Here is a 55,801-nt window from a genome sequence, read left to right on the forward strand (position 1 = left end):
CGGACTCCTCCAAACCGAAGCCCATCTGGCGCAGGACGGCGACCGTCTTGGGGAACGCGTGACGAAAGAAGTCCTGGAACTCCGCGTCCATCCGCCCACCACCCCTTCATCGCTCCGCCACCGTGTTCAAGGTGTAGTGCCACGAGCCCGACCGCGCGTGCAACGCACACCAGAAAATGACGATCACAGCAGCTCCTGGCCGGAGGCGCACTGGCCCGGCCAGGCAAGTGGCGATTACTCACTCCCGAAACCACAGTCGTTCACGGCGCAGCTCAGGCGAAGTGGGTGTAGGCGGCGAAGCTGTCCAGGTCGTGCCGCGAGTGGTCGTAGCGGCGAGTGGTGCGAGCTCGCGGTGGCGGGCGTAGTCCCGGGCATCGCGCATCCCGATCCCGGCGCCCAGGGCCGCGGTGATGGCGATGTGGCGCACAGGCTGTGTGGGACAACTGCTCCCAGGAGGCCGATACCCGCCGCCTTGCCAACCTCCGGACCAGCTCTCATAGGTTGCACCAAGTCAGGCACCCACCGTTGCGGATGGCCACTCCACCCGGGCCAGCAGGACCAACGATAACAGCGAAAGTCACACGCCATGTACAACGAAAATAACGGCACAGGGTTACCAACGCTGCCTGTAGTGTGTGATAATCGTTGCGTGAACCTGGTGGATGCAATGGAAGCGATGGTCAACCACACCACCGAACAGTGGGGTCTGATCACCGCAGCCCAGGCTAAGACGGTGGGTGTGGACGGCATGACGCTGCAGCGCGCCGTCGAGGCGGGCCTGCTCGAGAGAGTTCGCCGCGGCTGTTACCTCGCTACAGCAGCCACCATGCCTAAACACCTCCAGCCCAAGGCCGTGTGGCTGGCACTGAACCCGACCGTCCCGGCCTGGGAGCGTCCAGATCTCGACCCCGACGGCGGGGTGATCTCACACAGCTCGGCTGCTCTAATTCACGGTATCGGCGACCTTCGCGCGGACATCGTCGAGATCACCGTTCCGCGACGACGGGTGACGCGTGAGCAGGACGTAAGTCCGCGGCGCGCGGAGCTGACCGAGGATGATGTCGAACTCGTCGACGGGCTACCTGTGACGACGGTGCCGCGCACCATCACCGACCACCTGGCAGACCACATCGACGGCGGTCACGTCGGCGCGATGATCTACCACGCCGCTCGCCGCGGCTTGGTCGACCTCGACCAGTTGGCAAATAGGTCAGGAACGTACGCGCGTCGATACGGCCTGCCCCGAGGTCACGGCCGCAGCCTGATCGAGTACCTGCTCGCTCAGGCTGGACACAGCCTCGCCGATCTCGTCGCCCCCAACGGACTCGTACGCACTTCAGACCTACGTCACATCTTGGAGGTGCTGCCTAGGACGACTCTGTCTCTGTCGGGCACGCCGATCAACGCTGCGCTCGCGCAGATGGTGGAATCCATTCAAGGAATGGTTCCGGCTGCGGGGGTCCTCGAGAACCTGTCCGTGCCTTTGACTTCGTTCGCACGATCCCTACCGCAGCTGTCTTCTTCGCACATCGAGGGTCTTCGTAGGTCTCTGTCACAGCTTGACGTGCTCAACCGGCAGGCTGAGCTACTTCGAGCGCTCGAGTTGCCGCATGCCTCGGCGGAGATCGCGCGATCTTCAAGCATTATGGCTGCAGCGCTCGCGGCCGCGGGTGCCGAGGCCGCGCGATCTGCAGCGATGCCTGGCGAAGACGACGAGGATATGCCCTGATGGACTTACCCGCCGCAGCGCGGCGACGACTCAATAACCTGGCCAGAAACCACGCCCGCGCCACCGGTCAGAACAGCACGACCTTGGTAGAGCGTTACCTCTACGACCGACTGTTGGCCCGTCTAGCCACTCACGACGCTGAAGGTTGGCTGGTCAAGGGCGGCCAAGCCCTGCTCCGCCGCTATCCGCATGCCCGCCACACCCGAGACCTCGATCTGCTCCACCTGACGTCGTTGAGCGCCGATCTTGACGACGCGGTCGCGGTCCTTCGTACGGCCGTCGCTCTCGACCTCGGCGACCACCTCCACTACGTCTATCGCGACACCACAACCGCATCGAAAGGAGGACAAGCCCGCCGCGTCCGATTCACCCCGTACTACGGGCGTACAGCGCTCAACACGATCAGCGTCGACCTCGTCGTCGGCCATACGCCGTTAGGTCAGCCCACCACCCGTTCTCTGCAGTCATGCGTACCCGGCTTGGACGACGGCCAATGGCCGGATGTCCACCTGTACCCCATCGTCGACCACATCGCAGACAAGATCTCCGCCATGTATGAGCGCCACGGGCCTCAGGCCATCCCGTCCTCGCGCTCCCATGACCTGGTCGACCTGCTGCTGATTATCTTGAGCGAGACCATCGACGGCACCACAATGCACACCGCCCTGCACGCCGAGGTCGCTCGCCGCCGCCAACGCGGCACCATGTTGATCCTGCCCGCCAAGTTCCATGTTCCCGGCGGTCAGAGCTGGAGTGCGGGCTACGCTCGCGATGCCCGCGGCGTGACCGGACTGGCGCGCCACCAAACCCTCAACGAGGCTGCGGGCCTTGCCGCCGCATTCATTACCCCCCTGCTGACTGCGACTCCACCTGGACGTTGGACGCCGGATCATCTGCGCTGGCTTAACCCGCCATAAACCGCATGCGCCTACAGCCCACTGCGGTCGCGGGGCACGCTACGACCGGAAACTCGCCCGGCCAGGTCGAGATCAGCACCGCAATCGCTAGCCCCGGCCGCCGTCCACCCCTTGACCTTCTAGCTCATCGGACTGTCTTCCCGACCTCAACTCGACGCCTGTCCGGTAGCGCCCCTGCGGATCGCGCCGCGAAAGCGTCTGCGGGGAGCCCGGTCAGGGTGTGACAACCATCCGGACGTGGCGCTTGTCGATGACTACTCCGCCGACGGGGAGGTTCTCGGCGGGGGTGTCGGCCGGGTAGGCGGTGATGGTGGGCTGGGCGGTGCGGTCGCTGTCCCAGTGGCGGATGTGTTCGCACAGGCGCTCGGCTAGGTGGGCTCCGGCTGGGCCGTGGCCGGTGGCGCCGAGTTCGTAGCGGCGTTCGCCGTCCTGGTCTAGGGGGCGGGGCTTGGTGAGGTAGGCGAGGGAGTCGCCCTCGACCATGGCGGGAGTGCGGTGGGCGAACACGGGGCGGCAAAGACCAGCGTCGATGGCGGCGGGTTCGGCCGCGAGGCGGCAGGCGCCGGGTTCGGTGGCGGTCAGCCAGAGCCAAATGTGGTCGAACGACTCGTTGGCGACCACTGAGGCGCCGGACCACACCGTGGTGGCGGGCTGGGTGAAGACCTCGTGCAACGCGGCCGGGTCGATGTTCTGGTCGGAGTCCCAGTACAGGGCGACGTCGTCGACGATGTGGCCGGTCTGTTCCCCGGACGGGACGATGCCGATCATGGGGATGAATCCGCAGAGCCTGCTGTCGGTGGCCCGTAGCCCGCGGTCAGTGCGGGTGAACGCGACGCTGCGGGCTTGGCCGCGCCAGTGCAGGGGCACGACGAGCGTCCCTCCGGGGGCAAGCTGGTCGAACCAGGCGGGTGGCAGGTCCCATGGGCCGACGGTGACGATGATCTTGTCGTAAGGAGCGTGGTCAGGGTCGCCGAGTGCGCCGTCGCCGGTCACGACGCGGACCTGGTCGTGGCCGGTTTTGTCGAGGGCTTGGCGGGCGTGGGCGGTGACGTCGGGGTGGATGTCGATGGTCGTCACGCTGCCGGTAGGGCCGACGAGTTCAGCCAGGAGTGCGGCGTTGTAGCCGGTTCCCGCGCCGATTTCGAGGACGTGATCGCCCGGCTGCGGGTCGAGCTGGTCGAGCATCATCGCCACGACGGTCGGAACGGAGATGCAACTGGCGGGGCGGTCGGGACCTGGCTTGATGGTGATGGCCTTGTTCGCGTAGGCGTCCTCGACGGAAGCGGCGGGCACGAACAAGTGCCGAGGGACGGTTCGCAGAGCCAGCTCGATGCGGTGGGAGCGCAGGTGCCCGCTGTCCTTGAGGTGCTCGACCATGTGGTCGCGCAGGTCCTCGGGCTCAGTGCTGGTCATGCTGGTCATCCGATTCCTTTCGGGTGCGGTGATTCGAGGTGTCTGCTGGTGCGAGGAGCAGGCAGGCGTCCCACCGGGTGGTGGGTAGCTTGCCCACGTCAGGGGTGTGCCGGGTCAGCGCGATGCCCGCGGTGCCCTCCAACATCCCATTCCGGTCCGACACTCCGAGACGGCGCTGTTCCCAGCGGGCGCGGAGGCCAGGCAGGAGAGCGGCAAGTTCGCTGTCGGGACCGGCGGCGGCCATCCGCGCGGTCGTGTGGACGAATCCTGCCCAGCCGTGGCAGAGGGAGTCGTCGTGGAGCAGGGCGAGCTGGGCTTCATCGCTGACAGAACGTGCCAACACAGTCTCTGCGCGATGCTGCCGCTGCGGATTGCTTAAGGCGAGGCCTGCCAGTTGCCGGGCTCGCGCCAGGCCTGGAGTGCCGTAGCACCAGGACGGCCGTTGTGGACCGGGTTGAGCGACGTCACCGGTTCTCCATTCGGCCGGGGTGATCGTGCCAGGCCACCACGGGCGCGTCCGGGTGCCGCAGCGCCAGCGACCCAAGGCGGCGTCGAAGTGGTCGATGGCCTCGGCGTGGTCGGAGACGGTGACGCCGTGGATCACCGCAGTGGCCAGTAGCGCCAGCGGACCGGCGATGCCGTGCGCGAGGCCCAGGTTCGCGTGGCCGCCTGGCCACCGCGGGTCGGGCCGGTCGGCGGGAGCGTTTCCAGTCCACCAGCCCGGCAACGTCTGGCCGTCGACGCGCAGCGGCTCGGTCAGGCGCACCAGGTAGGCCAGCACGTCACGCAGGAGTTCGGTGTTGTCGGTCTGGAGCAGGTATGCGCCGATCCCGGTCAGCCCGTTGATCAGGTCGAACTCGCGCAACTCCGGAAGCAGACCTCGCTCGATCCGGTCGTGCGCCTGGTCCAAGCGGTGCCGGGTGAGCTTCGCAATGTGGTCGTCAATCGCGGCCAGCGCCGCGGCGTAAGAGGGTTGGCCAGCAGTGCGCAGAACGAAGGCGACCGCGGGGGCTCCGTGGAACAGGCAGGCGTCCGGATGGGCGGCAACGGGGTCGCGGGTCATGGCGGTGACCCAGCGGTGGGCGGTGGCCCAGTCGCCGACGCCGGTCTGGGCGTAGGTGATGTGGAGCAGGGCGAGCCCGGCGGCCCCATCGGACAGGGACTGGTGCCAGCCGGGTTTGGGCTCGTGCTCGGGCGGAGGGCTGCACGGGTCGGTGTGAGTCACTGGCCGCTGCCTTCCTGCCGAGCGCGCCAGGCGAGGGCGGCTTGTCTACTCAGGCGGCGGCAGATGCGTTCGGTGTCGGGGGCGATGCCTACGACGCGGTTGTGGTGCATGTGCAGCAGCGACTCCACCACGACGTCGATGTCGAACTCGGGCGGGAGATGTTCACGGTATGCGACCAGGGCGTCGGTGCGGTCCTGCCAGGCCTGGCCGATCTCGCTGTCCCAGCCGGACACCTGTGCCAGTGCTGCTGAATCAATGGCCAGCCGGATGGCCTGGTCAGTCACTGCCCGGTCGATGGCGGGCGTGCTCGGGACGGGCCGGGTGCCCAGCCAGTTCATTGCCTCGCCGCGGTCGCCAAACAGGCCGTCAACGATGCCCACCATGTTTGCCACGACGAAGGGAATGAGATCCCGGTCCGTACCGGGGCGGTGCCTCAGCACGGCCGCCACGGTGGCCGAGTCGGCGGCGAAGACGTCCTCTGCGGCATCCATCGCCGGGCCGGACCCATAGCGGCCGATCTCCGGGCGGTAGGTGTCGTAGACCAGCCGCCCAACCAGCCCCTTCTGCCGCATTCGCCTTGTCCACTCCCCCACCGCTTTTGTGCACGCAGCGTAGCGGTCCGGGCTAGTTTGGACACGGAGGCGAAGGTGGTCGGTCTCGTGTCGATCGCGGTAGCGAAGCCACCAGCACGAGGTGGTGCCCAGCATGGTCAGCAGGTCGGGCAGGTACTCGGTGACGATCTCGGTGATCCGCTCGGGGTGGGTGAAGACCTTCGCCGACAGCCAAGTGGCGTCCGGGGCGCCTGGCAGGTGCCCGTGCGTGTTCGTCACCTCGGGTAGCTGCCCGCGCAGCGGGTCAGGCGCGGCCGGGCGGGTGGTGACCAGGGGCAAGGCGATCTCGTGGGCGTGGCCGCCGATCCAGCCGAAATCGTCTGCCGGGGTGGCGGTGTGGAGGATGGCTTGGCCATGTCGCGTGAGGTGCGTGCGCAGCAGGGAGGCGTGGGTGGGCTCGTTCAAGGTGAGGCGCAGGGTGCGGTCGGCGTCGCGAAGTTCGACCACGTCTGGGCAGCTCCAGCGCTGCCTCCAGCGGTCGAGCACCGGTCGCCAGTGGTCGGGACTGGCGGGAAGGTCAGCGGTGGTCAGTCGCCATTGGGCTGGAGACAGGATGGTGCGGCGGTAGCGCACTTGCGGGAGGAACGGCAGCCTGAGGTGCGGCCCCCAGTCGAACTGGTACCAGGCGGCGGAGAACGCGCGCGGAAGATGCGCCAGGAATCGCGCGATCAGCGGTGGCTGCTTGTTCAGCGCGAGAGCGTGAAACACCTGCGGTTCGACCACCCGGCGGCGGGAGCGGCTGACCAGGTGCAGGCGGTCGCGCGTCGCGGTGATGGCCAGGTCGTCCACTGTGATTAGCGCGTGGTCGCCTCCGGGTGCGCGATGTTCGCCCAGCGGGAGCAGGTGGTCGAGATACGCCGGGACGCGACAGACGTTCTCCGCGTGCGGGTAGAGCGGTCCGAAGGACATCTGGGCACGCAACGCCCCGACGGTCGCGGCGGGCAGCGCCCGGTAGGCGTCGGCCAGGCCGGTGCCCGTCGCCATTGGGGTGAAGCGGCTGGTCAGCGTTCCAGCGGAGCGGGCTGGGGCGACGGTGAGCAGGAAGTCGCCAGCGTCGAGGGCGGCGGCGCTGGTGGCGTGGACGCGGGCGGAAAGCTCCACGTGCGGCGGGATGAAGTGCTCATCGAAAGTTGTGCCGGTCAGCTCACCGATCTGGTCGTCGGTGAGGATGATCTCGCGGGTGCCGGTGGCCAACGCCTGCCAGGCCAGCGCCAACAGCCGCTCGTCGCGCTCAGAGACATTCGAGGACGACGCGGGCAGCACGCTGCCCTGGTATCCGGCTGGGAAGCCGAGTCCGGTGTCCGGGTCTATGACGTCAGCCAAGGGAACCAACGTTCCGGCGCCGTATCGGTCTATGAACGCCGAGTGGTAGTTCCGCCAAGCCGCTTCCCCGGTTGGCTGTCTGGTCAGGCGCAGCAACGCGCCCGCGGCACGTTCCATCTCGTGCGCGACGTGGTGGGGCAGCCGGATTTCACAGTCCAGCATCAGGTCCACGGCCAGCGGGGTGCGCCCGACCGGAGAGAGTTGCCTCATGCTCGCGGTGATCGTGGCGCGTGCGCGGCGCTGATCGTCCCGGGTGGTCGTGGCGTGGTTGTGATGGTGCAACTCGACATGGATCGCGTTCAGGTCGCGCACGAAGGCGGCGGTGTCGGGAAGCGTGTCGGCTTCGGTTTCATGGAGTTGGTCCATGAGGTGGGTGAACGGATCGGTGACGGTAAAGGGGGCGCGCAGGTTGGTCAGCAGGTAGCCGCTTCGCACGAGTTCGGTGAGCATGGCCTGGACCTTGGACCGATCGGCGGCGAAATCCACGGCCAGCGTGTCGATCAGGACGCCGAAGCGGACCGGGACGGCCGCCTTGTCCTGGACGGCGGCAATTGCTGGGGTGTGGCGGACAGTCACGCGGTTCGGCCCCTGTGGGACTTCGAAACGGCCACCGCGCCTGACCGCGAGGTCGGTGACCACAACCCGGAGCCGTCGCAGCAGCTCCGGACATCCCTCGGCGCGGGTGATGATGTCGGCCAGCCACTCGGTGTTGACGCGGGCGACCGCCCGGTGTTCCTCACCCCAGCGCGCTTGGGCGCCCGCTCCGAGTTCGACCGGAGCCACGCCCGCGAACAACCCGAACGGCGTGGGACGGCCGATGCTGCGCAACAGGTAGCGAGCGGTGGACAGGGTGGCGCTGCGGATCTGCTTGTCCTCGACAAGGTGACCGGAGCGAATGGTGTCGACGGCCGCACCCAGCGACGGGCTGGCCTGGCGAACCGCGTCAGCGAGACGGGGACTGGACCACACGGTATCCAGCCAAGTGCGGCACGACCGGGGGTCGGTGAGGTCGGGCCAGTGGTCGGGCGCGTTGGTCAGCGGCGCGGCGGCGGCTCGTAGCAACGCGACACCGGTGTGCCGGTAGAGCGGTTTCTTGTCGGTGGCTCGCATCGCGGTTCCTCGGGCAGGCGGAGCAGGGGCCGGAGGCGTTCCGGCCCCTGCTCACGGGGTGAACGACGGTTCTCAGACGCCGTCGCTGATGCAGGCTGACGCGCAGGTGGGGTCGCAGCCGTCGTCTGTGCCGTTGCCGCACGCCGAAAGCGGGTGGCCGGGCGGAACATCGGTGATGATCCGCACGTCAAGGGCGAAGGGGTCCTCGACTGGTGGGGCGTCTGCGCTGATCGTTGCGGACATTAGGTGCCTTTCGTCGTATCGGGCAGATCCTCATCAACCTGACCAGAAACACCTTGCGAGACAAGGATTCGAGCCAGGAGCCTGTCGTGCCGTCCCATGGCCGTCCGGCTGAACGGGACAGCAAAATCACGGTGGCGGAAGAGCCGTCTGGTGCGCTTGCGGGCTGGGTTGGGGTGGTTGCAGGTGCCGATGCAAGTCCCGAGGCACGAGTTCACCTATGTCGATCCCAGCGGCGCGCACGTGGTGCGCGGCGTCCCGGAACCGGACACACGGCCAGCGTTCCGTGGAGCACAGCGGGCACATCCTGGGCGCGTGCTGGGGCGGCAAATGCGCGGCCAGGTCGTCGATGCTCTGGGCGACCAGTCCGACCGTGCTGTCCGCGGCGACGATGACGGCCCGGATGCCGCGCAGCCCGCCCGCGTTCACGCGGTGACCGCCGGGCCGGTTGGGGTCTGGTAGCGCGGAAGCCGCCTACGACCGGACCATACGTCGATCCAGTCGATCAGCACGGCACGCGCGGCGTCGACCGATCGGGCCGCGGCCGCCACCACGTGATCGTCGGCGTGTGGGTCGCAGACCAGTCGGTGGGATTGGGCGCGCAGCCGGTGCTGGGTGGCCAGTCTTGCGGCGGCGGTGAGCACCGGGTGCCCGACCGGGGTGGCGGCGAAGGCGCCCACCACAACCGACGCCCGTGGCGGTGTGGTGTTCCTGCCCGATGGAACCGGAATGGCCTTGTCGCTGATCGCGGTGCTCACGTTGCCGACCTCCTTGATCCGTACGTGGCGGGGAGTGCTGTCGTCGGTACTCAGCGTGGCCTACCCGAAGGGTGGTTCACCTCCTGCTCGGGCGGGAACATTTCCTCGCTTACTCCAGCCGTCCTGATCAGCGCGAACACGGAATAGACGGGTGAAAAGTTCCGCCCCTCGGAGCTGGCGCGCTCCCGGCGGCCCACTTCTCGGCGCTACCGTTCGCAGTAGCTGCGGCACACAACGGGTGCACCGGGAGGGTGGTCGATGCCTAGGAAGGCCGGGGCCTCCGGAAAGGCTGAGCGCGATCAGCTCCGCGACCGGATGCGCGCTCTTGGATGCTCGGTTGCCCAGATCGCCGCCGAGATGTCCCGCAGGTTCAACCTGCGGCCCCGCGCGGCGTGGCGGCACGCGTTGGGCTGGCCGCAGTGGAAGCTGGCGCAGGAGTACAACACCGCCCATCCCGGCGCCAAGCTGGCAGACAATCGGATCAGCGAGTACGAGAGCTGGCCGCACGGGGGTACCGCGCCAAGCGTGCGCTACCTGTCCAATCTCGCCGCGACCTTCGGCCACGGCTGCACACCCGCCCACCTCGTCGACGTCGACGACATGGAACATCTCAGTCCCACAGACCGCAGGCTCTTGGCCCCGGCCGGGGACGCGCTCATGGTGTCCAGCGCGAACATCGCGCCGTTCCCCGAGACCCACCCTGATCTCCGGCTTGCGAGCCGGAACATCAACACTGTCGGCAGCCGGGGAAACCGTCGCGTGGTACGCCGCGACGCTCGGGGGCTGCCAATCCGCGAGGAGGTAGTCATGGCCGCCGAGGAATCCGCCCAGTTCCGACGCTGGAGCGCCACCACCAACGTCGATGACGAAGTGCTGGAGCAGATGGCGGCCGACATCGCAGAGGTCGCGTCGAGCTATCTCACCGATCCGCCCGCGACCGTGTTCTCCCGACTGATCGGCGCCCGCGACGACGTGTTCGCCTTGATCGCCGGACGCCAGCACCCGCGCCACAGCATGGAGCTGTACAAGATCGGCGGACAGATGTGCGCGCTGCTCGCGCACGCCTCCGCCGATCTGGGCCACCCGCACGCCGCGAACACCCACGCCCGCACCGCGCTGCATTGCGCCGAAGTCGCCAGCTACACCCCGCTGCGGGTCTACACCCGATGGGTGCAGAGCAACGTCGCCTACTGGGACGGCCGCTATGACGACGCGGCCGGACTGGTCGAGGCCGCGTTGCCCGACGCCACCAGCGGGACGGCACTGCTACGACTGACCAGCCAGCAGGCCAGGATCAACGCCGCCCGCCAAGATTCCGCAGGTGTCGTTCGGGCGCTGGCCGCCGCGTCCGCCGCCCCGACCGACCCCACCGCAGACGAACCGGGCGTGTTCGCCTTCGCCACCGGCAAAGCGGCCTACTACGCCAGCGAAGCTCACCGGGAACTCGGCGGTGACAAACACCTCGATGCCGCCATTGACTGGGCACTTACCGCCGTCAACGAGTTCGCCGCGGAACGCCACCCCAATGCCCAGTTCGTCGCCGCCGCCCGCATCGACCTCACCCGCGCCCACCTGGCCCGCGGCGACCTCGACGCGGTGGGCGAGCACTTGGCTCCGGTCTTGTCCACTGTGGCCGAGCAGCGCACCGTCCCGGTGATCAGCCGCGTCAGGTCGTTGACCACCCTGCTGAGCGGCCACCCGGGCATCGAGTCCTCCACTGTGGCCTCTTTGCGCGATGATCTCGCCGAGTTCTGTTCCACTCCGGCGGCCAGTCCGTCGGAGCTGAACTCGGCCGACTGACCCGCTCACAACCGGGAGGTGTGAACGTGCCCGTGCAAGTCGCTGTCTGCGGACCACGCCACTGCACTGAGCAGGACCAGGCCGACGCCCAGCAGGTGGGCAAACTGCTGGCCCAGGCCGGTGCGACGGTGATCTGCGGCGGCGGCACCGGAGTGATGGCCGCTGTCGCCGCGGGCGCCCGCGCCGAGAACGGCCTGGTCATCGGCATCCGCCCCAACGACTCCACCGAAGGGGCCAACCCCGACCTGTCGGCGGTGATCGTCACCAACATGGGCGAAGCCCGCAACGCCGCCATCGTCTGGTCCGCCGACGCCGTCATCGCGATCGGCGGCTCGTGGGGCACCCTGTCCGAGATCGCCCTGGCCAAACGACGCGGCGGCATTCCGGTCATCACTCTGAACGGTTGGACCGTCCTCGACCACGACGGCAACCCGTTGCCAGACACCACACTTACGGCCGACAGCCCCCAAGACGCCGTCGATCTTGCCCTCAACGGCAGCCGCTAGAGCACGTCGCGATCGTCTGACAATGTCGTGATGATCGAGGCCGTGACCACTCGGTAGCGGCTGCCGACCCGCAGCACCCTTGCCGGAAACTCGCCCCGCGCTATCAACTCGTAGGCATGGCTGCGGCTCAGACCGAACGCGGCTGCTGCTTCCGGCACCCCCACCGCAGCGGGCCAAGTCTCGCGGATCTCGCTCAGCGTCGGCGTTCTACTGAGCTTGTTCACCTCATCTGACATGTTCCCCCCATCGACGATGTCCGGGCATGATACAACTAAGTCATTGCCATGTCATCGTAGTCTGGGGAGGATCGTGGCGCGTCAACCGAAGGACTTCCGGATCGCGTGGGCTTCCGCCGAGCCCTCGGCGCCACTCGGCTATCTCTTGACTGGCCCGGAAACCGCCATTCCCATGCGGTTTCGCGCGTCGATCACGCTGGAGACACCTCCCGCGACCGTGACGATCGAGGTGTTCGTCGGAGCCGACCTGCGGCCAAGAGTCCACGAGTTGGCCATTCGGTCGAACACCCAGTTCCAGATCACCACCACGGTGCTGCGCCAAGTGCTGGTCGAGCAACTGCTCCGGGAAGCGGTGGCGAAGGCCGAGGTCCCGGTAAGCGCCCTCCCGCCAGGCGCGATCTTGGGCGCGCCCCCGCAACCCGAAGTGGCACATGGGAAAGCCGAGACAGACGCGCAGACCGCGGCCCGGGTCTACTCCCAGGCAGTCACATCCGGCAGCCCCGCGCCCGCGATGGCCGTGGCCCGGGAGATGGGGCGGTCACGGGCGCAAGTCGCCCGCTACCTGCGCAAGGCCCGACAGATGGGGCTCCTGCCCGAACTCGCACCACCAGGTGTGGAGAACGATCGAGAGGAAGGACAGACGCACCAGTGAGTGATCCGATCAAGAAGATCACGTTGAAGAGCGGAGCGGTGAGATACCGCTTCGTCATCGATGTCGGGCGTGACCCGGAGACCAGCCGGAGGCTGCAGAAGACCTTCACCTTCGACACCAAGCGGGAAGCCCGCGCCGAGTACGACAAGATCCGGCACCAAACCAACGAGGGCAGCTACATCCGGCCTGCCAAGGTCACCGTGGCCGAGTACCTGACCGGCTGGCTGGAAGGCGCCACCCGGGATCTCCGGGACTCCAGCAAGAGGAGCTACCGGGATGCGCTCCGACCGGCCTTCGAGCGGCTGGGTCCGACAGCGATGCAGAAGGTCACCAAGGCCGACATCGAGCGGATGGTCACCTGGATGGCGACCGAGGGCAGGCGACGCGGCGGAAAGCCAGGCACCGGCCTCGGCCCGCGCAGCATCCAGCTCACGCTCGGACGGCTCACCGCCGCGTTCGAGATGGCGACGCTGGAGGGCCTGATCCCCAGGAACGTGGCCAAGCTGGTGAAACCGCCCAAGTACGAGCCTGCTGAGCCGGAGACCTGGTCGAAGGCCGAGGTGCACAGGTTCCTGACCAAGGCCAAGAAGGATCGCCTCCATGCCGCCTGGCGGCTCTCGCTCTATGGCCTTCGGCGCGGCGAGGTCTTGGGCCTGCGATGGAAGGACGTGGACTTCGGACCGTTCAGCGCTGTGTGCGGGAAGCACAGCGAACGTTGGTGTGCCGAGTGCTACGGCGCCAAGCACGCCACCGTCCATGTGCGGCAGTCGCGAGTGCTGGTCGAGGGCAAGATCCTGATCGAGCCGCCCAAGTCCAGGAACGGGTTCCGGAAGCTGCCGCTCGACGCCCGCTTGGCCGTCGCACTGCGGGCGCTCAAGGTCGCGCAAGCGGCCGAGAAGCTGGCCGCGGGCGAAGGCTATGTCGACAGCGGCTACGTGGTCGTCAACGAACTTGGCCAGCCCGTTCACCCCGAGTGGTACTCCGACGAGTTCCAGCGGCTGTCGAAGCGCGCCGGAGTCAAGCGGATCGTCCTCCACGAGGGGCGGCACACCACGCTGAGCCTGATGGAGAAGGCCGGGGTGCCGATCTCCATCATCAGCAAGTGGGCCGGGCACTACGACACGGCGTTCACCTACTCAACCTACGTGCACGCCGACGACGAAGACCTCAAAACCGGCACCGACGCCCTCGGCAGGATCTACAAGTAAGCAGTACAAGCGTTCGTGTGACACTGTGAGACAACGAGGCCGGAAACAGAACAAGACCTCGTCCCCATAACTGAGAACAAGGCCCTGACCTGGACTTACTTGGTGCGCCCGAAGGGATTCGAACCCCTAACCTTCTGATCCGTAGGACTTCGGTCCACCGTTCCACAGAGTCCCGCTTGCGTGTTTTTCCTGGTCACCTGCGGTATGTGCAGCAGTAGCTTTTACCCGAACGGGCGAGGACTGAGACGGCGATTGAGACGGCTCAGGAAGCCCCCTGCCTGGAGCGTGCCAGCCGCTGGCGTGGCGGCGCGAAGGCTGTCACCGTAGGTGGATGAGGATGGTGACGTGCCCGGACTGCCATGGGTCAGGCTTGCAAGACCCGCCCGCGAACGAGAGCGACGACGACGGCAGTCCCCGCGGTAAGTGCTCGGGTTGCGGCGGTCTCGGGCAGGTGCCCGGATGAACACGGTCGAACGCACCACGCCACCGGAAGATGGCCCAGACTGCCGAATCTGCCGCGACACAGGCGTCATGACCTGGCAACAACCAGTGCAACGGCCCGACAGCGGCTGGGAAATGCGCGAAGTCTCCCACCCATGCACCTGCGCCGCAGCACGCGCGGCAGGGACTTGGCGGCACCCAGCGGCGGAACAGAACCTGGTAGTCGACGTCCCCGACCACCAGGCCGCCACGAATGCGGCGCCACCGCCCACCCGCGCACACGGGCACGCCGACGCGGCCCAGGAACTCCCCGACGCACTCGCCGCCCTAATCCAGGCCGCCATACGCCGCGCCGAAGGACACATCGACTAGCTACTACGCGTCTCCGCCATTACCCACGCTAGGTAATCCGGGTTCCCCAGCTCAATCGGCCACGCCACCACACATGGAACGTCATACGGATGACGCGCATTTGCGAGCGAGATAATCGCGTCTACGTGCACCGAACGAGTGTGCAGCGCAATACGCGCCTCAGCCTTATCGTGGATATCACCTTGCCATCGATATAGGGATCGAACCCGTTCGATCGAATGACCACCCGCGCATAGCCGCTCATCGAGGAGCATCCTCGCAAACTCAGCCAACCAATCAGCGTCGGGCGCGGTGATGACGACTTCCACAACGTCAGACACTGTCCGCATTCCCTTCGAGTTCGGAGATGATGCCGCGCGCACCATCTTCACTCTTGGCCACCCCGCCCCACCCAGTGATGATCTTTCCGTCGTAGCTCAAACCGACCCAGCGGCCGCGCATGGTGAGTCCATGCGGATGCAACACGAAATAGAAAGTACCTTTGGAGCGAACGGAGCCGTCAGCAGCGGCATACCACCCCATGAGGATCTCATTATCCCATAGGCGCAATTCACCCTGCCAATGGTAGCCGCCGTCCTCGACCTCAATTCCCCTCGTTGTCGTGCGAACGCTCAGCAAATCACCCTGTTGCCCAATGCGTACTTCCTGGGCCGTGATGACCTCAACGCCGTCTTTCCACGTTTGCCAAGACGCCCACCACTCCCCCGACAGACTCAGCCGCTGAGAAGTCATTCCGGCCAGTTCGTTGACGGTGATCTTGAGCGCGTCCGCGATCGCTACAGCCACAGGCAACACGGGGTGCTGCTCCCCTGCTTCGTACCGCCTGATCTGCCGCGTCTGGACGCCCACAGCCGCCGCTAGCTCAGCCTGGGACATGCCCAGGTCAGCGCGACGTTCCTTCATCACTTCTGCCATCTCGCTCATGCGTCCCATCATGAGGGGTCTAGTTGGTCCTTGACAACAGGACCGACCGGACCCCACCATAGGGGACGTAAGAGACCCCAGAGAGGTCTGAAAAGCCCTGAACGGTGTGGCAACACCGTTCAGGGCGCACATCGAGCTTGGGAGAGCCGCGATGCAGGTCGAGAGTACTCGGATGTTCCGGGTGAAAGCAGTGGCCGACATGTTGGACGTCTCGGTCAACACGATCTACCGGGCCGTGGAGACCGGCGAGCTGAACGCGTTGAAGATCGGCAAGGCGCTGCGTATCCCGGGGGCTGCGCTGAACGCCTACTTGAGCCAGTGCGCGGAGCCGGTCGACGCCCAGGTGCTCAGCGACCAGGTGGCTTCCGTCGCCGACGCGGGCACGGCCCAGGACGCGGCGATCACGAGCGAGGTGTCCCGATGACCACGACCACGACCACGAACGTCGAGCAGGAAGACGCGTCGGTGGGCGCCCGCCTTCTGCGGGAGTTGCGGGTGGGTGAGGTCGCGTTGGCGATTCACCACAGCGGCGCGAAGTTGCACCGTGAGTTGAGCGACGACGAGATCACGGTGTTGGTGGGCCAGGGCGCGGCCTGGGTGGGTGTGGAGCGGTTGCGTCTGGACGCCGAGTACGCCCGTGAGGTCACCCGGCGCGGTGACCTCACCCGGCACAGGCGGTTGTGGGGGTCCCGCGCCCGTTACCAGTTGTGCGTGGATCTGGCGTGGCAGGTGTCGGCGGATCGCGCGTCCTACCGGGCGGCGGCTGCCGCGTTCCGGGCGAGCCGCAAGGGTGCGGGCCGGGGGCATGCGGCATGAGCGACCAGTACCCCACCCTGACCCCGGTGGTTGATGCGGTGGTGACGGCGTTGTACCTGTCGCCGTTCGAGCCCGACCAGGTGCCCGCGCTCGGTGCCGACCGGGTGGCCCGGTACGTGGCCCGGATGGCGCTGCTGCCGGAGTTCGACGCCCTGATCGGCGTGCTCCGCAAGCACGGGCACCCGGGCAGCCGGTACGTCGACCACGCGCGTCTGGTCGCGTGTCACCGGGCCGCGCGCCTGGTGCGTCGGTCCTCCCGCCGTCGCGGGCACCGGCAGCGCTGACCCACCCCCGCACCGCCCCCTTGTACCGCCCCCGGTCCTGTCTGCCGGGTGATCCGCCGCGCCTGTCGTCGCGCACTGAGGAGTCTTGTCGTGTCCATGCCTGTACCGCCGTCCCATGACCCCGCCGACCCGTGGCTGTACCCGGTGACCGCACCGGGGGCGGACCCGTGGACGGAACCGGTGGGGGATCTCGCCCCCGTCTACGCCCTGCCCTCGGTGCTGACCAGCACCGGCACCGGCACCGGTACGGGTACCGGTGCTGGTGCGCTCGACGACGCGGCCATGGGTGAGCGTGTCGCGCGGATTCGGGGGTGGCTGCCCCCGGTCGACCCGGCCGTGTTCGGGTGCTTTTTGGGGCAGTTGGCCACCCACCTGGACCCGTTCACCGAAGCCGACCCGGTGGGGGTACTGGTCACCCTGCTCGCCGCCGCCGGGGTCCACATGGGTCCGGGTCCGCATGTGGTCGTCGGGGGGTTCGAGCGGCACCCGTTGCTCACGTGGCCGATCGTGGTCGGCCCGACCGGTACCGGTCGCAAAGGGACCGGGTACAACGTGGCCAAAGCCCTGCTCTCCCACGCCATCCCCGAGTTCGTCGCGGACAACGTCCACTCCGGTCTGTCCAGCGGCGAAGGGCTGGCCTCGGTGTTCGCCACCGACGACACCCCCGGCAAGGGCAAGCCGCGACTGCTGCCCGAGCACGACGTCCGGCTACTGGCCTACGAACCCGAGTGGGCATCGGTCATGGCCCGCATGAAACGCGAGGGCAACACCCTCTCCGCGACCCTGCGCGCGGCGTGGGAGGGCGGGAACCTGTCCACTCTCAACGTCGATGCCCGCACCGCCCGACAGTCCCACGTCGGGATCGTCGCCCACATCACCCCCACCGAGTTCCGCGACCGCGTCAGCTCCACCGACATGGCCGGAGGCACCTACAACCGGTTCCTGCCCATCGCGGTCGCGCAGTCGAAGTTCCTGCCCGCCCCCGACCCCATCGACCCCACGACCCTGCTCCAGTTCGGCGCGGCCCTGTCCGACCGCCTGGCCGCCGCGTCCCGACTCGACGCGCTCACCCTCGACCCCGACGCCGCGCAGCTGTGGCGTCGCCTCTACGTCGACTTCTCGGCCGCAGCCGACGGCGACGGTGACGGCGTCCTGGCCCAATTCACCAGCCGCGCCGTGCCCAACTGCCTTCGCATCGCCGCCACCTACGCCGCCCTCGACCGAACCGACCACATCACCACCACCCACCTCACCGCCGCCGCCGCACTCGTCCGCTACTCCATCGACTCAGCCCGCGTCGTCCTACGGCCCAACGACGACCTGGTGAAGCTGCTGACCCACATCCGCGAGCACGGTCCGCAGGGATGCACCCGCGAGCAGGCCCGCGATGCCTTCCAGCGCAACAAGTCCGCCGCCGACGTCGGTCGCCTGCTGGACCACTTGGTCACCGCAGGACAGGTCACGGCCACCAGCCGACCACCAGCCGGGGGGAGGGGACGCCCCGCCACGGTCTTCACCGCGACCACCCCACGCGGTTGACGCGGTTACGCGGGAACTGCCCTGACCAGCGCGAACGCCAACCACTAACCGCGTACCCGACGCGGTTAGTCCAGAACAAAACCCCAGCTCAGGCCACTTACCGCGTAACCGCGTCAACCGCGTGCCACCCCAGACCACCATCCGCCAGGCGCGGCCCGGACAGCCACAGCACCCCACCGAGCCGACCAGACCAATCACCGACGAAACCCAGGAGGACAGCCACCATGACCACCCAACCCGCCGGGCAGGGCCGTACGCTGCTCACCGTCGAGCAGGCCGCCGCGCAGCTGGCCATCAGCCGGACCCGGATGTTCGCCCTGATCAAGGCCGGACACATCCACAGCGTCCGCATCGGGCGCCTACGCCGTGTCCCCCTCGAAGCCCTGGCCGCCTACGTCCAGGGCCTCACCGACGCCCAGCGGGCCATCGCCTGACCTCTGGGCCGCGCCCGTCGACCGGCAGCGGGGCAACGACACCCGGGCGCCCACCCAGCCTCCCCCCGGTTCCAGCCATCCCCTAGGACGGCTTAAACCGGGGGGAGTGGCCCCAACCCAGCCCCCCCCACCCATCCCAGCCGCCCAGCAACCCGCCACACCGGACAGGAGAACCCCGGACCATGCGCGCCTACGTCGACGGCCACCCCGTCGAGACCACACCCCGATTCCGCGCCACCGGCCGCGGACGCGCCGTCACCAGCGCCAGCTTCAGCGTCCCCCTACGCCACGACGACCTCACCGCGATCCTCTACACCAGCACGTTGACCACCGACCAACTCACCGACGCCGACCACGTCCGCACCGTCATCGCCGACACCCTCGTCAACAAAGGCGCGAACCGCATCGCCCAAGACAAAGCCGCATTCCTTATCGCGGTGAACAACCGCACCCACGACCCCGCCCGACTCACCGCCTGCACCCGCCGAATCACCACCCTGTTCCCCCGCGCCACCACCGCCCGAGCGGCCACCCGCGACCACAGGCGGTAACCGCGCACCCCCGACCGTCACGTCAGGCGTCACACGTCAGACACCCGCCCGCACTCACCCCCAATGCGTGCGCGCGTACATGCGCACGCGACGCGCGCGCGCGAAACCCCACCACCTGACAACACCTGACGACTTCTGACGACACCCACCGTGACGGTTCCCCCTCGACGTCGACAGGGTTCCGTCAAGCCCCCCACAAGAAACACCAGCCCAAACCCACCCGGGCACACCCATGCCCAAAACCCGACCAGAAAAGGACACACCAGGAATGCCACGCAAGAAACGACCCGAAGGAACACGCGCACCCAACGGCGCATCAAGCATCTACCTCGGGAAAGACGGCAAATGGCACGGCCGCGTCACCATGGGCGCCCGCGACGACGGCAAACCAGACCGCCGACACGTCGAACGCAAAACCGAAGCCGAAGTAATCAAGGCCGTTCGGGAGCTGGAACGCAAGCGTGACAGCGGGAAGGCCAGCAAGGCTGGCAGCGGCACCTGGACGGTGGAGAAGTGGCTGCTTCACTGGTTTGAGCACATCGCAAGCCCCAACGTGCGGTACAAGACGCAGACCTACTACAGCACGGCCATTCACAAGTACCTCGTTCCCGGCCTTGGCGCACACCGACTGGAGAAGTTGGAGCCCGAGCACATCGAGCGCTACTACGCCAGTCTCCGCAAGACCGGGGCGAAGCCGTCGACCGTGCTGCAAGTGCACCGCACCTTGCGCGCCGCCCTGAACGAGGCAGAGAAGCGCGAACGGCTCACGCGCAACCCGATCAAGCTTGTCCGCACACCACGCACAGCGGAGACTGAAATTGAGCCGCTCAGCTTGGACGACGCGCAAACCATTCTCAATCTCGCACGCACACGCCGAAATGGCGCACGGTGGGCGATCGCGCTGGCGCTCGGTCTTCGACAAGGTGAGACGTTGGGCTTGAAATGGCCCGACGTCGCCACAGAGTGGCATCACGGTTGCCCAGAAAAGGTTCCATGTGGAAACAAACCCGCGAGTTGCCCTGACGCGTTCCCCCTTGGGACGCTCACCGTCCGGCGCGCATTGCAGCGACACACCTGGCAGCACGGGTGCGCCCCAGATGCGCCGTGCGGCCGGAAACGAGGTGCCGAGTGCCCGAATCGGCACGGTGGTGGCCTGGTGATTGTCGAGCCGAAGTCCCGGGCCGGACGACGAGTGGTCAGCCTGCCGTCGCCGCTGGCTCGTGCCCTCATCGACCACCGAGAGACACAGGCCGGGGAGCAGGCGACAGCGGCCAACCTGTGGCGTGACGAAGGGTGGGTTTTCGCCCAGCCGAACGGAAAGCCTGTCGACCCGCGCGCGGACTACGGCGAGTGGAAGGAGCTGCTTGCCACAGCTGGTGTGCGCGAGGCCCGTCTACACGACGCCCGACACACGGCCGCGACGTTCCTGCTCGTGCTGGGAGTCTCGGACCGCGCCGCAATGGACGTCATGGGCTGGTCGAAAGCCGACATGGCGAAGCGCTACATGCACGTCCCCGACGAGATGCGGCACAAGATCGCTCGGCAGATCGGCGGCCTGCTCTGGGCCGACCAGGACGACGACGATGAAGGCCCGGCAGGGGTACCAGCACCGGTCTGAGAACGGCCACTGAGACGGAAAGTGAGACGAAACGTCAGGGGGTGTCCACACTGGACACCCCCTGACCTTGTGCGCCCGAAGGGATTCGAACCCCTAACCTTCTGATCCGTAGTCAGATGCTCTATCCGTTGAGCTACGGGCGCATGTTTAGTTGTCACCCGGCGAGCCGGGTGTCCAGCGGAGGCTCCGGGATTTGAACCCGGGAGGGGCAGTTAACCCCAACCGCATTAGCAGTGCGGCGCCATAGACCAGACTAGGCGAAGCCTCCCGGGGCCCCAGGCCGCTCGGGAGATAAGACTACACAGGCCCCCGTCCGGCAAGCAAAACGCCCCCTCCCCAACGGCTCGTCCGCAGGTCAGAGGTCGAGGCGGGCTGGTGGGTCCCGCCACCCGCCGCCGCCCGATCGTGGGTGCGCCTGCTACGTCGGGGGGTGGTGGTGCGGCACTAGAGTTACCAATGCCACACCAGAAGGAGGGGCACCGATGGACAAAGTCGTCGCCAGCGCCGCCGACGCGGTCGCGGACATCCCGGACAACGCGAGTCTGGCGGTTGGGGGGTTCGGGCTGTGCGGGATACCGACCGTGTTGATCCAGGCGTTGCTTGCCGGTGGGGTGAGTGGGCTGGATGTGGTGTCGAACAACTGCGGGGTGGACGACTGGGGGTTGGGGCTGCTGCTGCGTGAGCGGCGGATCGCCCGGATGACCAGTTCGTATGTCGGGGAGAACAAGGAGTTCGCGCGGCAGTACCTGGCCGGGGAGCTGGAGTTGGAGCTGACGCCGCAGGGGACGCTGGCCGAGCGGTTGCGGGCCGGTGGGTCCGGGATTCCGGCCTTCTACACCCGCACGGGGGTCGGCACGCAGGTGGCCGAGGGCGGGGTGCCGTGGCGCTATGACGACGCGGGCAACGTCGTGGTGGCCTCGCCGGTCAAAGAGGTTCGGGAGTTCGACGGGCTGGACTACGTGCTGGAGCGCGCGATCGTGTGCGACTTCGGGCTGGTGCGGGCCTGGAAGGGCGACCGGCACGGCAACCTGGTGTTCCACGCCACCGCGCGGAACTTCAACCCGCTGTGCGCGATGGCGGGCCGGGTGAGCATCGCCGAGGTCGAGGAGCTGGTGGAGCCCGGCGAGATCGACCCGGACGAGGTGCACCTGCCGGGCATCTTCGTGCAGCGGGTGGTCGCGCTTACCGCCGAGCAGGCAGCCGACAAGCGCGTCGAGCGTCGCACTGTCCGTCCGAAGCAGGAGGCCTGAGATGGCGCTGACCCGTGAGCAGATGGCCGCCCGCGCCGCGGCGGAGCTGTCGGATGGCTCTTACGTCAACCTGGGCATCGGTTTGCCGACGATGGTGCCCAACTACGTGCCTGACGACATCGAGATAGTTCTGCAGTCCGAGAACGGCATCCTCGGTGTCGGCGCTTCCCCGATCGACGGTGAGGAAGACCCGGACCTGATCAACGCGGGCAAGGAGACCGTGTCGCTGCGGCGGGGCGCGTCGTTCTTCGACTCCGCGCTGTCGTTCGGGATGATCCGGGGCGGGAAGGTCGACGCGGCGATCCTGGGCGCGATGCAGGTGTCCAAGGACGGCGACATCGCGAACTGGATGATCCCGGGCAAGATGGTCAAGGGCATGGGCGGCGCGATGGACCTGGTCCACGGCGCCAAGCTGGTCGTGGTGCTGATGGAGCACGTGGCCAAGGACGGCTCGTACAAGATCGTGCACGAGTGCTCGCTGCCCTACACCGGGCGGCGGGTGGCGCAGCGGATCATCACCGACCTCGCGGTCGTCGACGTCACCGCCGACGGCCTGGTGCTGCGCGAACTCGCCCCGGGGGTGAGCGTGGACGAGGTGCGCGCGAAGACCGAGCCGGAGCTGGCCGTGGCCGCCGACATCACCGAGATGGTGGCCTGACCTCAGTACACCGACGCCACGAGGTCGCCCAGCCGCTGGGCGAGCCCCGCGGAGTCGGCCGGGGCGAGGGTGAGCCAGGCGACGCCGTCGCGCTGGGTCGGCAGCCACAGGTAGCGGCCCGCGGTCGTGTCGAACCAGTTCACCGCGTCGGTGCGGGTGCGGCGGCCGAGCCGGTCGAGGCTGTTGGCCGCCACTTGGCCGCCGCCGTGCCGGGAGTTCTCCACCAGGGTCGCGATGGTGCGCATGTCCGGCCCGCTGACACCGCCCCGGTCGAGCGTGGCCGCCAGCCCGCCGAATCCCGACTCCACATAGGCGTCGACGGCGTTGTTGAAGACCGCCTTCGGCAGGGTCACCGGGTTTCCGGGGCCAGCATCCGCGTCGGGCAGCAGCCCGGCGAGTTCCGCGACGAGCCCGCCGCCGCCCACCGGGCCGACCCTGATCCGGTCGCCGGACTGCACGGCGAGCACCGCGTCCGCACCCTTGCCCGCGCCGAGCACGCGCACGGTGCGGCCGACCGAGAGCAGGCCGTCGACGGTGACCTCGTTGCGCGCCAGCAGCACTAGCTGGTCTTCCAGCCGCCGGTCGAGGTCGCGGCCGTCGTGCAGGCCGCGGGCGACCAGCCCCGCGACGACCTCGCCGCGCAACCGGTCGCGCTCGCCCACCGTCTCGCCGAACGAGGGCACGTCGATCGGGTACGGCCGTTCGGCGAACCCGAGCCCCTCCCAGATCAAGTCGAACTCGACCGCCCCGAGCCAGGTGACCATCAGCGCGAGGTGACCATCACCGCAGGTGCGCGTCGAACCAGTTCAGCGCGCGCTGCCACGCCTCGAAGGCGCCCGCGGACTCGAACGGGAACCGCACCACGTCGGTGGCGATCTTCGCGGTGCTGGCCGCCTCGCGCAGCTTCTCGACCTGCTCGGCGGTGATGTCGTCGCCCTGTTCGCGGTACAGGCCCAGCCACGGGACGGTCAGGTCGCCCGCGATCTCGACCAGCGCGGGCAGCCCGTCGGCGAGTGGTTCGAGGATGCCGCCGCCCGCGATGGTGACGGCGGCGCCGATGATGCGCCGCGCGGCGACCACCATGGCGACCGCGCCGCCGAACTCGAGGCCGATGACGCCGATCCGGTCCAGGTTGACCTTGCGGCCGGAAAGCCAGGCGAACGCGATGTCCGTCGCGGCCAGGACGGATTTGCCGGACAGCTCGCCGACCTTGTCGCGCGCCTCGTCGTGGCCCACCTCGGCCGATCCGGACTCGCCCCGGTAGAGGTGCGGGACGACGACGAGCCATCCTTCCGCGGCAAGCCCCGCGACCATGCCGCGCACGGCGTCGGTGATGCCGCGCGCCTCGTGCAGGACCACGAGCCCGCCCCTGGTGACGCCATCCGGTTCGGCATAGGTGAGGCGCAGCGCACGGCCGTCGTCGAGCCGGAAATCCTCTGTGCGTGTCTGGGCCATGACATACCCAACCATGCGGGGGTTAATACCAGTCAACGTGATCACCCGCTCACCCATCTGCGGGAAGTGGGCCGAATGCGGGCATTCGCGGCGCGGAAACCGAACACTGGTGTCCGCTCTGTAGCATCTTGGGGCGCCACCTTGACGATGAGGAGCCCCGATGACCGTGCGAATCCGCGCCGACCTGGACTCGCTGCCCGGTTATGTGCCCGGCAAGAACATCCCCGGGGCGATCAAGCTCGCCAGCAACGAGGTCTCGCTCGGCCCGCTGCCCAGCGTGGTGATGGCCATCGCCGAGGCGGCGGAACGGATCAACCGCTACCCGGACAACGGTTCCGTCGAACTGGTGGCGCGGCTCGCGGCCAAGCTCGGCGTCGATGAGGACCAGGTGGCCGTCGGCTGCGGCTCGGTCACGTTGTGCCAGCAGCTCATCCAGGCGACCTGCACGGCCCAGGACGAGGTCCTGTTCCCCTGGCGGTCGTTCGAGGCTTACCCGATCGTGGCGCACGTCGTCGGCGCCACCCAGGTGCGCGTGCCGCTCACCGCCGAGCACGCCCTCGACGTGGACGCGATGATCGCGGCGGTGACACCGTCGACGCGGCTGGTTTTCGTGTGCACGCCGAACAATCCGACCGGCACGGCGCTGCGGCGCGCGGAACTGGAGCGGCTCATCGACGCCGTGCCCGACGATGTGGTCGTGGTCGTCGACGAGGCGTACCGCGAGTTCGTCGCCGACCCCGAGGTGCCCGACGGCGTCGAGGTCGCCAAGGCGCGGTGGGCGCGCGGGCGGGACAACGTGGCGGTGCTGCGCACGTTCTCCAAGGCGTACGGCCTCGCCGGGCTGCGCGTCGGGTACCTGGTGGCCGCCGCGCCGGTGGCCGCGGCCGTGCGCAAGGTGTTCGTGCCGTTCGGGGTGAACGCGCTCGCCCAGGTGGCCGCACTGTCCTCTTTGGACGCCGAAGCCGAGTTGCTGGCCCGCTGCACCGGAATCGTCGCCGAACGCGGCCGGGTCCGCGCCGCGCTGATCGCGGCGGGATACGACGTCCCGGAGACCGAGGCGAACTTCGTGTGGCTGCCGCTGGGTGAGCGGACCGCCGCGTTCAACGAGCACTGCCTGGCGCACAAGGTGGTCGTGCGCGCGTTCGTCGGCGACGGCGCCCGGGTGACGATCGGCACGCCGGACGAGAACGACGCTTTCCTCGCCGCCGCACTGAGTTTCCCGCGCTAGCGGGTCAGGATCTGCACGATCGCGGCGAGACCGACGACCACGATCACCGCGCGCAGCACCACCGGGGACAGCTTGCGGCCGACCTTCGCGCCGAGCAGCCCGCCGACCATCGCGCCGACCGCGATGGCCCCGACCGCGAGCCAGGCGACGTCCGCGACGAACACGAAGACCAGGCCCGCGACCAGATTGACGATCGCGGCGAGGACGTTCTTGACCGCGTTGATCCGCTGCAATGTCTCGGCCATCAGGATTCCCATGAGCGCGAGCAGGAGAACCCCTTGCGCGGCGCCGAAATATCCGCCGTACACACCGGTCACGCACACACCGGCCAGCAGCGCGACACCGCCGTGCTCGTGCCGTTCGGGCTGCCGTTCGGCCAGTTTCCGCGCCAGCCACGGCTGCGCGACGACCAGCACCAGCGCCAGGACGATCAGGATCGGCACGATCGTCTCGAACGCGCCCGGCGGCAGCACCAGCAGCAGCACGGCCCCGACGACACCGCCGACGAGCGACGCCGCGCCGAGCCGGAGCAGCCGCGGCCCCTGCCCGACCAGTTCCCTGCGGTACCCGATCGCCCCGGTCACCGACCCCGGCACCAGCCCGAGCGTGTTGGACACATTGGCCACCACCGGCGGGTAGCCGACGGCCAGCAGCACCGGGAAAGTCACCAGCGTCCCCGACCCGACCACCGCGTTGATGCCACCGGCGAACACGCCAGCCAGCACCAGGCCCACGACCTCCCAGGCCGTCATCACGAACATCCCATCATCGGCACGAGGACGACCCTAACGCGTCTCACCGCCTGCCGATGATGTCGAGCATCTCGTACTCCGCGTCGTTCAGATACGCCCGGAGCTGGCTCTCGGCGCGCATCGCGTCCCCGGCGGCCAGCGTGTGGACGATGCCGCGGTTGCGCGTCAGGTAGCTCTCGTGGAACGCCTTCGGGTCGCCCATCTCGTGGAAGCCGAGACGCAGCTCGGCGGCCACCTGGTGCATCAGCTCGTCGATGCGCCGGCTGCCCACGAGGCCCGCGATCGCCTGGTGGAAGCGGAGATTCGCGGTGCCGACGTCCACCCAGCGCCCCGCCGCGGCGGCCCGCTCCCCCACCTCGACCGCGGCGGACAGCGTGGGCACCCCGGCCTTGCCCGCCGACAGCAGCGCCGAGCACTCGATCAGGCGGCGAACCTGGAACAGGTCTTTGACGTCGGCGGCGTCGAGCCTGCGGACGAAGACGCCCCGGTTGAGCTTGTGGACGAGCAGCCGCTCGTGGGTGAGCAGGCGGAACGCCTCGCGCAGGGTGTTGCGGGACACCTCCAGCGGCCCGATGAACGCCTCCTCGGACACCCGGCTTCCCGGTGGCAGCGCCCCTTCCAGGATCAGGTCCCGCAACACCGCCGCCGCGACGTCGGCCGCGCTGCTGCGCTCCCGCCGCCGCTCCAACGCGAGTTCGGTGAGCCTGCCACCGATGTCCGCCGCAGTCACGCTTGCCTCCACTGCTCCGTAGCTGCCCGCACGGTAATCATCCAATTGGCTGCTTGTCATATTGTTCAACAATCCTCAAACTGAACTTTCCTACACGAGTGCGAATGGACGAACCACCAGGACGAACGAGAGCGGGGCACGGGGCATGGGGAGCAGGGGTAAGCACGGCGGCAGGGCGGTAACCAGCGGGAACAAGGCGGGCGTCGACACAGCGGGACAGGTGGCCGACATGGTGGGCGAAGACGGTGCCGGGGCGAGCGCCGAAGTCGCCGACGCCAGCCTCGGCGCGTCGGACGCGGCGAGTGGGCGCCGCAGGAGGCCGGGTGACCGGACTGGGCGTCATTCGGCGGCGGGTGCGGACTGGTTCGCGTGGTTTCGGGAGTTGCCCGGGAAGGGGCGGCGGGCGTTCGTCGGGGCGTTTCTCGGGTTCGGGTTGGACTCCTACGACTTCTGGGTGCTGCCGCTGGGCCTGGCGGCGATCGCGGGGACATTCGGGCTCGACACCGGGCAGACCGGCCTGCTGTCCACGACGACACTGGTGTTCTCGGCGATCGGGGGCGTCGCCGCGGGCGTGCTGGCCGACCGGTTGGGGCGGGTGCGGACGCTGATGATCACCGTGGTGACGTATGCGGTGTTCACCGCGCTGTGCGGCCTGGCGCAGAACTACGAGACTTTGCTGGTGTTCCGGGCGTTGCAGGGCCTCGGCTTCGGCGGCGAATGGGCGACCGGGGCGATCCTGGTGGCCGAGTACACCAGCGCCCGGCACCGGGGGCGGGTGGCCGCGGTCATCCAGAGTTCGTGGGCGGTGGGCTGGGGAATGGCCGTCATCGCCTACACCGTCGTGTTCAACCTGGTCGACCCGGACCTGGCGTGGCGGATCCTGTTCTTCACCGGGGCGCTGCCCGCCCTGCTGGTCGTCTACCTACGGCGCGGCATCGAGGACGCGCCCGTGTTCACCCGGCACAAAGCCGAGGCACGCGGGTCGCTGCGGGCCATTTTCCGCCCGGACCTGATCAGGACGACCGCTTTCGCGTCATTGCTGGCGACCGGCTGCCAAGGGGGCTATTACACCCTGGCCACCTGGCTGCCCGCCTTTCTGAGCAAGGAACGCGGCCTCACCGTCATCGGCACGGGCGGGTACATGTTCTTCCTGATCAGCGGGGCGTTTCTCGGCTATCTCACCGGCGGCTATTTCACGGACCGGTTGGGGCGGAAGAACACTTTCCGCCTGTTCGCCGTCCTCAGCGCCGTGCTGATGACCCTCTACACCCAGCTTCCCCCGTCCTTGGGCGCATACGTGATGTACCTGGGATTCCCCCTGGGCTTCTGCTCGTCGGCGATCTTCAGCGGCTTCGGCGCCTACCTCGCCGAGCTGTACCCGAGCCGGGCGCGCGGCGCGGGCCCCGGCTTCACCTACAACTTCGGCCGCGCGGTGGGCGCGTTCTTCCCCACCGTCATCGGCTTTGTCGCCCTCCGGTACGGAATCGGCGGCGCGATGGGCTTCGGCGCGCTCGCCTACGGGGTGACCTTCGTGTCCCTGTTCGGCCTCCCCGAGACCCGCGACCGCGAACTGTCCTAATTGGAGCACGTGATGAGAACCCCGAAGCAAGCCCGAGCCGCTTTCCGTTCCGGCACAGTCGCTTCCACTTCCGGCTGGGCCAACGGCTACATCCAGGCAAACCTCATCGCCCTGCCGAAGGAACACGCCTTCGACATGCTGCTGTTCGCCCAACGCAACCCGAAACCGTGCCCCCTGCTGGACGTCACCGACCCCGGCTCATGGCGCACCGGCCTCGCCCACGCCGACCTGCGCACCGACCTCCCCCGCTACCGCGTCTGGCGGAACGGAACCGTGGTCGCCGAACCCACCTCCGTCGAAGAGCACTGGCGGCCCGACCTGGTGACGTTCCTCATCGGGTGCAGTTTCACCTTCGAGGCCGCCCTGACCGAAGCGGGAATCCCCTTACGACACGTCGAAGCAGGCACCACAGTGCCCATGTACCGAACCAACCGCACGTGCCGCCCCGCGGGTTCCCTTTCCGGCCCCTTGGTCGTCTCCATGCGGCCCATCCCCACCGATTTGGTGGCCACCGCCGTCCAAGTGAGCGCACAGGTGCACACCGCCCACGGCGCCCCAACCCACATAGGCGCACCCGAATCTTTAGGCGTGACCCTGAACTCCCCCGACTACGGCGACCCCGTGGAAATCCACGACGGCGATATCCCCGTCTTCTGGGCCTGCGGCGTCACCCCCCAGGCAGCACTAGCGGCGAGCCGAATCCCCTTCGCCATCACCCACGCCCCGGGCCACATGCTCATCACCGACATATGGGAACCCGTTTACCGATTGGGGAGTTGAAGACATTCACCGACCTCGGCGACCAAGCGTGTGCACTGGCGGCGCAGCCCGCGGCTGCCTGCGAGCTGGCTGACCAGCGTTTCCGCTGGTCAGAGCCAGTGAGCGGAGGCGGAGGGATTTGAACCCCCGGACCCTTGCGGGTCTTCCGCTTTCAAGGCGGATGCATTCGGCCGCTCTGCCACGCCTCCCTACCCGTTCAGCGTAACGAAGTCACCGGCTCAGGTGAGATCGAGGTGCTCGATGACTCGTTCGAACAGGCCCGCGACCACCTCTTGTTCCGCCGGGGACATCAGGTCGACCAGGTGTTCGCGGACGCCTTGGACGTGGACGGGGGCCGCGGTGCGGAGCATGTCCATGCCCTTGGGGGTGAGTTCGGCGACGACGCCGCGGGCGTCTTCCGCGCAGTTGAGGCGGCGGACGAAGCCTGCTTTCTCCAGGCGGGAGATCTGGTGGGAGAGTCTGCTCTTGGACGAGGCGAGTTGGCCCGCGAGTTGGCTCATGCGCATCTGCCAGCCTTCGCGCTCGGAAAGGCGCACCAGCACCTCGTAGTCGGGCAGCGCCAGGCCGTGCTTCTCTTGGAGTTCCCGGTTGAGCTGCTGGCGCAGCAGTTCGCTGGCGATGACGTAGGCGCGCCATGCGCGCATCTCGTCTGGTTCCAGCCACCGGGGTTCGGCACTCACAGATGTCACGCGTCCCAGGCTACGGCGTTCATCCAGCCGGACTGGTCTTCGGCATCGGCAGACGGCAGACTCCGACTCCTTGCGCTCGATCGGGTGATCTTGGGTGTTGGGGACGGAGGACTGATGGGCTTTTCTACTCGGATCTCGGCGGTTCTGGCGGTGGCTGCCCTCACCGTCGCCGGGTTGGCGGGGGCCGTGGGGGCGGACGCGGCGGGCAGGCCCATGGCGGCCGACTTGCGGTTGATCGCGTTCAACGACTTCCACGGCAACCTGGCGCCGCCCGCCGGGTCGTCTGGGCGGGTGACGCTGCCGGACGGCAACACCGTCGACGCTGGTGGGGCCGCTTATCTGGCCACGCACGTCGCGCGGCTGCGGGGAGAGTCCGAGCACTCGCTGGTCCTGTCCGCCGGGGACAACATCGGGGCGTCGCCGCTGACGTCGGCGCTGTTCCACGACGAGCCGACCATCGAGTTCCTCAACCGCATCGGGGTGGCGGCCACCACGATCGGCAACCACGAGTTCGACGAGGGCTACCAGGAGTTGCGGCGGATGCAGTCCGGCGGCTGCCATCCCGCCGACGGGTGCCAGTTCCGGCCCCGGTTCCACGGCTCCCGCTTCCCTTACCTCGGCGCGAACATCGCCTTCGACAGCGGCGCGCCCGCCGCGCTGCCGTTCACCATCAAGTTCGCCAGCGGCGTCCCGGTGGGCGTCATCGGGGTGACGCTGAAGGACCTGCCGTCCGTGGTGACGCCGGAGGCCGTCGAGGGCTTCACCTTCGGCGACGAGGTGGCGGCGCTGGACCGCACGTCCCGGTTGCTCGACCGGGTCGGGGTGCGCACCCAGGTCGTGCTCATGCACCAGGGCGACAACACCGAGGGCGGCGGGCCGGACGACTGCCGCACGGTGCCCGGACCGGCGCGGCGGATCGCGACCGCGGCGTCCGCGTCGATCGACGTGTTCTTCACCGGCCACAGCCACCAGCAGTACAACTGCGTCGTGGACGACCCGGACGGCAACCCGCGCCCGCTGATCCAGGGCTCGTCCTTCGGCAGGCTCCTGTCCGTGGTCGACCTCAAGATCGACAAGCGGTCCCGCGACGTGCTGCGCGCGGAGACCGTGGCGCACAACGAGATCGTCACCCGCACCGTCCCCGCCGACCCGGAGATCGCCGCGCTGGTGGACGAGGCGTCGGCCAAGTCGGCGCCGATCGCGAACCGGCGGGTCGGGACCATCTCCGCCGACCTGGTGCGGGCAGCCGCTCCCTCCGGCGAGTCGCCGCTGGGCGACGTGATCGCCGACGCGCAACTCGCCGCGACCGCGGGCAACCAGGCGCAGGTCGCGATGACCAACCCCGGCGGCATCCGCACCGACCTGACCTACGCCTCGTCGCCCGCGGGCGAGGGCGACGGCGTGGTGACCTACGGCGAGACGTTCGCGGTGCAGCCGTTCGGCAACATCACGCAGACGGTCACGCTGACCGGCGCGCAGATCAAGGCCGTGCTGGAGCAGCAGTGGCAGCCGCAGCCCAACGGGACGACGCTGACCCGTTTCCTCCAGGTCTCCTCGACCCTGACCTACACCTGGTCGCGGTCGGCGGGTCAGGGCGACCGGGTGTCGGACATCGCCATAGCCGGGCAACCGCTCGACCCGGCCGCCACTTACCGGGTGTCGGTGAACAACTTCCTCGCCGCGGGCGGCGACGGCTTCACCGAACTCGCCAAGGGCACGGACCTGACCGGCGGGCCGGTCGACCTGGACGCGTTCACCGCCTACCTCTCGGCCAACCCCAACCTGTCACCGCCCGCGCCGACCCGGGTCACCGTCATCCCCTAGAGCGCATCACGGGCGCGGCGTGCGCGGGATGGACGGCGGAACCCCGACGACCTTCCCACGGAGGACCCGAGTGACCACGTCCAGGCAAGACCAGATCAACGTCAAGATCGCCCGGACGTTCCAGACCCTGGACGGCAACCAGAACGGCTACCTCGAATGGTCGAACTTCGAGAGCCTCGCCAACCGCTTCCTGACGGCCTACAACCTGGACAAGAACGACCGCCGGGCGCGGGCGCTCTTCGCGTGGAGGATCGCCGTGCCCGAGGCGATGGAGTCGTTCAGCAAGGTGGACACCGACGGCGACGGGGTGATCTCCCGGCAGGAGTTCATCCGCGCCACCCGCGAGTACTTCCACTCCACGGACCCCCACGGACCCCGACGGTGTGCTCCCACAACGGCCGCCCGAACCACTCCGGACCAGCTCCAGGGTGGTGATGTCGTTGCGGATGCCGCTGTCGACCGACCGGGCGGAGCAGCGGGCCGGCACGAACTCGCTGAGCGGGGCGGTCGCCAGGGCCGCACACAGGAGTTCGGCAGCGCCACCGTCCCAGCCGGACACAAGATCGTCGCATTCGGACAGTGACGGAAAACTTCACCAATTCAGGGGCGGCCCAAAGACTTGTCAACGGCGGCGGTCGGGCGCAACATGGGGGTGACGGCTGGCGCAGGTGAAAACGTGTGGAACAGCAGTCTGATGTGATCGGTCACCGTGCCCGCCGAGAAAGGGTAGGTGGTGCCGTGGCGAAGCAGAGAATCACCGTAGTGGTCCGCGGCCTGCCGCGACCCCGTGGCTGAGCCGACAGTATCGACCCGGTCGCGGCTGTGAGCGGCAGCTCGACGAGTCTTCGAGTGCGCGGGTGCGCGGGACGCGCCTAGTCAGCACCTCGACGATGTTGAACCCCGCATCGGACGCGTCTTCTGATCCGCCCGGCAGGGATCCACGCCAACCGACGAGGGTGGCGGACCGCTACGACGTGTGGGACACCTGGGTGCGGCGCCGGGATGGCGCCGCACCCAGGTGCGTGCTGGGGCACAGGTGACAAGCACGGGTCGCATGTCGTCGCCCGGAGGCAGGGGTGCGGCACTAATGTCTGGTGCGACAACAGGCAGCCGAGGACCGCTGAGGCCCCCGACGGACGCGGAGCGTGCTCGTGGAGTTCAACGACGACGTAGGCCTGGACGCCTCCCAGGTGCAGGACACCCGTGGCGTCGGCGGGCGGGTCGCGCTCGGCGGCGGTGGGCTGGGCATCGTCGGGGTGATCATCTACTTCGTGCTCTCCCAACTCGGGGGTGTGCCCGCGGGGGCGCCGCTGAGCACGGACGCGGTCGGGCGGGGGCAGGCGGTCAGCAACACCGACCTGGCCGCCGAGTGCCGCACCGGCAAGGACGCCAACACCAAGTCCGACTGCGCCCTGGTCGCGATCATCAACTCGATCCAGGGGTACTGGGCAGACGAGTTCGCCCGCTCGGGCTCGACGTACCGGCCTGCGCCGACGAACTTCTTCAGCGGCGGGGTGAACACCGCCTGCGGCAGCGCCACCTCCGACGTCGGCCCGTTCTACTGCCCCGGCGACCAGGAGGTCTACGTCGACCTCACCTTCTTCAAGGAGCTCCAGACCCGCTTCGGCGCGCAGGGCGGCACGTTCGCCGAGGCCTACGTGCTGGCCCACGAGTACGGCCACCACGTGCAGAACCTGCTGGGCACCTCCGACAAGGTCCGCCCCGGCACCGGCCCCACCTCCGACGGCGTCCGCCTCGAACTCCAGGCCGACTGCTACGCGGGTGTCTGGGCGAACCACGCGACGACCACCCCGGCCCCGGGCAGCAACAAGCCGCTGATCAAGTCGATCTCCCAGGACGACGTGAACCGCGCCCTCGACGTCGCCGCCCGGATCGGCGACGACTTCATCCAGAAGAACCTGGGCAGCGGCCGGGTCGATGAGAGCCAGTTCTCGCACGGCACGTCCGCGCAGCGGGAGAAGTGGTTCACCGCGGGCATCAACAGCGGCGACCCCGCGGTCTGCGACACCTTCGGCACCCGCACCCTCGGCTGAGGCGTGCCCATCCCGTCCCCACGCCCCTGATCAGACCCACCGCGACAACCCCGGCTGGATCGCGGGACCGCCCGGGTTGGCATGGTGTCGCTCGTGCTGCCGGTGGTCCGCGCCGACGGCACGCGACGGCCTTGGCGGACCGGCCCCTCACCCGATCGGGCGGGTGAGGGGCCGGGTCGTCACGCGGCGGCTCGGTCGACGTGGATGCAGCCGACCCCGGCGTTGCCCGCCGAGGCCTTCGCGTCGTCCTGGGCCATCTGCAGGCGCATCATGTTCTTCTGCGCGGCCCGGGTCTCCGCGCGGGCGGCGCGCGGCGGGATGCCGTTGACGTCCTCGGTGCTGATCGCGTACGACGCGGTCACCCACGCGATGGCGTCGGAATTGCGGTCGAGGGCGACCCGGTCCAGGTTGCCGAGGTTGTCGCACTTGGCGTGGTAGCAGGCGTCGTAGGCGACGCCTGCGACCCCGCCCCACTTGTCGGTCTGGGCCTGGGTCTTGACGCCCTCGGCCCCGGTGAACAGGCCGCCGGACGGGATGCCCTGGGCGATGAACTCGCCGTAGTCCGAGCGGCCGGTGAAGTCCGAGCCCTCGGTGGGCGCGCCGATGGCGCCGAGGAAGTTCGCGAACGCCGCCTCGATCTGCGCCGAGCCGTACGGGCCGGGGCCTGCGCCGACGGCGTCTGAGTCGTCGCCGTCGTAGACGAAGTACGCCGTGTTGGGCGAGGCGATCATGTCGAAGTTCAGGTAGAGGGCGATGTCAAGCTGCTGCTCGAACGTGAGGCCCTGCACGTACTTCTTCGACCCGACCAGGCCGAGTTCCTCCGCGCTCCACCAGGCGAACCGGACCGCGTTGCCCACCTTCGGCGAGCCGCCCATCTGCAGCGCGGTCTCCAGCAGGCCCGCGCTGCCCGAGCCGTTGTCGTTGATGCCGGGACCGGCCATGACGCTGTCCAGGTGCGCACCCGCCATGACCACGTTGTCCTTGCGGCCGGTCTTGGTCTGGGCGATGACGTTGTGGCTGACCCGCTCCTCGCTCAGGGCGCGCAACTCCAGGGTGGCTGTGCCGCCGGTCGCGGCCAGCGCCTCGCCGTCGGCCTTGGTGATGCCGCCGGTGGGCAGCTTCGCCGCGGCCGGGTCGCTCAGCGTGCCCGCGAGCGCCCCCTCGGTGTTGTTGTAGATGACCGCGCCGACCGCGCCCGCCTCGAACGCGGCCTGCTGCTTGGCGGCGAAGGTGCAGCCGCCGCGCGGGATCAGGGCGATCTTGCCGGTCGTGTCGGTGTAGTCGGTGACCTCGCAGCCGGGGGTGGTGTCCGCGCCTGCCGGGACGACCGCGAGCGGGGCGGTGACGCCGCCGGTCGGGGTGGACAGGCTGTAGGTCATGATCGAGATCGGCACCGGCTTGCCGCCCACGCTCAGCGTCTCGGCGAGCGTCTGGGTGAAGGTGAACGGGAACTCGTGCCTGCTGACGTCGAAGCCCGCCGCCTGGAGCTTCGACTCGACGTACTCGGCGGACTGGGCGTGGCCGGGGGTGCCCGCGGCGCGGTTGCCGCCGTTGCGGTCGGCGATGCGCTGGAAGGCGATCAGGTGCCGGTTCACCCCCGCCCCGGTGACCTTCTTGACCAGGTTCCGCGCCAGGGCTGGGCCGTCCGGCAGCTCGGTCGACGCGGTCGGCGCGGCCGAGGACGGGATCGTGGTGAACGCCAGCGCGCCAGCGGCCACGAGGATGGCGGCGCCGACGCGTAACGTCTGGTTGGTGGGCATACAGGTCCCCTCGCTCACGAATGAGTACCACCGCAACCGGTGACCGCCCCGACGCGGGCCGTGTTCCGGCAAAACACACCCTCACTCGAACGCGACGCCTGGTCAAGAGCTGTTCATTCCCAGACGCGCATGGATTGGTTCAGGTGGGTGCGAACGGGCGGGGTGGCGTGGACTGAACGCCGCAGCGGCGCGGGAGATAGCGTTGCGGGCATGTACGCGATCACCGTTCGGGAAGCGGGTGGGCCGGAGGCGCTGCGGTGGACGGAGGTGGCCGACCCCGAGCCGGGACCGGGCGAGGTCCTGCTCGACGTCGCCGCGACCGCGGTCAACCGGGCGGACCTGCTCCAGCGCAAGGGCTTCTACCCGCCGCCCGCGGGCACCAGCGACGTCATCGGCCTGGAGTGCTCGGGGACGGTCGCCGCGCTCGGTGAAGGGGTCACCGGCTGGCAGGTGGGCGACGAGGTGTGCGCGCTGCTCGCGGGCGGCGGGTACGCGGAGAAGGTCGTCGTCCCCGCCGGGCAGCTCATGCCGGTGCCCTCCGGCGTCGACCTGGTGACCGCGGCGGGCCTGCCCGAGGTGGCCTGCACGGTGTGGTCGAACGTCGTGCGGACCGCGCGGCTCGGCGCGGGCGAGACGCTGCTGGTGCACGGCGGCGCGGGCGGCGTCGGCACGCACGCCATCCAGCTCGCCAAGGCGCTGGGCACGACGGTCGCGGTCACCGCCGGGTCGGCCGAGCGGCTGCGCCAGTGCGCCGACCTGGGCGCCGACATCACCGTCAACTACCGCGAGCAGCGGTTCGAGGACGAGGTCAAGGCCGACGTCATCCTGGACAACATGGGCGCGAAGTACCTTCCGCGCAATGTCGCCGCCCTCAACCGCGGCGGCAGGCTCGTGGTGATCGGGTTGCAGGGCGGGGTCACCGGGGAGCTGAACCTGGGCCAGTTGCTCAGCAAGAACGCCAGCGTCACCGCGACCAGCCTGCGCTACCGGCCGCCCGCCGAGAAGGCCCTGATCACCGCCGAGGTCGCCGAGCACGTGTGGCCGCTGGTCACCGCGGGCGCGGTGCGGCCCATCACCCACCAGGTGCTGCCGCTGCGCGATGCCGCCGAGGCGCACCGGCTGCTTGAGGCGGGCGGGGTCTTCGGGAAGCTCGTGCTGGCGGTCAGGTCCTGAGCGCGGCGATCGCCTCGATGAGCTGGTCCACCTCGACCGCGTTGGTGTAGTGGGCGAGGCCGACGCGGACCGCGCCGCCCACCTCGCCCACCCCGAGGGTGGCGAACACGCCGCTGGGCACGTCGTCGGCGAACGCGCAGATGCCGCGCTCGGCCAGCCGGACGACCGCGTCCTGGGCCTTCATGTCGGTCACGGTGAACGCCAGGGCCGGGATGCGGCGCATGGCGTCGCCGATGACCATGACGTGCCGCTGGCCGCGCAGGTCGCCGATCAGCCGGGACAGCAACCCGGCCTGGTAGGACTTCGCCGAGCTCAGCGACGTGATCAGCCGCTCCCGGCGGGTGCCGGTGGGGGCGTCGTCGAGCATGGCCAGGTAGTCAACCGACGCCACCAGCCCGGCCAGCAGCGGGTACGCGTGCGGGCCGAGTTCGAGCCGCTCGGGGCCGTGCGCGCGCGGGTCCAGTGAGCTGGCGGGCAGCCGGTCGAGCATCGCCGGGTCGGCGAAGGCCAGCGCGGCCACCGCCGGGCCGCCCCACGCGCTCGCCGACACCGTGACCACGTCCGCGCCGATCGCGTGGATGTCCAGCGGCACGAACGGCGCCGACGACGACGCGTCGACCACCACGCACGCCCCGTTCGCCTTGGCCACGTCGGCGATCTTGTTCAGGTCCGGCCGGGTGCCGACCGCGCCGGACGCGGCGGTCACCGCCACCACCTTCGTGCGGTGCGAGACCAGGTTCTCGTACTGCCACGCGGGCAGCTCGCAGGTCTCGATGTCGATTTCCGCCCAGCGGACCGTCGCCCCCGCCCGTTGCGCCACCCGCAACCACGGCGCGGTGTTGGCCTGGTGGTCCAGCCGCGACAGCACGATCTCGTCGCCGATCAGCCACCCGTCACCCAGCGCCTCGGCCAGCCGGGCCAGCAGCACCGCGTTGTTCGGCCCGAGCACGACCCCCGCCGGATCGCACCCCACCAGGTCCGCCACCGCGCGCCGCGCCGCGTCCACGATGGCCTCGGCGCGCTGGGAGGCCGGAAACACCCCACCCGGCCCGGACACCGGCGCCCGCAGCGCGGTGGACACGGCGGTGGCGACCTGCTCGGGCACCTGCATACCCGCCGGGGAATCGAGGTGGACCCAGCCGTCACCCAGCGCGGGAAACAGCCCACGAATTCGAGCGACGTCGAACGCCATGCGCCACACCGTACGAGAGGCCCCTGATCCGGCGTTTCGTGGGGCGTCGAGGCGACTACCCTCGCAGTGGTGACCTCGGTCGCGTCCCCCTGGGGGACGCCATTCGACCCGAACCAGATCTGGCCCAGGATGGAGCAGATGACTCACTCAACCAACGGCGCCGAACAGCCTGACGAGGGACACCACGTGATGGTGGTCGGCCCGGACGGCTCGCCACTGGGCACCGCCCGCATCCCCGACAGCGCCGACGGGCCGGGCGGCGAGTCCGTCGGCGACATGGTCGAGCAGCCTGCCAAGGTCATGCGCATCGGCACCATGATCAAGCAGTTGCTGGAGGAAGTGCGCGCCGCTCCGCTGGACGAGGCCAGCCGCAACCGGCTCCGGGAGATCCACAAGCGGTCCATCGCGGAGCTTGAGGACGGGTTGGCGCCTGAACTCCGGGAGGAACTGGAGCGGCTGTCACTGCCGTTCACCGACGAGAACACCCCCTCCGACGCCGAATTGCGGATCGCGCAAGCGCAGCTGGTGGGATGGCTGGAGGGGCTGTTCCACGGGATCCAGACGGCGCTGTTCGCCCAGCAGATGGCCGCCCGGGTGCAGCTTGAGCAGATGCGCCGGGGACTGCCGCCCGGGGTGGGCGCCGCTGAGGCCGCGCCGGAAGGGCCGCACATTCGCGGCACCGGCCAGTACCTCTGACACCCGCTCAGCACGTCGCACAGACGATGGAGCCCCCGAGATCACATTCTCGGGGGCTCTAGTCGCCGAAACGTCAGTCCTCGCCGATCTTGGTCAGGCTCAGGGTGAAGCTGACGCTGATGAGCTGGAAGCCGGTCACCAGCAAGACCATGCCGAGGATCGGCACGCGCATCGTCTCGACCACGTCCAACGCCCCGAACCCGGCAGCGCCCCAGATGCTCAGCGCGACCACGAAGCAGGCGATGCCCAGCAGGATCAGCAAAGCGCCGATCCACAGGCCGCGTTCGAGTGAGGCTCGGGCGACGCGGAGGATGGTGCGGCCGGACGGTGGCGGCAAGAGCCCGAGGTGAGCGGCGTAGGAGCGGGCGACCACCGCCAGGCCGATGCCTTGCAGGCCGAGCACGAACATGGTGGCGAAGGCCAGCATGGAGTGCAGGCCGAAGCCGATGCCGCCGACCTGGCGGGGGCCGAAGGACAGCCACAGCAGGCCCAGCAGCCCCACGCTCATCAGGGCGACCGACGGGTAGTACAGCAGCCACCGGGGGCTGAAAGCCAGGAGGAACCGCAGGTGCCGCCACCCGTCGCGCCAGGTGCGCAGGTGCGGGGCGCGGCTGCGGCCGTCGGGGCGCAGCGTGGTGGGGACCTCGCGGATGTCGAAGTGGTTGAGCGAGGAGCGCACGACCATTTCGCTGGCGAACTCCATGCCGGAGGTGCGCAGGCCCAGTTCCAGCATCCGGTCGCGGCGGAAGGCGCGGATGCCGCAGTGGAAGTCGCCGACCGGGATGCGGAAGAACAACTGCCCCAGCTTGGACAGCACAGGGTTGCCCAGGTAGCGGTGCAGGAACGGCATGGCGCCCTCGGCGATGCCGCCCTGGAAGCGGTTGCCCATGACCAGGTCGGCGCCCGCGCGCAACTCGGTCAGGAAGCCGCCGATGTCGTCGAGCGCGTAGCTGTCGTCGGCGTCGGCCATCAGGACGTACTCGCCGCCCGCCGCCTCGATGCCCGCGGCGAGGGCGGCCCCGTACCCGCGGCGAGGGACGTCCACGACCCGGGCGCCGTTGGCGCGGGCGATGTCCTGCGACCCGTCGGTGGAGCCGTTGTCCGCGACGATGACCTCGCCCACGACGCCGAGGGAGTCCAGGGACTTCCGCGCCTTGCGGACGCAGATCTCCAGCGTCTCGGCCTCGTTGAGGCAGGGCAGGACGATGGACAGCTCGATGACCGCTGACGGGGTCGTCTCGGCCTCGGCCACAGGCTTGGACGTTGTCATGGCTGTGCGCGCTCCTTAGCTGGACAGGCGCTGGAAGGGTATGGGGTGACCGACACGCGCCCATGCGACGGTGTGGAAACCGACGGCCTCATGGTAGGCCGACCGTCGCAAGCGGTTACCCTCAGACCCGTACTCGGTCGCGCGACGCGACACCATCACGTTCGGAGGGACCCCGTGTCCGACTGGTCAGACGTGTGGCTGGTTGTCCCGGTCTACAACGAGGGCGCGGTAATCGCCGAGGTCGCCCGTCGCGCCATGCAGACCTTCCCCAACGTCGTGTGCGTCGACGACGGCAGCCGGGACGACTCGGCCGCCCAGATCCGCACCACCGGCGCCCACCTGGTGCGCCACCCGGTGAACCTCGGGCAGGGCGCGGCGCTGCAGACCGGCGTCGAATACGCCCGCGCGCAGCCCGGCGCCCAGTACTTCGTCACCTTCGACGCCGACGGGCAGCACCAGGTCGCCGACGTCGAGCGGATGCTCAAGCGGATCAAGTCAGAAGACGTCGACATCGTCGTCGGCACCCGGTTCCGCGGCGGCGACACCAGCCACATCCCGTGGATCAAGCGGGTCGTGCTGCGCACGGTGGTCGCGCTGAGCCCGCGCACGAAGCGGCTCGGGCTGACCGACGCGCACAACGGGCTGCGGGTGTTCAACCGGACGGTCGCCGAGCAGATGAGCATTTCGCTCAACGGCATGGGGCACGCCTCGGAAATCGTGGAAATGATCGACCGGCACAAGTGGAGGGTCGCCGAGGAACCGGTGACGATTCTCTACACCGAGTACTCCATGGCGAAGGGCCAGTCCCTCATCAACGGAGTGAACATCCTTTTCGACACCGCACTGAAGACCGGTTCGAGGCGCTGACATGCTGATCCAAGTTCTGCTCATCCTGGCGGTCGTGCTGCTGCTGGTGTTCTTCCTGCGCCACCACGGCAAGAGCAAGACCGCGGCCAGCGTGAAGATCGGGTTCGCGCTGTTCATGGTGTTCGGCGTGATCGCGGTGCTGCGGCCTGCCGAGCTGACCCGCCTGGCCAACCTGTTCGGCGTCGGCCGCGGCACCGACCTGCTGCTCTACGGCACGGTCGTCGCGTTCGGCTTCGCCACGATCAACACGTACCTGCGCTTCAAGGAACTCGAGTACCGGTACGCGAAGCTGGTGCGCGCGGTGGCCATCCAGAACGCCGAGAAGCCGAACGCGGAGCCCGCCGAGCACTAGCTCTGTCCCGACAGGACCTAGGCGCGGAAGTAGTCCACGGTCCGGCGCACGCCCTCGGCGATGTCCACTTCGGGCTTCCAGCCGAGGTCGCGCAGGGCGGCGGCGTTGTCCAGCGCGGAGGCGCGCAGGTCGCCGAGGCGGGCGGGGGCGTGCTCGGGGTTGTCGGGGGCGCCAGCGGCCTTGGCGACGAGGGTGTGGAGTTCCCGGTCGGAGACCTGGACGCCGGTGCCGATGTTGTAGCGGCGGGCGGCGCCGACCTCGCCCGCGGCTGCGATGAACGCGGACACGACGTCTTCCACGAAGACGTAGTCGCGGGTGTTGCCGCCGTCGCCGAAGACCTTGGTGGGCTTACCGTTCAGCAGGGCGTCGGCGAAGATGGCGACCACGCCCGCCTCTCCGTGCGGGTCTTGGCGCGGACCGTACACATTGGCCAGTGCCAGGTGAGTGCACTGAAGGCCGTAGAGCTGGTGGTAGGTGTCCAGGTAAACCTCGCCGCTGACCTTGCTCGCCGCGTACGGCGACTTCGGGTTGATCGGCTGCGTCTCGGCGACCGGCAGCTCGTCGGGGGTGCCGTAGATGGACCCGCCGGACGAGGCGAACGCGATCTTGCGGACCCCGGCCTTGCGCGCGGCCTCGGCGAGGTTGACCGTGCCGAGGACGTTCTGGGTGACGTCGAGCAGCGGATCGGCCACGCTGACCCGCACATCGATCTGCGCGGCGAGGTGGAAGACGACCTCGGGCCGGGCGTCGGCGAGCACGTCGTGCAGGTCGGGCGCGGTGACGTCGACCTCGCGCAGCTCGCAGCGGCCGGTGGCGAGCGCGGCGTCGAGGTTCGAGCGCTTGCCCCGGGTCAGGTTGTCGACCACGACCACGTCGTGGCCGTCCCGCAGGAGCCGGTCGACAAGGGTGGAGCCGATGAAGCCGGCACCGCCGGTCACGAGAGCGCGCATGGGCCCCACTATGCCGTAACCGCTTCCGCGGAAGTTCAGGCGACCAGCGCGACGACGGTGCCCCGCAGGTCGGCGGTGAGCTGCCGCGCGCCGGTCACGTTCCTGACCTGCGCGGGCGAGCGCACCACGCAGCGGTCCCCTTCCGGCGCGCAGGCGGGGCCGGTGCCGAGCTGGCCGATGCCGTTCACGCCCCACGCCCACACCGTGCCGTCGGACTTCACGGCGAAACCGGAGCCGTAGGACGCGGCGACACCGGTCACGTCGGTCAGGCCGGGCACCGGGACGGGGGTGGCCGCGGCGCAGGTATCCGGCGCGAGACAGGACTGTCCGGTGCCCAGTTGACCGCCCCAGTCTCGGCCCCACGACAGGACTGTGTTGGCGGCGGTAAGCGCGTGCGCGTGGTCGACGCCGGGGCGGATCACGCGGACGCCGGTCAGTTCCGGCACGGGGGTCGGGGTGGCGATGTGGCACCCGGTGGCCGCGCAGCCCTGGCCGGTGCCGAGCTTGCCGCCCTGGTTCGAGCCCCACGCCCACACCGTGCCGTCCCGCCGGGTCGCGAAGACCGAGCCGTTGGCCGCGACCAGGTCTTCGACGTCGGTCAGGCCGGGGACACGCACGGGGGTCGCCGTGTGGGTCGTGCCCGGACCGACGCCCAGGGCGCCCTCGGTGTTGAACCCCCACGCCCAGACCGAGCCGTCGGTGAGCACGGCGTATCCGGTGCCTTCGTTCATCGCGATCCGCCGCGCCCCGGCAAGTCCGCCGACGCGCGTCGGCGTCGCCGAGGAACCCGCGGGCGGGCCCGGGGCGGCGAAGGCGATGCCCCACGACCACACGGTGCCGTCGACCCGCAGGGCGAGCGCGCCGCTCTCCCCGCCGACGACGGCGGTCACCTGGTCGAGACCGCGCACGGCGACCGGGACCGGGCTCCAGCCGCCGGTCCAGCCCGCACCGAGCTGCCCGTAGCTGTTGTCGCCCCAAGCCAGGACCTTGCCGACTGTCGTGACCGCGTACTGACCACCGCCGCCCAGAGTCTTAGCGCCGGTTAGTCCTACCTTCTCCGGGTCAGTCAGCAGGCTTGCCGCGCGGCCGGTGCCCGTCGCGCCGCCGCGGTTGGCGCCCCAGGCGACGACGCAGTCCTCCGCGCACGGCGTCCCGGTGAACACGAACACGCCGGACAGGTCCGCGACCAGGTTCAGCGACTGGTGGGCGAACGCCCGGAACGCGCGTACCGCGCCCACCGGGACAGCTACCCCGGCCGCGACAGCTTTACCGGGGACCACGTTCAGGTTGGACGTGTTAGGCCTGTCCTCGCGCTGGTCAGGCGACCACACCGTGACGAACGACGGGGCGACCGCGTCGACCGCGGTCACGTTGAGCAGCACGCCCGCCGCGTCGGGCGGCACCGGGGACGCCAGCGGCACGTCCACCTGCCCGCCCGAGGCCAGCGGGCCGACGACACCGCCGCGGCCGAGGCCGGTCCGGGTGTCGAGGATGCGGCGAGGGCTCAGCGGCACGAAGCCCGCGCCGATGCCCGGGGCGTGGAAGCCCGCCGCGTCGGCGATGAGGTGTGCGGTTCCCGCGTTGTTGTACAGCGTCACCTTGCGGTCCGCGCCCAGGGCGACGGTGACCAGGTTGGCCCGGGTGCCGCCGGATTCGAGATTCAGGTTCGACGCCGTGGGCCGCGGGGCGCCGGTCGGCCAGGCGGTGACGAACGTCGTGTGGGTCGCCTCGGCGCCGGTGAGGGTGAAGGTGACCGCGGTGGCGGCAGGCGCGATCCGGCCCGTGAAGTCGAGGGTGACCGTGCCGCCCGGCCCGACCGGGGCCGACTGCCGGGTGTCGAGGACGCGGGTGGGCGGCACGCTGGTGAACAGCGCGCCGCCGCCTGCCGCGTAGTAGCCCGCGACGTCGACGACCACGTGCGTCGCCCCGGCGTTGTTGTAGATGTCGACCACGCGGTCCGCGCTGAGGGCGATGGTGGCCTGGTTGGGCCGGGTCTCGCCGACGGCGAGGTTCAGCGTCGAGGACACCGGCCGGGCGGCTCCGTGCGGAAAGAGGGTGAGGAAGGTGTTCGCGGTGACGTCGGTGCCGGTCACGTTGAGCACGACAGCGGTGGCCGCCCCGGGCAGCCGGGCCGACAGGTCGAGCACCAGGGTGCCGCCGCCGCGCAGCGGCCCGCCGGAGCCGAGCCGGGTGTCGAGGACGCGGACGGGTGCCACCGGGTTGAACCCCGACGCGGCGGTGGCGGTCTCGGCGACGGTTGACCGTTCGCCGGTAAGCAACGCGCACAGGAGACCGGTGACCGCCACCCACGACCTGCAGCGCATGGCTCCCCCACTGCCCGCGCGCCGTCCCGGCTCACCGCGCGATCGGGCCCCGATTGTGGCAGCAGGGAAATCGGCTGTCCATGGCCCGTTTACCGGGCGATGTTCGGCTCCGTCAGCGCGAGCGCGCCCTGGGCGTAGCCACCGACCGCGAGCACACCGCTGATCCCGGTAATCCGGACCGGTAGCTCTGCCTTGGCGCCGACAGCGGCCGGGCCAAGCTGCCCCGCGCTGTTGTTGCCCCAGCCCCACAGGGAGCCGTCGGCGCGGATCGCGTACCCGTTGCCGGACTCGCCCGCCGCGACGGCGGTGGCGTCGCCGATCCCCGAGACCTGCACCGGGCCTGCCGAGGGCGCGCCGCTGACGCCGATCCCGAGCTGGCCGTCCTGGTTGCCGCCCCACGCCCACACCGTGCCGTCGCCGCGCACCGCGAACCGGTTGGCGCCGCTGCCCGCGATCCCCACGATGCCCGAGAGGCCGGGCACCTGGACCGGGGTGAGACCGCGCGGCTCGGCCGACCCGGTGCCGAGCAGGCCGCCGGTGTTCGTGCCCCACGTCCACACGGTCTGGTCGGCGCGCAGGGCGAACCCGTCCTCGGACACGGCGATGACCCCGCTCAGGCCGGACACCGGCACCGGCACGACCGAGTAGCAGCCCGCCCCGGTCCGAGCGTCGCACGCGACACCGTTGCCCAGTTCGCCGTTGCGGTTGCTTCCCCACGCCCAGACAGTGCCGTCACCGGCCACCGCATAGCCCGTCCGCGTGCCCATGGCGATAGACGTGACCCCGGTAAGCCCGGCGACCCGCACCGGCACGGGGATCGCGAGGACCGCGCCGTCGCCGCCCCGGTCGACGCCGTCGCCAAGCTGGCCGTGCCTGCCGTCGCCCCACGCCCAGACCGCGCCGTCGGAGGTCAGGGCGAGCGCGTTGTCGTCCGCGGCCGAGACCTGCGCGACGTCGGCGGGGAGCCCGGCGACCGGGACCGGCCGCGCCGACTGCCCCGCGGGGACGGCCGCGCTCTGCCCCCACGCGACGACCGAGCCGTCGCCGCGCAGCGCCAGGTTCTCCCGGCCGCCCGCGGCGATCGCCACGACCCCGGGCAGGTCGGTGACCGGGGCGGGCGCGGACCGGTTCGGGCCTGCGCCGCTGCCGAGTTCGCCGCCGGAGTTGGCGCCCCAGGAGAGCACGCACGGGCCGCTGCCCGGGCAGGCGCGGAAGAAGTATCCCGAGACGTCGGCGATGAGGTGGACCGAGCCCGCGTTGTTGTAGAGCCGGATGCGGCCGGTCGGGTCGACCCGCACGGTGGCGAGGTTGGCCGCGGTCTGCCCGGGGGCCAGGTTCAGGTTCGATGTCGATGTCCGCTCGGCGGGCGCGGCGATGACGTGCGTCCCGGCCGTGGGCTCGGTGCCGGTCAGGTTCACCACGACGGCTGCGGGCACCACCGGGTCGGCCGCGGTCGGGGTGAACACGGTGACCGGAAGCGCGCCGCCCGGTCCGACCGGGCCGGTGGCGCGGGTGTCCACGGCCCTGGTCGGCCGGGCGGGGGTGAACAGCAGGCTCGCCTCTTTGTCGAACCAGCCCGCCAGGTCGATGATCAGCTGGGTGGAGCCCGCGTTGTTGTAGAGGCTCACCTTGCGGTCCGCGCCGAGCGCGACCGTCACCAGGTTCGGCGAGGTCTGACCGGGGACCAGGTTGAGGTTGGACGAGATCGGCCGGGGCGCGCCGGTGGGCCACGCGGTCACGAACGTCCCGCCGGTCGGGTCGGTGCCGGTCAGGTTGAACGTCACCGCCGTCGCGCTCTTGGGCACCCGCGCGGAGAAGTCGACGGTGATCGTGCCGCCCGGCCCGACCGGGGCGGACTGCCGGGTGTCGATGACCCGCGCCGGGGTGATCGAGGTGAACTTGACGCCCGACTCCGTGCCGTAGAAGCCCGCGAGGTCGGCGACCAGGTGCACGCGCCCGGCGTTGTTGTAGAGGTCGACGCTGCGACCCGCGCCGAGGGCGACGGTCACCAGGTTCGGGCGAGTCTCGCCGGGGCTGACGTTGAGGTTCGACGCGGAGGTCCGGGCGGTGCCGCGGGGGAACACGGTGACGAACGTCCACGCGGTTGGCTCGGTGGCGGTCACGTTCAGCACGACCGCGGTCGCCGACGCGGGCACCTTGCCGGACAGGTCGAGCGTGATCGACTGGCCGCCGTCGACCGGGCGCGCCGGGGCTCCGTTGCCGATCCGGGTGTCGAGGACCCGCTCGGGCGCCATGCCGTTGAACGCGGAAGCCCGCGCGACCGGCGGCGCGACCGGGCCCGCAGACGCGGGCGCCGCGGCGAAGGCAAGGGACGTGGCCGCGCACAGCAGCACGGTCAGGAGTCGAACGCCCACTTTGTTCCCCCAAAAGGAAAACGGCCCCCGACCCGATTTGGCAAAGGGCAGCGTACATGGCCGCGCCGGCCAGTCTGGCGTCCACACCAGACCGACCGGCGCGGCCGGAACTTCCTACCCGAACTCTCTTACACGGTTCCCGCCACCGCGAGCGCGGTAAAGCCGCCCGCGCCGATTGCCGTGACGTCGGTAAGTCCGCTTACCTGCAACGGCACGTTAGACCCGCCGACGTTGGCGGCGATCGCGCCGAACCCGTTGTAGCCCCACGCCGAGACAGTGCCGTCGGACTTGCGAGCCAACGCGAACAGCGAGCCAGCGGCGAGGTCGGTCACGCCGGTCAGACCGGACACCGCGGTCGGGGTCGGCACCGTGCAGTTCGTGCCGGACGGGGACTGGCAGTTCGCCCCGGTGACGCCGTGCCCGACCTGGCCCTGGGCGTTCCAGCCCCAGCCGAGGACGGTGCCGTCGGACTTGAGCGCGTACGCCGTGGTGGCGCCGCCGACGACCTTGGTCACGCCGGTGAGCGCGGGAAGCTGCTTCGGGGACAGCTGCACGCAGTTGGGCAGGGTGGTGTTCTCGTAGCAGGACCCGCCGCCCGCCTGGCCGTCGCCGAGCTGGCCTTCGGCGTTCCAGCCCCAAGCCCAGACGGTGCCGTCGGCCTTGACCGCGTACGCGGTGCTCCACGACGCGCCGATGGACACGATGTCGGTCAGCCCGGGGACCTGGACCGGCAACGGCGCGCGGCAGGTGGCGGCGACCGGGTACTGCTCGCAGCCGGTGCCGTAGCTGCCGTTGCCCAGGGCGCCGCCGTTGACGCCCCACGCCCACACCGTGCCGTCGTTCTTGAGCGCGTAACCGGTGCTGTACCCGGCGGCGATGGCCTTCACGTTCTCGATGCCGACCTCGCGGGCGGTGAACTCCGGGGCGTCGTTGTTGTTGCCGCCCTCGTTGCTGCGGTTCTCACCCCAGAACAGGATGCGGCCCTGGTTGGTCAGGCCGTAGGCGGTGGCGCTGCCCGCGGCGACCGCGGTGAACGTGGCCCCGACCGGAACCTTGATCGGAACCGGGCTCTCCGCGACGGTGGTCGAGGCGAGGCCGCCGTTGTAGTTCAGCCCGGACGCCCAGATGCTGCCGTCCTTGAGCAGCGCGTAGCTGCTGTGGTGCGACGCCGCGACCGCCTTGACGTTGCCCAGCCCCGACATCTGGCCGGGCTTGTTGGCAGCGTCGCCGCTGGTGCCGTGGCCGAGCTGGCCGCCGGTGTTGTCGCCCCAGCTGATCCCGCAGTCGACAGCGCAGACCGCGGGCGGGTTGGCGAAGTAGCCCGCCACGTCCACGATCAGGTCGACGTCGCCGAAGCGGTTGTAGAGGCTCAGCACGCCCTGGTCGAGGCCCACGGTCGCCAGGTTCGGGCGGGTCTGGCCGCCGACGAGGTTCAGGTTCGACGAGTTGGGGAGCTGGCTGGGGTTCTGGCCGGGCCACGCGGTGATGTGCGTGCCCTGCGACGGGTCCGTGCCGGTCAGGTTGAACACGGCCGCGCGCGCGGTGGCGGGCAGCAGCGGGCGGAAGTCGACCGGCAGGTGGCAGTTGCCGCAGATGGGCTCGGGGAAGAACCGCGTGTCCACGAGCCGGGTCGGGGCGACGTGGTAGAACGCCGCGCCCGCCGCCGAGTCGTAGTACCCGGCGAGGTCGGCGACCAGGTGCGTGTTGCCCGCGTTGTTGTAGAGGCTCACCTTGCGGTCCGCGCCGAGGGTGACGGTGACCAGGTTCGGCGCGATCTCACCGGGAGCCAGGTTCAGGCTCGACCCCGGCTGCCGCACGGTGCCCGACGGGTAAGCCGCGACGAAGGTGTGCGCGGTGCCGTCGACGCCGGTCAGGTTGAAGGTGACCGCGGTCGCCGTCGCGGGCACGCGGCCGGTGAAGTCGAGCGAGATCGTCTTGCCCGGTCCGACCGGGGTGCGGCTGCCGCCGGTGCCGGTGCCGAACCGGGTGTCCAGCAGGCGGGTCGGCGGGGTCGGGTTGAACAGCGACCCGGCGCCCGGCTGGTAGTACCCGGCGAGGTCGGCGACCAGGTGGGTGCTGCCCGCGTTGTTGTACATCAGCACGGTCCCGCTGAACGCGAGAGTCACCACCACCGCGTTCGGGCGGGTCTGCCCGGGGGCGAGGTTGAGGTTGGACGAGATCGGCCGGTCGGTGCCCGCGGGGTAGACCGTGACGAAGGTGTTCGCGGTGCCCTCGGTGCCGGTCACGTTGAGCACGACGGCGGTGGCGGTCGTCGGGACCCGCGAGGCCAGGTCGAGCGCGAGCGTGCCGCCCGGCCGCAGCGGGGTGGTCGTCGGCACGCCGGTCCCGTTGCGGGTGTCGAGCACGCGCGTCGGCGCGATCGGCGTGTACCTGGTGCCGGTGGGGGCACCGGCAAGCGGCGCGGCCGCGGTGTCGGCGCCGAGCGTGCCCACGGTCCCCGGGACGGCGGTCAGGTCGCGCCCCTCGCGGCGGCTTTCCAGCACGCCCTTGCCGTGGTCAGGACGCGCCTGCGGCCCGGGCGCCTGCGGTGCGGCCGGAACGGGCGTCGGCGCCGCGGCCGCGGCACCGGCCTGCCCGCCGAGCATGGCGGCGGCGAGTGCCGTCACCAGTGCGAAGGATCTGAAACGCATTGTTCCTACTCTCTTCGGATAACCCCAGATGCGACGCGCGGAGTGAACAAACCCGTCTCTGGCGTCTCGAAGCCGCGTCGAGTCCTGTCCGCGCATGGGCAGCGCGAAGCGATGGGCGCACGAAGACTTCCCCCAGGAATACGGGCCCCGACCCGAACTGTCGGTCGAGAGAGTAGCCCAGAGGTCTGACATTCCCTAGGGCCAATACGACGAAGTCCCCGGCCGCGGGCCGGGGACTTCGTGTGGCGCGGTGGTGTCAGGCGCTGTGCCCGGGGCGGCGCATCACGTACAGCACGTTGTTGCGGCGCGGGGGGATGCGCGCTTCAAGAGCGATGTCGTAGCCCGGTAGACCGGCGGCAAGGTAACCGCGCAGTTCTTCCCGGCTCGGGAAGCGGACAGTCTTATCGCCGGTCACATAGCGGTCGGCGGCGAAGGCCATGGCGTGCGCGATGCCCGCGCCGCGCTCCCAGTCCTTCACGGCGATGACGCCGTCCTCGGTGCTCAGCGCGACGGCGTCGTTCAGCACCGGGACGCGCAGGCTCTCCGGGAGGTGGTGCACCACGTCGACAATGCAGACGAGGTCGAACAGCTGCGGCCGCTCGGCGACCAGCTCCGAGGACGGGATGCTGCGGAACGTGGCGCGGCTGGTGTCGCCGCGGAAGAGCCGCCCGGGGTCGGGCGCGACGTCGATGCCGACGTACTCCGCTTCCGGGTAGGCCTCGCACAGCCGCTGCCCGAAGGACCCGTCGCCGCAGCCGATCTCCAGGATGCGCTTGGCGGGCAGGGCGCTGGCGAGGGTCGTCGCCAGATCGTCGAGGTTGATGAACCGGTTCCGGTAGGCCTCGGCCGCCGGAATCTCGAACCGACCTAGCTTGTGGCGAATCGTCGGACCAATACCCACCGAAACTCCTTGACCACGGTGAACGTGAGGACCGACACAAGGTACCGCAAGGTGATTTCAGTCCCACTACGCCCGGGTCACCGCGCTGGTTCGGGTTCCTGGGCCTTCGTGGCCGCGGTCTGGCGCAGCGGTCCGACCAGGCTGGCCGCCATCACCGCGGTGACCAGGCCACACGCGACGAGTTGCGCCCACACCGCGGTCCACACCGGGTCGATCGGCAGGGAGAGCAGGCCGATGAGCACGACACCGCCGATCACCCAGGCGACCGTCACTATCCGGTGCTTGGACAGCGCTACCAGGGCGGGCAGAAGAACCTGGGTCAGCATCAGCAGAATCGTGCTCGCGGCGAGCAACCCGAGGATGGCGTGCGGCAGTCGGACTTCGGCCCCGAAAAGAACCTCCACCGCCCACGGGCCGAGGATCGTCGCGCCCAGCACGGCGGGCACGCCGATCGCGGCCAACAGCAGCAAGATCTTGCGCAGCGTCGCCCTGAACGCGGGCAGGTCGCCCGTGGTCACCGCCTTGGTCAGGACCGGCATCAGCATGGCCTGGACCGCGGCGAACAGCAGAACCGGAATCCGCACCAGCACGAACGCCGACCCGAACGCCTCCGCGATTTCCTTGTCGTACTCCAGGCGCGCGTTGACCAGGATGGGCGCGAGGTTGGCGACGGCCTGGAACCCCAGGGTCGCGCCGACCAGCAACGTCATGCCCCGCGCCATCGCCGTCACCGGGTTGCCCGCGTCTGTCGGCAGCCCGTCGACCGCCGCGACCTCGACCGCCGCCGCGTCCCGGTGGCGCAGCCAGGGCAGCCCGGCGAGCAACGAGAACACCGCGCCCAACGCGAAGATGAACGCATAGAGGGTCGCGTTCGTCAGCCCGAGGACCACCACGACCGCGCACAGCACGATCCGCGACAGTCCCTCGACGGTAAGACTGACCGCGTAACCGTTGAACCGCTGAGTGCCGCCGAGCAGCCCGCGCACCACGTACACCGCCGCCGAGCCCGCGACCCCGAGCCCGAGCGCGAAGAACAGCCCCCACTGGCCGTCGAGCACCTTGTCGGTCAACACCGGCGACGCCGCCGCCAACACCACCAGCACCACGCCGACCAGCCCGGCGGCCACCAGCGACGCCCGGCCCGCGACCGTCCGCAGCGAGCCGCCCGAGGCGAGCCACGCGCTGGTCGACCGACTGGTTTCCTGCTCGACACCGGTGAACACGCCGGGGCCGACGATGCTCATGATGAGGTAGAAGCTGAGCACCGCCGCGTTGTCCGCGGCGGACAACGTCTGCCCGGAAAGCGCCAGGAACCCGTAGCCCGCGAGACCGACCACGACGAGTCCGGCGCCCATCCCGGCGGCGGGACCGAAGCGTTCCCGGAGGCTTGCGGCAGTCACCGGACAACCGTAGAGAACGCCCGCCCGCTTAAGCTGCCCGGGTGCGACATGTGGTGGTGGTCGGCGGCGGCATCCTGGGCCTGGCGACAGCGCGTGAACTGGCAGTCCGCGGCCTGGCGGTGACCGTCTTGGAGAAAGAGGACCGGTGGGCGGCTCACCAGACCGGCCACAACTCCAACGTCGTGCACGCGGGCCTCTATTACGCGCCCGGGTCGTTCAAGGCCCGCATGTCCGTCGCGGGCAACCGCTCGATAGTCGAGTACGCGCGGGCTAACGGTGTCCCGGTAGACCTGTGCGGCAAGCTGGTCGTCGCCACCTCGGAAGCAGAACTCCCGGCGCTGCGAGTGCTCGCCGGACGCGCGGAGGCCAACGGCGTCCCGGCCAAGCTCATCTCGGCGGCGGAAGCCCGCTCTTACGAGCCCGAGGTGTCCTGCGTCGCGGCCCTGCGGGTCGAGAGCACCGGCATCATCGACTTCCCCGCGGTGTGCGCCGCCCTGGTCCGCGACCTGCGCGAGGCGGACCTCCGCCTGTCGACCCCGGTCCTGGGCATCCGCCCGGCCCGTTCCGGCGGCGTCGAAGTCGCCACCGGGCAGGACGTCGTCCGCGCCGACGCCCTGGTCAACTGCGCGGGCCTGCACAGCGACCGCATCGCCCGCATGGCTGGCCTGACCCCCAAGGCCCGCATCGTCCCCTTCCGCGGCGAGTACTACGAACTGCGGCCGTCCCGCGCCCACCTGGTCCGCGGCCTCATCTACCCGGTCCCCGACGCCTCCCTCCCGTTCCTCGGCGTCCACCTGACCCGGATGCTCGACGGCACCGTCCACGCGGGCCCCAACGCCGTGCTGGCCCTGCGCCGCGAGGGCTACCGCTGGCGCGACGTCTCCGTCGGCGACCTGCTGGACACCGCCCGCTTCCCCGGCACCTGGCGCCTGGCCCGCAAATACGCCTACCCGATCGGCCTGGACGAGGTCCTGCGCTCGCTGTCCCAGCGGCGCTTCGCCGCCAGCCTCGCCAAACTGGTCCCCGCGGTCGGCCAGGACGACATCGTCCGCTCCGGCGCGGGCGTCCGCGCCCAGGCCCTGCTCCCCGACGGCTCGATGGTCCAGGACTTCCTCATCGAGACCGCCCCGAACCAGGTCCACGTCCTCAACGCCCCATCCCCCGCGGCCACCTGCGCCCTGGAAATCGGCCGCCACATCGCCGACCGCGTCACGGCGGGCTAAGACGCCGAACTGTCCGGCCGCGGGCAGCGTTGCCTGCGGCCGGACAGCCCCGCTAATGCGTGTGCCGGTTAGCGAACCGGCCGTAGGACCTCCAGGCCCAGGAACGGGCGCAGCGCCTCCGGCACCACCACCGAGCCGTCGGCCTGCTGGTGGTTCTCCAGGATCGCCACGATCCACCGGGTCGTCGCCAGGGTCCCGTTCAGGGTGGCCGCGACCTGCGGTTTGTTGTTCTCGTCCCGGTATCGGACGCCCAGGCGGCGGGCCTGGAAGGTGGTGCAGTTGGAGGTCGAGGTGAGTTCGCGGTACGCCTGCTGGGTCGGGACCCAGGCTTCGCAGTCGAACTTGCGGTGGGCGCTGGTGCCGAGGTCGCCGGTGGCCGTGTCGATGACCCGGTAAGGCACCTCGATCTTGCCCAGCATCTCCTTTTCCCAGTCGAGCAGGCGCTGGTGCTCGGCTTCGGCGTCCTCTGGCGCGCAGTAGCTGAACATCTCGATCTTGTCGAACTGGTGCACGCGGATGATGCCCCGGGTGTCCTTGCCGTACGACCCGGCTTCGCGGCGGAAGCAGGTTGACCAGCCCGCGTAGCGGCGCGGGCCTGCCGAGAGGTCGAGGATCTCGTCGGCGTGGTAGCCGGCGAGGGCGACCTCCGAGGTGCCGACCAGGTACAGGTCGTCGTCGCGGAGCCGGTAGATCTCGCTTTCGTGGGCGCCGAGGAACCCGGTGCCCGCCATGATCTCCGGCCGCACCAGCACGGGCGGGATGACCAGGGTGAACCCGGCCGCGGTGGCCTGCGCTGCGGCCATGTTCAGCAGCGCCAGTTGCAGTTGCGCGCCGACGCCGGTCAGGAAGTAGAACCGCGAGCCGGAGACCTTCGCCCCGCGTTCGGTGTCGATGGCGCCGAGTTTGAGGCCGAGGTCGAGGTGGTCGAGCGGGGTGAAGTCGAACTGGCGCGGCTCGCCGAGGTGTTCGAGGACGGTGTAGTCGTCCTCGCCGCCGACCGGGGCCGCGGGGTGGACGAGGTTCGGCAGGGCGCGGTGCAGGTTCTCCAGCGCCGTCTCGGCCTCGTTCTGCTCGGCTTCGGCCGCTTTGACCTCGGCGGCGAGTTCCTTGCCCTTGGCGAGCAGCGCGTCGCGCTCCTCGCCGCGGGCCTTGCCGACCTGCTTGCCGAACTGCTTCTGCTCGGCGCGCAAGGTGTCCGCGCGGGAGATCGCGGACCGCCGCCGTTCGTCGGCGGACAGCAGCGAGTCGACCGTGGTGGGGTCTTCGCCGCGGGCACGCTGGGAGGCGCGCACGGTCTCCGGATCTTCGCGTAGAACCTTGAGGTCAATCACGGTGTGTGAGAGTAGTCCGCACTCTTGCCGCTTCTCGACCGGTATACGGACCTAAGAGATCGCGACGGCGACGATCAGGCCGAGCGCGATGTGCACGGCGGCGACCACGACGCTGGCCGGGGCGAACTTCTCGCTCTCGATGGTGCCGCGGACGTCGAGCCGGGTCACCCATTCCAGGGTGCGCACGGCGAGCACCTGCACGACGATGCCGATCAGGCCGTAGACCACCGAGGTGATCAGGCCCGCGGTGAGGTCGCTGGCGGAGAAGAAGATCGCCACGACGATGATCAGCGCCATGCTGAGCATCCCGGAGGCTGTCACGATCACCGCGTTGGGCTTGCCGCCGCGGACCAGGTCGGACAGCTTGCCCGGGGTGGTCCAGTCGATCGCGTAGAAGCCGATGAGCATCAGCACGAGGCCGACGATCGCGTAGAGGGCGATGGCGCCGATGCCTTTGCCGAGGTCGGCGCCGAATCCGGCGGGCAGCGCGAGGTTCGACACCGCGGCGAGATGACTGGTCACACGTCCTCCATGGGCGTACAGGTCTTGCGGTTGCACATCATTGCGGTATCCGGTGGGGAACGAACGCCGCGCCGTCGTCGGTCACCAGGCCTGCCGTCTCCCGGATCCCCAGGCCCGCCGAGTGGTCGCCGACGATCCAGGCGCCGAGAGCGGGCCGGTAACCGTCGAACTCCGGCAGGGGGTCGAACGCCTGGTAAACGAATCCCTCTTCGCCGTAGACGCCGGTTGTCTGCGTCTCGTAGCCGGGGGCCACGATCTGGATGTTGGCGCCCTCGCGGCCGAGTTTGGGCTTGCGCACGTACTCGGTGAGCAGGCCGGGCTGGTCGAGGAACGCGGGCAGCAGGTTGGGGTGGCCCGGGTACATCTCCCAGAGCACCGCGAGGATCGCCTTGTTCGACAGCAGCATCTTCCACAGCGGCTCCACCCACAGGGTGCGCGGCAGCGACTCCACGACGCGCTTGCCGAACTCCTCGGTGACCATCCACTCCCATGGGTAGAGCTTCATCACCGTGCCCATCGGCGCCTCGGCGAGGTCGACGAACCGGGCGAGCACCGGGTCCCAGCCGACCTCCTCGATGGCCAGCCCGATAGTGTCCAGGCCCGCTTCCGCGGCTGTCTCCTGCAGGTAAGCGGTGGTGATGTGGTCCTCGCCGCTGGGGTCGGCCTGCGACCAGGCGAAGTGCGCCACGCCGGACGGGAGCAGGTCGGCGACCTCGGTCCAGCGCTCGACCAGCTTCTCGTGGATGGAGTTCCACTGGTCGTCGGCCGGGAAGACCTCGGTCTTCCAGTACCACTGCACGACAGCCGCCTCCAGCAGGGAGGTCGGGGTGTCGGCGTTGTACTCCAGCAGCCGGGCCGGGCCGGAGCCGTCGTAGCGCAGGTCGAACCGGCCGTAGATGTGCGGGTCGCGCCGCTTCCACGACTCGGCGATGTGCGGCCACACCCACTCGGGGATGCCGAAGTCGCGGTACCGCTCGGTCAGCACGACGTTGTCGACCGCGTCCAGGCACATCGAGTGCAGCAGTTCGACGTCCGCCTCGATGGAGAGCACCTCGGCCATGTCGAACGCGTAGTGCACCGACTCGTCCCAGTACGGGCGCGCGCCACC

The 55,801-nt window shown here is 69.6% G+C and carries 53 protein-coding genes and 3 tRNA genes (2 of these 56 running past the window's edge); 26 read left to right on the forward strand and 30 right to left on the reverse strand.

The annotated features are described in order from the left end of the window. A protein-coding gene (locus BLS56_RS10190) for a sigma-70 family RNA polymerase sigma factor (RefSeq protein ID WP_091449752.1) crosses the window boundary here: on the reverse strand, positions 1–91 show its 5' end (the start). Its footprint begins 461 nt before the window's first position; the window shows 91 of its 552 coding nt (coding positions 1–91); the start codon lies at positions 89–91; its stop codon lies off the left edge, out of view. A gap of 558 nt (positions 92–649) precedes the next feature. Between BLS56_RS10190 and BLS56_RS10195 the strand changes: the two genes are divergently transcribed. Together BLS56_RS10195 and BLS56_RS10200 are read left to right on the forward strand one after the other, a co-directional pair. Next, positions 650–1,729 (forward strand): type IV toxin-antitoxin system AbiEi family antitoxin domain-containing protein, encoded by a 1,080-nt coding sequence (locus tag BLS56_RS10195; protein ID WP_228771530.1) that lies wholly within the window; start codon positions 650–652, stop codon positions 1,727–1,729. Then, complete coding sequence (locus BLS56_RS10200) at positions 1,729–2,646, forward strand: nucleotidyl transferase AbiEii/AbiGii toxin family protein (RefSeq protein WP_091449754.1); 918 nt, start codon at positions 1,729–1,731, stop codon at positions 2,644–2,646. Before BLS56_RS10195 ends, BLS56_RS10200 begins: the two co-directional genes overlap by 1 nt. A gap of 213 nt (positions 2,647–2,859) precedes the next feature. Here BLS56_RS10200 and fxlM read toward each other — a convergent pair whose 3' ends face one another. From fxlM to BLS56_RS10230, 6 genes are all read right to left on the reverse strand, one after another. Then, positions 2,860–4,068 (reverse strand): methyltransferase, FxLD system, encoded by a 1,209-nt coding sequence (gene fxlM, locus BLS56_RS10205; RefSeq protein WP_228771531.1) that lies wholly within the window; start codon positions 4,066–4,068, stop codon positions 2,860–2,862. After that, positions 4,046–5,284: a lanthionine synthetase C family protein gene (locus BLS56_RS10210; RefSeq protein WP_091449755.1), complete on the reverse strand. Its 1,239-nt coding sequence runs from the start codon at positions 5,282–5,284 to the stop codon at positions 4,046–4,048. The genes fxlM and BLS56_RS10210 overlap by 23 nt, the downstream gene beginning before the upstream one ends. Then, a complete protein-coding gene (locus tag BLS56_RS10215) occupies positions 5,281–8,328 on the reverse strand; it encodes a lantibiotic dehydratase (protein WP_091449756.1) in 3,048 nt (1,015 codons plus the stop codon). Before BLS56_RS10215 ends, BLS56_RS10210 begins: the two co-directional genes overlap by 4 nt. Before the next feature lie 72 nt (positions 8,329–8,400). After that, complete coding sequence (locus BLS56_RS10220; protein ID WP_091449757.1) at positions 8,401–8,571, reverse strand: FxLD family lanthipeptide; 171 nt, start codon at positions 8,569–8,571, stop codon at positions 8,401–8,403. A 126-nt stretch (positions 8,572–8,697) separates the two neighbouring features. Next, positions 8,698–8,997 (reverse strand): hypothetical protein, encoded by a 300-nt coding sequence (locus BLS56_RS10225; protein ID WP_091449758.1) that lies wholly within the window; start codon positions 8,995–8,997, stop codon positions 8,698–8,700. After that, positions 8,994–9,326, reverse strand: a complete 333-nt coding sequence (locus BLS56_RS10230; protein ID WP_091449759.1) for a hypothetical protein — start codon at positions 9,324–9,326, stop codon at positions 8,994–8,996. The genes BLS56_RS10225 and BLS56_RS10230 overlap by 4 nt, the downstream gene beginning before the upstream one ends. A 258-nt stretch (positions 9,327–9,584) precedes the next feature. Between BLS56_RS10230 and BLS56_RS10235 the strand changes: the two genes are divergently transcribed. Both BLS56_RS10235 and BLS56_RS10240 read left to right on the forward strand, forming a co-directional pair. After that, positions 9,585–11,126, forward strand: a complete 1,542-nt coding sequence (locus tag BLS56_RS10235) for a hypothetical protein (RefSeq protein WP_139190595.1) — start codon at positions 9,585–9,587, stop codon at positions 11,124–11,126. A gap of 26 nt (positions 11,127–11,152) precedes the next feature. Continuing rightward, complete coding sequence (locus BLS56_RS10240) at positions 11,153–11,632, forward strand: SLOG cluster 4 domain-containing protein (RefSeq protein ID WP_091450039.1); 480 nt, start codon at positions 11,153–11,155, stop codon at positions 11,630–11,632. Here BLS56_RS10240 and BLS56_RS10245 read toward each other — a convergent pair. Continuing rightward, on the reverse strand, positions 11,629–11,868 hold the full coding sequence (locus BLS56_RS10245; protein WP_091449761.1) for a helix-turn-helix transcriptional regulator: 240 nt from the start codon (positions 11,866–11,868) through the stop codon (positions 11,629–11,631). The genes BLS56_RS10240 and BLS56_RS10245 overlap by 4 nt on opposite strands. A gap of 73 nt (positions 11,869–11,941) precedes the next feature. Between BLS56_RS10245 and BLS56_RS10250 the strand changes: the two genes are divergently transcribed. After that, positions 11,942–12,520: a hypothetical protein gene (locus tag BLS56_RS10250; RefSeq protein ID WP_228771532.1), complete on the forward strand. Its 579-nt coding sequence runs from the start codon at positions 11,942–11,944 to the stop codon at positions 12,518–12,520. Continuing rightward, positions 12,517–13,728, forward strand: coding sequence for a tyrosine-type recombinase/integrase (locus tag BLS56_RS10255; protein ID WP_091449762.1), 1,212 nt, complete (start codon positions 12,517–12,519; stop codon positions 13,726–13,728). Before BLS56_RS10250 ends, BLS56_RS10255 begins: the two co-directional genes overlap by 4 nt. A gap of 809 nt (positions 13,729–14,537) precedes the next feature. Here BLS56_RS10255 and cutA read toward each other — a convergent pair. Together cutA and BLS56_RS10265 are read right to left on the reverse strand one after the other, a co-directional pair. Then, on the reverse strand, positions 14,538–14,906 hold the full coding sequence (gene cutA, locus BLS56_RS33005) for a divalent-cation tolerance protein CutA (RefSeq protein ID WP_407640506.1): 369 nt from the start codon (positions 14,904–14,906) through the stop codon (positions 14,538–14,540). Continuing rightward, positions 14,854–15,465, reverse strand: coding sequence for a helix-turn-helix transcriptional regulator (locus BLS56_RS10265; protein WP_228771533.1), 612 nt, complete (start codon positions 15,463–15,465; stop codon positions 14,854–14,856). The genes cutA and BLS56_RS10265 overlap by 53 nt, the downstream gene beginning before the upstream one ends. 199 nt (positions 15,466–15,664) lie before the next feature. On the opposite strand from BLS56_RS10265, the gene BLS56_RS10270 reads away from it, so the two are divergent. The 7 genes from BLS56_RS10270 to BLS56_RS10300 all read left to right on the forward strand — a co-directional run bounded on the left by BLS56_RS10270 (position 15,665) and on the right by BLS56_RS10300 (position 20,707). Then, on the forward strand, positions 15,665–15,889 hold the full coding sequence (locus BLS56_RS10270; RefSeq protein WP_228771565.1) for a helix-turn-helix domain-containing protein: 225 nt from the start codon (positions 15,665–15,667) through the stop codon (positions 15,887–15,889). Next, positions 15,886–16,281, forward strand: coding sequence for a hypothetical protein (locus tag BLS56_RS10275; protein WP_091449765.1), 396 nt, complete (start codon positions 15,886–15,888; stop codon positions 16,279–16,281). Before BLS56_RS10270 ends, BLS56_RS10275 begins: the two co-directional genes overlap by 4 nt. Then, on the forward strand, positions 16,278–16,565 hold the full coding sequence (locus BLS56_RS10280; RefSeq protein ID WP_091449766.1) for a hypothetical protein: 288 nt from the start codon (positions 16,278–16,280) through the stop codon (positions 16,563–16,565). Before BLS56_RS10275 ends, BLS56_RS10280 begins: the two co-directional genes overlap by 4 nt. Before the next feature lie 96 nt (positions 16,566–16,661). After that, a complete protein-coding gene (locus BLS56_RS10285; RefSeq protein ID WP_228771566.1) occupies positions 16,662–18,104 on the forward strand; it encodes a DUF3987 domain-containing protein in 1,443 nt (480 codons plus the stop codon). A gap of 224 nt (positions 18,105–18,328) precedes the next feature. After that, entirely contained in the window at positions 18,329–18,538 is a 210-nt protein-coding gene (locus BLS56_RS10290; RefSeq protein WP_091449767.1) for a helix-turn-helix domain-containing protein, read from the forward strand. Positions 18,539–18,720: 182 nt separating this feature from the next. Beyond that, positions 18,721–19,089, forward strand: coding sequence for a hypothetical protein (locus tag BLS56_RS10295; protein ID WP_091449768.1), 369 nt, complete (start codon positions 18,721–18,723; stop codon positions 19,087–19,089). A gap of 268 nt (positions 19,090–19,357) precedes the next feature. Then, positions 19,358–20,707 carry a tyrosine-type recombinase/integrase gene (locus tag BLS56_RS10300; protein ID WP_091449769.1) on the forward strand — a complete coding sequence of 450 codons (1,350 nt, stop codon included), beginning with the start codon at positions 19,358–19,360 and terminating at the stop codon, positions 20,705–20,707. A 70-nt stretch (positions 20,708–20,777) separates the two neighbouring features. On the opposite strand, the gene BLS56_RS10305 is transcribed toward BLS56_RS10300, so the two are convergent. Together BLS56_RS10305 and BLS56_RS10310 are read right to left on the reverse strand one after the other, a co-directional pair. Continuing rightward, positions 20,778–20,850: transfer RNA gene (locus BLS56_RS10305), tRNA-Arg, on the reverse strand. Positions 20,851–20,885: 35 nt separating this feature from the next. After that, a tRNA-Ser gene (locus BLS56_RS10310) sits at positions 20,886–20,975 on the reverse strand. Positions 20,976–21,189: 214 nt separating this feature from the next. Between BLS56_RS10310 and BLS56_RS10315 the strand changes: the two genes are divergently transcribed. Further along, the gene (locus tag BLS56_RS10315) at positions 21,190–21,957 is read left to right on the forward strand and encodes a CoA transferase subunit A (protein WP_091449770.1); all 768 of its coding nucleotides are present in this window, start codon (positions 21,190–21,192) and stop codon (positions 21,955–21,957) included. A gap of 1 nt (position 21,958) precedes the next feature. Continuing rightward, on the forward strand, positions 21,959–22,615 hold the full coding sequence (locus tag BLS56_RS10320) for a CoA transferase subunit B (RefSeq protein ID WP_091449771.1): 657 nt from the start codon (positions 21,959–21,961) through the stop codon (positions 22,613–22,615). 2 nt (positions 22,616–22,617) lie between these two features. On the opposite strand, the gene BLS56_RS10325 is transcribed toward BLS56_RS10320, so the two are convergent. Further along, positions 22,618–23,379, reverse strand: coding sequence for an ESX secretion-associated protein EspG (locus tag BLS56_RS10325; protein WP_091449772.1), 762 nt, complete (start codon positions 23,377–23,379; stop codon positions 22,618–22,620). A 16-nt stretch (positions 23,380–23,395) separates the two neighbouring features. Continuing rightward, complete coding sequence (locus BLS56_RS10330; RefSeq protein ID WP_091449773.1) at positions 23,396–24,070, reverse strand: dienelactone hydrolase family protein; 675 nt, start codon at positions 24,068–24,070, stop codon at positions 23,396–23,398. Between the two features lie 160 nt (positions 24,071–24,230). On the opposite strand from BLS56_RS10330, the gene hisC reads away from it, so the two are divergent. Beyond that, complete coding sequence (gene hisC, locus BLS56_RS10335; RefSeq protein WP_091449774.1) at positions 24,231–25,298, forward strand: histidinol-phosphate transaminase; 1,068 nt, start codon at positions 24,231–24,233, stop codon at positions 25,296–25,298. Here the strand turns inward: hisC and BLS56_RS10340 are convergent. Continuing rightward, on the reverse strand, positions 25,295–26,050 hold the full coding sequence (locus BLS56_RS10340; protein WP_091450043.1) for a sulfite exporter TauE/SafE family protein: 756 nt from the start codon (positions 26,048–26,050) through the stop codon (positions 25,295–25,297). The genes hisC and BLS56_RS10340 overlap by 4 nt on opposite strands. A 43-nt stretch (positions 26,051–26,093) precedes the next feature. Then, the gene (locus BLS56_RS10345; protein ID WP_228771534.1) at positions 26,094–26,780 is read right to left on the reverse strand and encodes a GntR family transcriptional regulator; all 687 of its coding nucleotides are present in this window, start codon (positions 26,778–26,780) and stop codon (positions 26,094–26,096) included. Positions 26,781–26,925: 145 nt separating this feature from the next. On the opposite strand from BLS56_RS10345, the gene BLS56_RS10350 reads away from it, so the two are divergent. Both BLS56_RS10350 and BLS56_RS10355 read left to right on the forward strand, forming a co-directional pair. Further along, positions 26,926–28,359, forward strand: coding sequence for an MFS transporter (locus tag BLS56_RS10350; RefSeq protein ID WP_228771535.1), 1,434 nt, complete (start codon positions 26,926–26,928; stop codon positions 28,357–28,359). 12 nt (positions 28,360–28,371) lie between these two features. Beyond that, positions 28,372–29,139: a putative hydro-lyase gene (locus BLS56_RS10355; RefSeq protein ID WP_091450045.1), complete on the forward strand. Its 768-nt coding sequence runs from the start codon at positions 28,372–28,374 to the stop codon at positions 29,137–29,139. A 103-nt stretch (positions 29,140–29,242) separates the two neighbouring features. Here BLS56_RS10355 and BLS56_RS10360 read toward each other — a convergent pair. Together BLS56_RS10360 and BLS56_RS10365 are read right to left on the reverse strand one after the other, a co-directional pair. Continuing rightward, positions 29,243–29,327: transfer RNA gene (locus BLS56_RS10360), tRNA-Ser, on the reverse strand. 30 nt (positions 29,328–29,357) lie between these two features. Next, positions 29,358–29,828 carry a MarR family winged helix-turn-helix transcriptional regulator gene (locus BLS56_RS10365; RefSeq protein WP_091449776.1) on the reverse strand — a complete coding sequence of 157 codons (471 nt, stop codon included), beginning with the start codon at positions 29,826–29,828 and terminating at the stop codon, positions 29,358–29,360. 114 nt (positions 29,829–29,942) lie between these two features. On the opposite strand from BLS56_RS10365, the gene BLS56_RS10370 reads away from it, so the two are divergent. The 3 genes from BLS56_RS10370 (at position 29,943) to ypfJ (ending at position 33,706) form a co-directional block, all read left to right on the forward strand. Next, positions 29,943–31,652, forward strand: a complete 1,710-nt coding sequence (locus BLS56_RS10370) for a bifunctional metallophosphatase/5'-nucleotidase (protein ID WP_091449777.1) — start codon at positions 29,943–29,945, stop codon at positions 31,650–31,652. Between the two features lie 70 nt (positions 31,653–31,722). After that, the gene (locus BLS56_RS10375; RefSeq protein ID WP_175482761.1) at positions 31,723–32,235 is read left to right on the forward strand and encodes an EF-hand domain-containing protein; all 513 of its coding nucleotides are present in this window, start codon (positions 31,723–31,725) and stop codon (positions 32,233–32,235) included. 568 nt (positions 32,236–32,803) lie between these two features. After that, the gene (gene ypfJ, locus BLS56_RS10380; protein WP_091450046.1) at positions 32,804–33,706 is read left to right on the forward strand and encodes a KPN_02809 family neutral zinc metallopeptidase; all 903 of its coding nucleotides are present in this window, start codon (positions 32,804–32,806) and stop codon (positions 33,704–33,706) included. Positions 33,707–33,885: 179 nt separating this feature from the next. Here the strand turns inward: ypfJ and BLS56_RS10385 are convergent, their stop codons facing one another. Then, positions 33,886–35,466, reverse strand: coding sequence for a M28 family metallopeptidase (locus BLS56_RS10385; RefSeq protein ID WP_091449779.1), 1,581 nt, complete (start codon positions 35,464–35,466; stop codon positions 33,886–33,888). Positions 35,467–35,676: 210 nt separating this feature from the next. On the opposite strand from BLS56_RS10385, the gene BLS56_RS10390 reads away from it, so the two are divergent. After that, positions 35,677–36,639 (forward strand): NAD(P)H-quinone oxidoreductase, encoded by a 963-nt coding sequence (locus BLS56_RS10390; protein WP_091449780.1) that lies wholly within the window; start codon positions 35,677–35,679, stop codon positions 36,637–36,639. Here BLS56_RS10390 and BLS56_RS10395 read toward each other — a convergent pair. Then, entirely contained in the window at positions 36,629–37,831 is a 1,203-nt protein-coding gene (locus BLS56_RS10395; RefSeq protein ID WP_091449781.1) for a cysteine desulfurase-like protein, read from the reverse strand. The genes BLS56_RS10390 and BLS56_RS10395 overlap by 11 nt on opposite strands. 138 nt (positions 37,832–37,969) lie before the next feature. On the opposite strand from BLS56_RS10395, the gene BLS56_RS10400 reads away from it, so the two are divergent. After that, entirely contained in the window at positions 37,970–38,527 is a 558-nt protein-coding gene (locus tag BLS56_RS10400) for a bacterial proteasome activator family protein (RefSeq protein ID WP_091450047.1), read from the forward strand. 73 nt (positions 38,528–38,600) lie between these two features. Here BLS56_RS10400 and BLS56_RS10405 read toward each other — a convergent pair whose 3' ends face one another. Then, positions 38,601–39,797: a glycosyltransferase family 2 protein gene (locus BLS56_RS10405; RefSeq protein ID WP_091449782.1), complete on the reverse strand. Its 1,197-nt coding sequence runs from the start codon at positions 39,795–39,797 to the stop codon at positions 38,601–38,603. Between the two features lie 174 nt (positions 39,798–39,971). Between BLS56_RS10405 and BLS56_RS10410 the strand changes: the two genes are divergently transcribed. Both BLS56_RS10410 and BLS56_RS10415 read left to right on the forward strand, forming a co-directional pair. Beyond that, complete coding sequence (locus BLS56_RS10410; RefSeq protein WP_228771536.1) at positions 39,972–40,664, forward strand: glycosyltransferase family 2 protein; 693 nt, start codon at positions 39,972–39,974, stop codon at positions 40,662–40,664. A 1-nt stretch (position 40,665) separates the two neighbouring features. After that, entirely contained in the window at positions 40,666–41,016 is a 351-nt protein-coding gene (locus BLS56_RS10415; RefSeq protein WP_091449783.1) for a DUF2304 domain-containing protein, read from the forward strand. Positions 41,017–41,033: 17 nt separating this feature from the next. Here BLS56_RS10415 and BLS56_RS10420 read toward each other — a convergent pair whose 3' ends face one another. The 6 genes from BLS56_RS10420 to BLS56_RS10445 form a co-directional block, all read right to left on the reverse strand. Further along, on the reverse strand, positions 41,034–41,966 hold the full coding sequence (locus BLS56_RS10420; RefSeq protein ID WP_091449784.1) for an NAD-dependent epimerase/dehydratase family protein: 933 nt from the start codon (positions 41,964–41,966) through the stop codon (positions 41,034–41,036). A 35-nt stretch (positions 41,967–42,001) separates the two neighbouring features. Further along, positions 42,002–44,290 carry an RCC1 domain-containing protein gene (locus BLS56_RS10425; RefSeq protein ID WP_091449785.1) on the reverse strand — a complete coding sequence of 763 codons (2,289 nt, stop codon included), beginning with the start codon at positions 44,288–44,290 and terminating at the stop codon, positions 42,002–42,004. Between the two features lie 89 nt (positions 44,291–44,379). Further along, positions 44,380–46,665, reverse strand: coding sequence for an RCC1 domain-containing protein (locus BLS56_RS10430; protein ID WP_091449786.1), 2,286 nt, complete (start codon positions 46,663–46,665; stop codon positions 44,380–44,382). A 128-nt stretch (positions 46,666–46,793) separates the two neighbouring features. Next, a complete protein-coding gene (locus tag BLS56_RS10435) occupies positions 46,794–49,316 on the reverse strand; it encodes an RCC1 domain-containing protein (protein ID WP_091449787.1) in 2,523 nt (840 codons plus the stop codon). Positions 49,317–49,572: 256 nt separating this feature from the next. After that, positions 49,573–50,217: a class I SAM-dependent methyltransferase gene (locus BLS56_RS10440; protein WP_091449788.1), complete on the reverse strand. Its 645-nt coding sequence runs from the start codon at positions 50,215–50,217 to the stop codon at positions 49,573–49,575. A 77-nt stretch (positions 50,218–50,294) separates the two neighbouring features. Then, positions 50,295–51,617 carry a lipopolysaccharide biosynthesis protein gene (locus BLS56_RS10445; protein WP_139190596.1) on the reverse strand — a complete coding sequence of 441 codons (1,323 nt, stop codon included), beginning with the start codon at positions 51,615–51,617 and terminating at the stop codon, positions 50,295–50,297. A gap of 41 nt (positions 51,618–51,658) precedes the next feature. Here BLS56_RS10445 and lhgO point away from each other — a divergent pair, with 41 nt between their 5' ends. Continuing rightward, on the forward strand, positions 51,659–52,840 hold the full coding sequence (gene lhgO, locus BLS56_RS10450; RefSeq protein WP_091449790.1) for an L-2-hydroxyglutarate oxidase: 1,182 nt from the start codon (positions 51,659–51,661) through the stop codon (positions 52,838–52,840). Between the two features lie 68 nt (positions 52,841–52,908). On the opposite strand, the gene serS is transcribed toward lhgO, so the two are convergent. The 3 genes in view from serS to BLS56_RS10465 are tightly spaced (at most 51 nt apart) and all read right to left on the reverse strand, a layout consistent with a single transcriptional unit that may run on beyond the window. Continuing rightward, positions 52,909–54,171, reverse strand: a complete 1,263-nt coding sequence (gene serS, locus BLS56_RS10455) for a serine--tRNA ligase (RefSeq protein WP_091449791.1) — start codon at positions 54,169–54,171, stop codon at positions 52,909–52,911. A gap of 51 nt (positions 54,172–54,222) precedes the next feature. Continuing rightward, positions 54,223–54,693 (reverse strand): DUF350 domain-containing protein, encoded by a 471-nt coding sequence (locus BLS56_RS10460; protein WP_175482762.1) that lies wholly within the window; start codon positions 54,691–54,693, stop codon positions 54,223–54,225. Positions 54,694–54,730: 37 nt separating this feature from the next. After that, a protein-coding gene (locus BLS56_RS10465) for a glutathionylspermidine synthase family protein (RefSeq protein WP_091449792.1) crosses the window boundary here: on the reverse strand, positions 54,731–55,801 show its 3' portion. Its footprint extends 93 nt past the window's final position; only the last 1,071 of its 1,164 coding nucleotides appear in the window; its start codon lies beyond the right edge, outside the window; it ends in the stop codon at positions 54,731–54,733.

This window comes from Actinokineospora iranica, assembly GCF_900101685.1.
GTDB lineage: Bacteria > Actinomycetota > Actinomycetes > Mycobacteriales > Pseudonocardiaceae > Actinokineospora > Actinokineospora iranica.

What these genes read in the sequence shown, in the direction of transcription:
- BLS56_RS10200 (WP_091449754.1), top strand. Translation starts at nt 1,729, where the DNA reads ATGGACTTACCCGCCGCAGCGCGGCGACGACTCAATAACCTGGCCAGA.
- fxlM (WP_228771531.1), bottom strand. Translation starts at nt 4,068, where the DNA reads ATGACCAGCATGACCAGCACTGAGCCCGAGGACCTGCGCGACCACATG.
- BLS56_RS10215 (WP_091449756.1), bottom strand. Translation starts at nt 8,328, where the DNA reads ATGCGAGCCACCGACAAGAAACCGCTCTACCGGCACACCGGTGTCGCG.
- BLS56_RS10220 (WP_091449757.1), bottom strand. Translation starts at nt 8,571, where the DNA reads ATGTCCGCAACGATCAGCGCAGACGCCCCACCAGTCGAGGACCCCTTC.
- BLS56_RS10235 (WP_139190595.1), top strand. Translation starts at nt 9,585, where the DNA reads ATGCCTAGGAAGGCCGGGGCCTCCGGAAAGGCTGAGCGCGATCAGCTC.
- BLS56_RS10245 (WP_091449761.1), bottom strand. Translation starts at nt 11,868, where the DNA reads ATGTCAGATGAGGTGAACAAGCTCAGTAGAACGCCGACGCTGAGCGAG.
- cutA (WP_407640506.1), bottom strand. Translation starts at nt 14,906, where the DNA reads ATGGTGCGCGCGGCATCATCTCCGAACTCGAAGGGAATGCGGACAGTG.
- BLS56_RS10265 (WP_228771533.1), bottom strand. Translation starts at nt 15,465, where the DNA reads ATGAGCGAGATGGCAGAAGTGATGAAGGAACGTCGCGCTGACCTGGGC.
- BLS56_RS10270 (WP_228771565.1), top strand. Translation starts at nt 15,665, where the DNA reads ATGTTGGACGTCTCGGTCAACACGATCTACCGGGCCGTGGAGACCGGC.
- BLS56_RS10275 (WP_091449765.1), top strand. Translation starts at nt 15,886, where the DNA reads ATGACCACGACCACGACCACGAACGTCGAGCAGGAAGACGCGTCGGTG.
- BLS56_RS10280 (WP_091449766.1), top strand. Translation starts at nt 16,278, where the DNA reads ATGAGCGACCAGTACCCCACCCTGACCCCGGTGGTTGATGCGGTGGTG.
- BLS56_RS10285 (WP_228771566.1), top strand. Translation starts at nt 16,662, where the DNA reads ATGCCTGTACCGCCGTCCCATGACCCCGCCGACCCGTGGCTGTACCCG.
- BLS56_RS10290 (WP_091449767.1), top strand. Translation starts at nt 18,329, where the DNA reads ATGACCACCCAACCCGCCGGGCAGGGCCGTACGCTGCTCACCGTCGAG.
- BLS56_RS10295 (WP_091449768.1), top strand. Translation starts at nt 18,721, where the DNA reads ATGCGCGCCTACGTCGACGGCCACCCCGTCGAGACCACACCCCGATTC.
- BLS56_RS10300 (WP_091449769.1), top strand. Translation starts at nt 19,358, where the DNA reads ATGCCACGCAAGAAACGACCCGAAGGAACACGCGCACCCAACGGCGCA.
- BLS56_RS10315 (WP_091449770.1), top strand. Translation starts at nt 21,190, where the DNA reads ATGGACAAAGTCGTCGCCAGCGCCGCCGACGCGGTCGCGGACATCCCG.
- BLS56_RS10320 (WP_091449771.1), top strand. Translation starts at nt 21,959, where the DNA reads ATGGCGCTGACCCGTGAGCAGATGGCCGCCCGCGCCGCGGCGGAGCTG.
- BLS56_RS10325 (WP_091449772.1), bottom strand. Translation starts at nt 23,379, where the DNA reads ATGGTCACCTGGCTCGGGGCGGTCGAGTTCGACTTGATCTGGGAGGGG.
- BLS56_RS10330 (WP_091449773.1), bottom strand. Translation starts at nt 24,070, where the DNA reads ATGGCCCAGACACGCACAGAGGATTTCCGGCTCGACGACGGCCGTGCG.
- hisC (WP_091449774.1), top strand. Translation starts at nt 24,231, where the DNA reads ATGACCGTGCGAATCCGCGCCGACCTGGACTCGCTGCCCGGTTATGTG.
- BLS56_RS10340 (WP_091450043.1), bottom strand. Translation starts at nt 26,050, where the DNA reads ATGACGGCCTGGGAGGTCGTGGGCCTGGTGCTGGCTGGCGTGTTCGCC.
- BLS56_RS10350 (WP_228771535.1), top strand. Translation starts at nt 26,926, where the DNA reads ATGGGGAGCAGGGGTAAGCACGGCGGCAGGGCGGTAACCAGCGGGAAC.
- BLS56_RS10355 (WP_091450045.1), top strand. Translation starts at nt 28,372, where the DNA reads ATGAGAACCCCGAAGCAAGCCCGAGCCGCTTTCCGTTCCGGCACAGTC.
- BLS56_RS10370 (WP_091449777.1), top strand. Translation starts at nt 29,943, where the DNA reads ATGGGCTTTTCTACTCGGATCTCGGCGGTTCTGGCGGTGGCTGCCCTC.
- BLS56_RS10385 (WP_091449779.1), bottom strand. Translation starts at nt 35,466, where the DNA reads ATGCCCACCAACCAGACGTTACGCGTCGGCGCCGCCATCCTCGTGGCC.
- BLS56_RS10390 (WP_091449780.1), top strand. Translation starts at nt 35,677, where the DNA reads ATGTACGCGATCACCGTTCGGGAAGCGGGTGGGCCGGAGGCGCTGCGG.
- BLS56_RS10395 (WP_091449781.1), bottom strand. Translation starts at nt 37,831, where the DNA reads ATGGCGTTCGACGTCGCTCGAATTCGTGGGCTGTTTCCCGCGCTGGGT.
- BLS56_RS10400 (WP_091450047.1), top strand. Translation starts at nt 37,970, where the DNA reads ATGACTCACTCAACCAACGGCGCCGAACAGCCTGACGAGGGACACCAC.
- BLS56_RS10405 (WP_091449782.1), bottom strand. Translation starts at nt 39,797, where the DNA reads ATGACAACGTCCAAGCCTGTGGCCGAGGCCGAGACGACCCCGTCAGCG.
- BLS56_RS10415 (WP_091449783.1), top strand. Translation starts at nt 40,666, where the DNA reads ATGCTGATCCAAGTTCTGCTCATCCTGGCGGTCGTGCTGCTGCTGGTG.
- BLS56_RS10420 (WP_091449784.1), bottom strand. Translation starts at nt 41,966, where the DNA reads ATGCGCGCTCTCGTGACCGGCGGTGCCGGCTTCATCGGCTCCACCCTT.
- BLS56_RS10425 (WP_091449785.1), bottom strand. Translation starts at nt 44,290, where the DNA reads ATGCGCTGCAGGTCGTGGGTGGCGGTCACCGGTCTCCTGTGCGCGTTG.
- BLS56_RS10435 (WP_091449787.1), bottom strand. Translation starts at nt 49,316, where the DNA reads ATGCGTTTCAGATCCTTCGCACTGGTGACGGCACTCGCCGCCGCCATG.